We start from the raw sequence: 56980 nt of genomic DNA, 5'->3' as shown, positions 1-56980 counted from the left end.
ATTTGGTGTGTTTTGGGAACCAACTTGCCGGAATTATTCAATCCGTGCACGAGCTAATCCATCAGCTCGTGATCCGAATTTCTTCTAACACTCATATCAAAAAGGTATTTTTGAACCGAATCCCGCGTTGATACTGTTTTTACCAAATCTGGGATCTCTGATTGGATCCGTCGGTTCGAAAGTGGGGCACAAATGAACAATGACGCAATTGCGGCCGCCAAAGAGGTCATGCATCGCCATGTGCAGGCACTGAATGCGCGTGATGCCACGGGCATATCAACGACGCTCCACTTTCCACATTATCGATTGTCCGGCGAGGCGGTAAAGATCTGGGAAACCCCAGACAGCTATTTCAGCGATTTTAAGACGAGGGCTGGGGGCGATTGGGGCCATACCGAATGGGGGCATCTGAACGTGCTGCAATCCAGCGAAAGCAAAGTGCATTTGGACGTAATGGTGAACCGGTTCGACCACGACAGGCTGCCCTTGGTGTCTTTTCCTTCGCTGTGGGTGGTTACACGGATTGATGGTATTTGGGCGGCGCAGATGCGGTCATCGTTTGCGCAGGATCTGCGTTGAACTGATATCAGATTTTCTTCTTTCTCTGGCACGGCTATAGTGGTTTAGACTGCTTAAATTGCTAGAGTTTGATATGAACATCCGTCAGCTTCGCTATTTCATTTCAATCGTTGATCAGGGCAGTGTTTCCAGTGCCGCGAGGGTACTCCATATTGCCCAGCCCGCGTTGAGCCAGCATATCGCAAATCTGGAAGAAGAACTTACCACCGAATTGCTGATACGCTCATCACGGGGGGTCAAACCGACAAAGGCTGGCGAAGTTCTGTATCAACACGCCCGCAAGATAGTGGCGCAGATGAAGCAAGCCACCGATGACGTCCGGAAAGAGGCGGATACGCCCCGTGGTGAAGTTTCGATCGTCGTGCCGCCGATGTTGGGCGTTCATGTTGCGCCGTTGTTGTTGGAAAGGGTGGCCGAGAAGTATCCCGAGGTCGAGCTTCGAATTCTGGAGGAGCTGGCGTTGAACGTGAAAGAGATGATTGAAAACAGCCGCGTGGATCTGGGTATCCTGGCGACCCGCGAAAAAGCGTCCAAGGCTGAGTATCTGCATCTCTATACGGAACCTTTGTACTTGGTGACCCGACGCAAAGAGGGCGACAAACCCTGTTCCGGGGATGAAACCATCGATGTCAAAGCCTTGTTCTCTACGCCATTGGTCTTGAGCCAGCAGTCTCATGCTGTCCGCGAAATTGTCGAAGATGTGGCTGAAAAGATGGGTCGAGCGCTGAACTTGCGTGTCACAACAGAATCCGCCCGGCTGAGGCTTAGCTACATCCGCAGCGGTGTAACGTCGGGTGTGCTGCCGTGGCCGTCAATTGATGCACTTTGGCGCCGCGGGGAAATCTCTGCAAAACGTTTGGTCAAGCCAGATTTGATCCGCGAAGTTTACTTGACCTGGCCACGCAATCAGCCGCTGAACGCGGGATCGCGGGCCGTTCGGCAAGAGTTGCTGGATATCTGCCACGAACTGTTTGACAGCGGTATTATCCGAGGCACGTTTCGGCATGTGCAAACCGAAGGTCAGAAGCCGTAAAGGCGCGCCGGATTATCTGACAGGATTGCTTTCCGAGTTTCTGCGGATGGGGCCCAAGTCGCCAATTCATCCAACAAATCGCCGTCATTGGGCATAGCGACCGGAATATGTGGGTGCGGCCAGTCGGTCCCAAAGACAACCTGATCTGGGTTCGCCGCAACCAATGCCTGCGCGACGCGTGTGACATCTTCATAAGGCAGCGTAGCCCGACCAGTGATCCGATATGCGCCTGAAAGTTTGCTCCAGGCCTTGCCTGTGCCCATCAGGTTCAACAAAGCCTGAAACCCTTCTGAATCGATGCCCCCTGCCACTGGAAAGTGCCCCATATGGTCAAAAACGGTCTGCAGCGGCAGGGTCGAGAAAAAGGCGTAAAGATCGGGGAAAGCGCTGACGTCGAGCAACACCTGAAGATGCCAGCCCATCGGCGCGATCTTGTCGGCGATAGTGCGTACCTCGGTCATCGCCTTTTCACCGCTGAACAGCAGATTGGCCCGGACTCCGCGCACGCCCTGATCATGCATGTGCTGCAACTCATCCTCGGTGATCGAAGCGTCAACCACGACCACAGCACGGTAGCGTTCAGGGTCGGTAGCCGTGGCCTCAAGCGTCGCACGATTGTCGGTGCCGTAAATGCTGGGCTGTACGATAACAGCGCGCTGAAACCCCAATGTTTTAAGCAAATGTTCATATGATGCCAATGACGCTTCCGGAGGGGTATACAATCTGTCCGGCACCATCGGGTACCGTTCTGGCGGGCCGAACACGTGGGAATGGCAATCGCAGGCCAATGGTGGCATTGTAAATTGCGGCGCGCGCGGTGCCCCATCCGGGGCCGCGCAGCTCGGGATTTCTGCGTTGGCCCCAGTCATGTCGAGGTGCCGTTTGACGCGACAAAGTCAGCGTTAACGCCCGGGGCAGGGGTTGCGCCAAACCCGCCACGTTCCAGTACCGCCTCAACACCGCCATGTTTCGCGATGATCGCCGCCTGATCAGCTTTGGCCTGACGGTCAACCGCATCCGGGTCACAAACCTTGAGCAGTTCAGTATGCAGTTGGGCACGGGTCGCTTCGTACTCGGGCGCGGTCCCCAGATCGATGACTTCACCCGGGTCGGTGTCAAGATTGAAGAGCTGTGGCTCATAGCCGGTGTAATAAATGTATTTCCACGGGCCCTTGCGGATCATGAATGCCCCCGACATGGCGCCGGCAGCATGATACTCTGAGAATACAGCGCGGTCAGGGCAATCTTCCTCAGCCGCAATCCGGAACAACGAGCGGCCGGGCAACTCAGGGTCATTGGCCTTAAGACCAGCGCACTCCAGTACGGTGGGAAAGACATCTGCCAGCGACACCGGTGTCTTGCTGACCTTGCCGCCGGGCACGTCTGGTCCGGCCAAGATCAATGGAATGGCGGCGGCCTCTTCGTACATGTTGGATTTGCCCCACATGCCACGCTCGCCCATGTTGTCGCCGTGGTCGCTGACATAGATGACATTTGTGTTGTCGTTCAGCCCAGCAGCTTCGATCGCATCCAGAATTCGGCCAACATTGTAGTCCATGAAACTGACCAGCCCAAAATAACCGGTCAGCGCGGCCTGTGTGCGTTCCTCATTAAAATTGTCGTAGACAAAGCAATGGCGCAGTGCCTTGAGCCAGGGGTGGTCATCCTCGCGCGCAGGTTTCGAAGGTTTGAGATCCATGTCCTTGTACAGGTCATAAAACTCCTGTGGTGCGGTCAGCGGGAAATGGGGCGCAACCATCGAGATGAAAACTGTCCATGGCTTGTCGCCCGCCTGTTCATTGCCACGTTCGGCAATCCATTCGCATGCGGCATCGGTGATGTTGCGATCATAGGTGGTGTACGAAGTTTCACCTGCGCCTGCGCTGTCGGCCAGATCGCGGGCTTTCCAACGGCGCGGCAACGGCTCTCGTACACATCCCAGCACGTCGCCGACACCGTTGACCAGATGCATCGGGATCTGCTGGAAATCCAACCCGACTGGGTCAGATGCGTTGCGGTAGTGCAGTTTGCCGATCGAACCCACCGGGTTACCGTTTTGCTGCAGGTAATGGCCCCATGACTTCGGCTCGCCCGTGTAAGGTGTGGCATTGTCCCAATGGCCGGTCTGATGGCCATATTTACCAGTTGCAAAACTGGCGCGTGCAGGCACGCAGATGGGCGCGTTGGTATAGGCGTTTTCGAATAAGGTGCCCCGCGCGGCCAGCCGGTCAAGATTGGGTGTCTTGATAAATGGGTGTCCGGCGCATCCCATGATGTTGGATGCGTGTTCATCAGACATCAGGACAATCATGTTAGGGGTGGTCATTGCGGCCTCCATTTTGTGCGTGCGCTTCAATCCGCGCCAAAAGTGCGGAGCTGGGATGTGCGGGTTTGACGTTGCCATACCGCCCCGTCTGGGATCGGCAGGAAAACCCGGTCGCCAAAGCGCCAGTTCCGGCAGCGTTTAAGGGTTCGCGCCAAGACATTTCGAAAAGTTGGCTAGACATGTCGCGGTGTTCGGCTTCGTGGCCGAACAGCCCAGCCATGCCGCAACACCCGGTGCTGGCGATGTCGAGCGTCAGGCCGAAATGCCGAAACACTGCTTGCCAGCGCCGGGGGGTGGCGGGGTCGGCTGTTTTCTCGGTACAGTGTGAAAACAAGGTATAGCGCCCCGTGTCATCAACGGGCATTTGGGGAAGTGAGTGCAGAATGTCAGACAGGAATAGGTCCAATGACATGACTTTTCGCGCGCCCAGATCGTATTCCTTGTTCAGCAGGTCGGTCACGGCGGGTTCAAGGCTGATCAAGGGCAGATCGTCGGGCATGACCCGCAACAAAAAAGCGGTTGTCTGATCGCGCTGCGTTTCAAAGGCATCCATCATGCCACGCACCTGCCGTGCCTTGCCATTGGCCACAGGTGGAATGGCCCAGACAGTAAATCCCAGCTTCTTCAACAGGGCTGTTGATTGCGCAACCACGCCGGTGTCGAATGCGCCAGTGAAACTGTCGAGGATCAAAAGTGCCGGATTCTGACCCCATTTCGATGGTGTCGTGTCCGGATAAACAATGTGACCCCCGGCGTTTTGCACCGCCTGTTCTGCGGTCAGCGGCGCATAGCGCGGGATATCGACAAGGCCAAATCCCCGGTTCAACACAGCCCTGGTCAAGCTGTTCCCCAACACCAGATTTGCCAGACGCGGCAGCTTGCGGAAGGCAAGCGAAAGCCCCTCCATGTGGCGCAGCAGGTGATCGCGTGCAGGGCGCGCGCGGGTCTGGAAGTACTGATGCAAAAAGGCGGATTTCATCGCCGGGATATCTACGCGGACCGGACATTGACCGGTGCAGGATTTGCAGGACAGGCACGTGTCCAGACTGCGTTTCAGCGCCTCTTCAACAAGGGCGGCATCCTCGCCGGTTGAGCGCAGACGCGCCCATTCGCGGAATAGGCTGGCGCGACCCTTGGGGGCCTGAACCTTATCGTGCGTAGCCTTGTAGGACGGGCACATTGGATCGCTAGGTGCCCAGTTGTGGCACGCCCCGTTGCCATTGCAGGCAATCGCGCGTTCGAAGGCGCCAAAGTTTTCTTCGTTGATTTCCGCATCGCGAGGGCCGCGCATGGGTACGGCGTCGATCTTCATCACCGTCAGATCGCTTTCGGCGGCTGTCACCAACTTGCCGGGGTTCAGGCGATTGTCGGGATCAAACCAAGCCTTGATTTTGCGCATCACCGCATAAAGCTCGGGACCAACATAGCGTTCAACATATTCGCCGCGCACGCCCTTGCCATGCTCGCCCCAAATCAGGCCTCCGTGTTTCTGACACAGGTCCGATACCGCGTCCGAGACTTTGCGGATCATCGCCCGATCCTGCGGCTCTCGCATGTTCAGCATTGGGCGGACATGGACGCAGCCGACATCTGCATGCCCAAACATGCCATAAGATAACTCGAATTGATCCAGAAGCGCGCCGAATTCGGCGACAAAGGATGACAAGTTTTCGGGCGGTACAGCGGCATCTTCGACAAAAGGCAGCCCGATCCGCTTTGTCTCAACCGCGGCCAGCAGTCCTACAGAGCGTTTGCGCATTTCCCACAATGCTGACATTTCGTCGGGTTCTGCCGTGGTCACCTGTGCTGTGACATACACGTGGTTTTGGTTCAGAATTCGGGCCAGACGTTCTTGACCGGCTGTGACCTCTTCAACCGTTTCACCGATGAACTCGACAAACAGGAACCCGCCAGCATCGCCGATCTGGCCCAGCACGCCCTCAAGCTCGCTCCACATGGGCGAGGCGGCGGCAAGGGCAAGGATCTTGTCATCCAGAAACTCTATTGCGCTTGGATCTGCCTGCACCAGATGCGGAACATGTCTGAGCGCCAAAGTGCAGTCGTCATAAGCCAGAACTGTCAGCGCCCGTTGTTTTGGAATTGGTGTCAGTCGCAGGGTCAATTGCGTGGTCAGCGCCAATGTCCCCTCTGACCCGGCCAGAAGCTTGATAAAGTCGAATTCACCCGACGTGCCGCGCGCCTGATCAAGGTTATAGCCGGTCAGCCCCCGGTTCAGCTTTGGGAAACGTCGGGCGATCTCGGCGGCCTTGTCGTCCAAGTCCTGACGCAGAGCATGTCCCATTTGACCAAGCTCCGCATCAAGTGATCCGCGAGTGGTGACAGAGACAGGCCGTCCGTTGGCCAGAATTACATCCGCTGCGATGACATGATCAGACATGCGCCCATAGATCCGGCTGCCTTTGCCGCTGGCATCGGTGGCAAACATACCGCCGATTGTTGCCCGAGAAGATGTCGACACCGTGGGTGCAAAGAAAAATCCGTGGGGTTCGAGAAAAGTGTTGAGCTGGTCCAGCACGACACCGGGCTGAACCGTGACAGTTCCCGCCTGCAGATCCAGGGTCTCGATACCCCGCATGTGGCGCGACATGTCTACAATCACACCTGCGTTCAGCGATTGCCCGTTGGTTCCCGTTCCACCACCGCGTGCTGTCAGGGCAATGTCATGCTCTTGCGCCAATCGGGCCAGTATTGCGACGTCCTTGCCGGATTTGGGAAACAGAATCGCGTCGGGAGTAATGTGATAGATGCTGTTGTCCGTGGCGGCGACCAGACGAGCGCCTTCATCGTTTTCGACATCACCAGAAAATCCCTCTATGCGCAGCGCATCGAGATACCGAGACAAGGATTCGGAGGGGTGATCCAGCATGTTAGCGATCCTGCAGGGTTGGTCCGGGCGCAAATACGCCCGAACCCATGGTTTCAGGTTTGCGGCGTGGGCGCTTGGTTCGACGTCCGCATGCGGGCGATGATCCGAATACCAATGGCAACCAGCGGTATGGCAAAGAACACCAGCGCAACAGGACGGTGCAGGAAGATGCCAAAGCCGTCATCGGTCAGTAGCACCGATTGGCGCAGCGCTTGTTCGGCACCTGGTGCCAGAACAAAAGCAATGATCGTGGCAGCGGGGCTGAAGTTCAGAGTCCGCATGAAGTAGCCGATCAGACCAAAGAGGCAGGCAACGGTGACATCGAACATCGACGAGCGCGCCGTGTAGGCCGAGATCAGCGCCACCGCCAGGATCGTTGGATAGATCAGGCGCTGCGGCACCTTGTCGATCACACGACCGATCAGTGGACCACCGAACCAGCCAATGAGACCATATAGAGCGATCCCGATCAATCCGGCTGCGAACAAACCGTAAACGATGTCGCCCGAGGTCTCAAAGATCTTTGGCCCCACTTGGATGCCATGGATCAGAAACACGCCCATGAGCATCGCCGCAATGGTCGATCCGGGCACACCAAGCGCCAAAAGCGGGATCATCGACGGACCGGACACGGCGTTATTGGCCGCTTCAGGTGCCGCGACGCCTTCGATCGCCCCTTTGCCCCATTCATCTTTGTTTGCAGCTTTCGCCCTGGACGAACCATAAGCCACAAAACACGCCACGGCGGAGCCAACACCCGGAATCAGACCCACCATCGAACCGATCACCGAACCACGCCCGATGAAGGGCAGGCAGCGCTTGACCTCGGCCCAGCTTAGGCGGTCGTCATCGGGATTCTTGGCGCGGATTTCGTCATGATGTTCTTGACCTTTGCGCGCAGGGAAAACTTGAGCAAAAACTTCGGAGATCACGAACAGACCAATAAGAAGCGGTACCAGCGAGAAGCCGTTGTAGAGTTCGACCATACCGAAATCGAACCGCGGCTCGGATGTAATCGGATCCAGACCGATCATCGCCAGCGTTGCCCCAAACAGAGTCGATGCGATGCCTTTGAGTACCGAGTCTGAAATGACAGAACCGATGATCAGGAAGGCACAGACATAGATCGCGAAGTAATCGGGCGGACCCAATTCTCGGGTCAACTGCGCAATAGTCAGAGCGCCAAAAATCAGGATGAACTCACCGACAAAGTCGCCAATGACCGAGGCCACAGTCGCCGTTTTCAACGCCTTGCCCGCCTGTCCTTTCTTGGTCAGCGCGTGCCCGTCGATCACTGTGGCCGCAGCCGCCGTTGTCCCAGGCGTGTTGAACAGGATCGCGGAAATCGACCCCCCGAACCGTCCAGCCTTGCCGATGACGTAAAGAAACGCCAATGCCGACAGCGGGTCGATGTAGTACGTGATTGGCACCAGCATGGCGATCGCGGCCGAGGCCGTCAGCCCCGGCACAGCACCCACGATGACACCCAGGACCGCGCCAAGCACTACAAACATAAGCGTCTCGGGCGTGGTGAAGATGGTGTAGAAACCGTTCAGAAGTTCCATGTCATATCCCTCACTTCAGCCCGATCAGGGCCAGGGGGTTGAAAATGGTCGCCTCCGGTTCAAACACGGTCATCAGCTTGAAGAACAGCAGATAGAGCGCGACGGTCGCACAGACAGGCAACAGGATCAGGGCAGGGCCACGCACGGCGAAGATCAACGCGGCTACCAAAAGCAGCACGAAACAGGCTGTGACGTAACCAAAGGCGCCGAACATCCAGACGAAGGCGATTCCCAAAGCAAAGAGCGGCACTGCGTCGGAAAAGAAGCGTTTGATCTCAAAGCTTGACTTGTCAGCAGGGGCGACTTGCTTGCGCAGGCCAAAAACAGTCATGGTCACGCCGATCAAGCCCAGGGCGACACAGATGGCTTGTGGAAAGAACCTTGGTCCGATGCCTTCCTCATCAATGAAATCCAGCGAGATGTTGAAGGATTTCCAGAAAAAGAAAGCCGCGAGCACCACCAAGGCCAATCCGGCAAAAATGTTGTGGCGCGCAGTCTTGCGCGCCACTTCACTTTGAACACCCTCGGTCATTCCAGGGTTTCCAACAACTTGCCCCACTCGACCTTCGAGTTTTCGATAGCCGACGCGGTATCGGGGCCGCTCACGCTCGAAGTCGGCAGGCCGGCCTTGGAGAGGGTGTCGATATAGGCAGTTTCCTGAGTGATCGCGACCAAGGCATCGGACAGTTGCGCAACAACCTCGTCAGAGGTGCGAGCAGGAGCCATCACGATCATCGGGGTTGAAACTGGGATGAAGTCGACGCCCAGTTCCTTGGCCGAAGGGGCATCAGGCGCCGCCGGGTGACGGTCGTTTGACAACACGGCCAGCAGGCGCACGTCGTCCTCAAACCCACGGCCCAGGTGCGCGCCCATGACGCCAAAATCAACATCTGCGCTGGTCAGCGCAGCACGCACGCCTGAGCCACCTTTGAATGGAACGTCCTTGGCTTTGACGTCGTTGGGGTTCAGAACACCCAGACCCGCCATGTGCCAGACGTTGCCGCGACCAGTGTGACCCCAACGCAGTTTGGTGTCCGAAGTTTTGGCTGCTTCGATCAACTCGTCCAGCGATTGGATCGGCGAACCAGTGGGGACAAAGATGCCGGCGGTCAGCTCACCAATGGTGCCGACCATTTTGAAGTCTTTTTCCGAAACAACCTGTGGTTTGATCAGATTTTTCAGAACCATCGAACCCGCGGACGCCAGATAGAGGGTGTACCCGGTGGGCGGCTGGTCTGCAACAAAGCGACCACCAACAAGGCCGCCACCTCCGGGTTTATTGACGACAACAACGGGCTGCCCGTCCAGATGTGCGTCAGCCGCGCTGGCCAGCGCACGGGCGTAGGTGTCGGTGCCGCCGCCTGCCTTGAAGCCGACGATCAGGTCGATCGGGCGCTCGGGAAAATCCGCAGCCTGTGCCATGGAAGCGGCAACCGCTAGGACAGTGCCGGTTAAGGCTGTTTTGATCTTAGCAAGTGTGAACACGTTTGTTTCCTCCCAAACATGAGTTTCGACCGTATGAGGTCATTGGATTTTGAATTGCATCGAGATTAGCGAGGGCTTGCTGATCGCAGAAATATTATATGCGTATCCCGGCTATCATGTTTTCCGATGCCCAGTTAAACGCGCTCCAGTAGTACGGAAATACCTTGGCCGACACCGATGCACATTGTGCACAGTGCTAGCGCAGCTCCGCTCCGATTGAGCTGATTTGTGGCCGTTAGAGCCAAACGCGCACCTGACATGCCTAGGGGATGACCAAGGGCGATGGCGCCGCCATTTGGATTCACATGCGTCGCGTCATCGGGCAACCCAAGGGCGCGCGTGACCGCTAGGGCCTGTGCAGCAAAGGCCTCGTTCAACTCGATCACGTCGATCTGGTCGATGCTCATGCCAACTCGGCTCAGCAGTTTTTGTGTAGAAGGTGCAGGGCCATAGCCCATGATGCGCGGTGCAACACCTGCCGAAGCGCCTGCCACGATCCGTGCCCGTGGCGTCAGCCCGTGACGTTTGATGGCCTCTTCGCTGGCGATGATTAAAGCCGCCGCGCCATCATTGATCCCGGACGCGTTGCCCGCCGTCACCGACCCGCCCTCGCGGAACGGTGCGCGGAGTTTGGCCAGGCCCTCGGCGGTTGTTTCCGCGCGAGGGTGCTCATCAGTATCGATAACTTTGGGATCACTTTTGCGCTGAGGTATGATCACTGGTGTGATTTCTTCAGCGAAGACGCCAGCCGTCTGCGCCGCCGCCGTCCGCTGTTGCGAGCGCAAGGCGAATGCGTCCTGATCTGTGCGACTGATCCCGAAATCTTCGGCCACGTTTTCGGCCGTCTCAGGCATCGAATCGACGCCATACTGGGCCTTCATCAACTTGTTGACGAACCGCCAGCCGATGGTGGTGTCATGCACTTCATTGGCACGGCTAAAGGCGCTGGTGGCTTTGGGCATCACAAAAGGTGCCCGGCTCATGCTTTCGACACCGCCTGCGATGATCAGGTCTGCATCTCCCGATTTGATCGCGCGCGCGCCATAAGCAACCGCATCCAGGCCCGAGCCGCACAGCCGGTTCAATGTCGTGCCGGATACGTTTTCGGGCAATCCCGCCAGCAGCGACGACATACGCGCAACGTTGCGGTTATCTTCGCCCGCCTGGTTGGCGCAGCCATAGAGCACATCGTCCACAGCGGCCCAATCGACGTTCGGGTTCCGCTCCATCAGCGCCTTTAAAGGCACAGCGCCCAAATCGTCGGCCCGAACAGAAGACAACCCGCCACCATAGCGCCCGATTGGCGTGCGGATGGCATCGCAAATAAACGCATCTACCATCAGATCACCCCCGCGTCGCGCATTGCCTGAATGGCAGCCGCGTCATGGCCCAGATTGCGCAGGATCTCATCCGTGTCTTGTCCTTTCTTGGGTGGAGCAGATTGAAACTCGTTCAGACCGGCAGAGAATTTGGTGGGGTATCCGGCCTGAAACGTCTTGTCCTTGCCTTCGCCCAATTCACCAAACATACCGCGTTCGATCAAATGCGGGTCTTCGAACAGGCGCATGTCTTCATACACCACCGCCCAGGGCAGATCGGTCGGACCAAAAAGCTCTTCCCACTTGGTCAGGGTTTTCGACGCGAACATGTCCGACATCAACTCATGCACTGCCTGTTTCTGCTGGTTTCGCAGCTTATTGGTGCGGAAATCCTCGCGCCGCAGGTCGGGGAATTCGTCACCCATCATCTCGGCCAAGACCAACCAGAACTTGTTCTCGAATAGACCGATGGCGATGTGTTTACCGTCTTTGGTTTCAAAGATGTCATTGTCGGGCATCACAAAGGACATCCGATCCGGATCACCGTCGCACAGATCATGCGCAATCCGCACAAGCGGTGAGGACCAGTTGACCATCGCATCGGTGATGGACACGTCCAGATACTGCCCTTTGCCGCTCATCTTGGCAGATCCCATGGCAACCGCCAGCGACAGCGCGCCATACATCGCCCCGGCGTAGTCCGACAGTCTGACCTTGGGACGCGCGAGCTTGTCGTTGACCTGAGAGGGCACCGCAAAATAACCCGACAGTGCCAAAAAATCGATATCATGACCTGCGCGTTGACGATAGGGACCGGTTTGACCAAAGCCCGAGAGTGAACAATAGACGATGGCCGGGTTTTGCGCCTTTACCGCTTCGTATCCGAAGCCCAGTCGGTCCATTACGCCGGGACGAAAGCTTTCGATGACGGCATCTGCGCTTTCCAAAAGCTTGGTCAGTATCGCTTTGCCCTCGTCTGATTTCAGATCCAGCGTCAGCGACTTCTTGTTGCGGTTCAGGCGGGCGAACATGTCGTTGCCCAGAAAGCGCCCCGGGTCGCCGTGTTTGGGCTCCTCGATCTTGATGACCTCAGCCCCCAGATCGGCAAGCGTCTGGGTTGCAAAAGGCCCGGGCAGCAAGCGCGACAAGTCTATGATGCGCATACCGTTCAGAAACGACCACTCATTCGTCATTGTGCGGCCTCCGGGTTTGCGGTTTTCCATTCTTTCTGGATGCCTTTTCCGATCGTGTTGCGTTGAATCTCCGAACTACCGGTGAGCACGCGGAACATACGCAGGCGGCGGAACACCCATTCTACTGGATGGTTCTTTGTCATGCCGGTTGCCCCATGGATCTGGATCGCTTTGTCAGCAACCTGAAAGGCATTTTCTGCCACGAAAACTTTGCACATCGACGCCTCGGTCCGGATGTTTTCCCCCCGGTCGGCCTTGGCGGCGGCTGCGTGGACCATCGAATGAGCAGCAAAGTTGGCGGTCTTCATGTCGGCCATCATGTGCTGGATCGCCTGAAAATTGGCGATAGGCTGTTTGAACTGCACCCGGCGGTTGGCGTAGTCCACCGCCTGTTCTAGCGCGAACTGGGCGTGCCCTAGCATTGTCGGGCATTGCAGCAGACGATTAATGTTGATCCGCTCCATTCCCAATTTGAAACCACCACCCAGTTGCCCCAATATGTTGCGCGCAGGCACGCGAACGTTCTCCAAGATAATGTCGTTGTCGATGTGTTGACCCGACATGGGTAGGTAGTGTCCTTCGATCCGGTATCCGGGCGATTTTGCATCTACCAAGAATGCCGTCACGCCGTTGGTTCCGGCCTCTGGGTCAGTCACACACATGACGATGGCAAAATCCGCCGTGCGCGAGGCGGTGATGAACCGTTTGTGGCCGTTGATGATGTAATCATCTCCGTCCTTGACCGCGCTGGTCTGAATACGCGCAGCATCGGATCCGGCATTGGGTTCGCTCAACGCAAAACACCCTGCTCGTTCGCCGCGGGCTGCCGGGTAAAAGAACTCTTCGTTCTGCCCTTCTGTCGCTTGTGTGATGATATACCCGATCCTCATCGGGCCACCGTTTTCACCCAAAACGCAGCCATAAAGCGCCGCGTTCGACCGGGTGGCATCCTCTTTCAGAGTACACAGCTGATCGATGGACAGACCTAAGCCGCCGAACTCTTCGGGCAGGTTGCAACCATAGATGCCCAATTCGCGCGAGCGTTTCCACCATTCTTCGAGCTGAGCACGTTCGAACCGAGTTTCATGGGTCAGCCCGTTCTCTTTTTCGAACGGGAGCATTTCATTGTAGAGTAAGTCGTTGACCTTGGTGCGAAGCTCGGCAAATTTGCCCGCTTCCAGGCCAGCTGTTGCGCGGTTCAACCCCTGATTCATGATTACACCTTCCGATCCGAACCGGCCCAGTATCCATCACGCACGTGACGGCGCAGGATCTTGCCGGCGTCATTTTTAGGGAGCTCGACCACAACATCGACCGAATGCGGTTTCTTGAACTTGCCCAACTTGTCCACGCAATGCGTTATCAGGGCATCGGTATCAATCTCGGCGCCATCGCGTGCCACAACAACGGCCTTGACCGCCTCGCCGAGGTCAGCGTCAGGAACGCCGACAACGCAAACTTCGTAAACCTCAGGGCGTTCGAACAGGGCATTTTCAACTTCGTTGGGGTATACATTGAATCCGCCGGTGACGATCATGTCCTTCTTACGGTCGATGATAAAGATGTAGCCGGTGTCGTCGATATAGGCGATGTCGCCAGTGTGATAACGCCCGTCTTTCAGAACCGGAGCAGTCAGCTCGGGTGCGTTGTAGTAGCCCTGCATGACATCCTCGCCCTTAACCACCAGCTCACCAGCCTCGCCCACGGGCAATTCGTTGCCTTCGTCATCGATCACCGCGACTTCAGTCTCAAAGAGGGCACGACCGCAGGAGCTAAACAGTTCGGGCCGCCCGTTCAGGGCCAATTCATGGTCCGCTTCGGTCAGCAGCGTAACTGAAGAGCATACCTCACCCGCGCCGTAACCTTGGTTTAGGATCGGGCCAAAGAACTCGACCGCTTCTTGCAAACGCGCCGGGGAAATGGGGGCCGCACCGTACCGAAGCAACTTCAGTGAGGAGAGGTCGTAGTCGCCTCGGTTTGGTGCGGCCAGAATGCGGTTGATCATAGTCGGGACCAGATAGGTCTGCGTAACCTTTTCAGCCTGAAGCGTCGAAAGATACGTGTCTACGTCGAACCGCGACAGGATGACGTTGGTGTGGCCCTGTGATAGCAAGGGCATGATCGCCATTCCGGACACATGGGTAATGGGTCCCACGTGCAAATACGTTTCATGTTGATCAGGATACAGCCGAGAACGGAAAGTGATCTTACGCAGGATTGCTCGGCGATTGCGGAGGGAATGCATCGCAGCCTTTAGCACACCTGAAGATCCGGAGGTGTAATGGTGCACCATGATGTCATCTGGCGAGACATCCGCGCAAACGGTCTCGGTCTTAGCCTGAGCTAAAGCATCCTCATAACTACCACCGTCGCCCATCACCAACAGCTGCAAGTTTTCGTTTTCATTGAATGCCTGCTGCGCCGCTGCCAAATGCGCCTCGTCTGTCAGCAGAATTTTGACTTCACTGTCCTTGCAGACGTGAACAACTTCGTCTGCTGACAGGCGTGCATTGATCGGCACGCGGGTAAAGCCACCTTTGAGCAGAGCCACCTCGGCCTCGACGATTTCGGACCGGTTCCAAGCCAGAACCGCTACACGATCACCCTTGGTCAATCCTGCATCCGACAACGCGTTCGCAAGCCGGTTAGTACGCTCTTCCAGTGTCGCATAGGACAGTGATACGCGTTCGTCCTTTACGGCAATCCGGTCGGCCCAGAACAGGGCGGCGCGTGTTACAAGATTTCCCAGGTTCATGTTCAATTCCTCGCATTATCCGATCCAGGCCTCGAAATGCGGAGGCACAGCAAGATTGAAAGGAAGGGTAGAGAGCTAGCTGTAGACAAGAAAATACTATTTATAGCTGCCTAAGATAATAAAAACCTATTGCGGAATGATGCCATGACAATGCTTGTCGCTCTGCAATGTTATAGTAATTTATTATGGCGGTGATCACACCATAGTATTTTCCACGACTTTGGTGCTTCAGCTAAACATACAAGGCAAACCAAAGGCTGATCGAAGGGGAAAGTCATGAATGCGGTTACTTTGACGCGCAAAGATCAGGTTGGCATCGTCCGGGTCGACGCCCCCCCGGTGAACGCCATTTCCCAGACAGTGCGGCAGGGTTTGTTGGAAGCATTTGACGAGGTCACAAACGACCCGCAGATTGCTGTTGCGGTGCTAATATGTTCCGGCCGGACCTTCATGGCAGGGGCAGACGTAAGGGAGTTCGGCAAACCGCCGATGCCGCCCCATCTTAACGATCTGGTGTCCTTCATCGAAAGCTGCCCTAAGCCTGTTGTTGCGGCAATTCACGGTCAGGCACTTGGTGGTGGACTGGAACTTGCGTTGGCCTGTTCCCACCGGATCGCGACCGCGAATGCGCGCTTTGGGTTGCCCGAAGTAACGCTTGGAATCGTGCCCGGTGCGGGTGGCACGCAGCGGTTACCGCGATTGGTAGGCGTGGAACAAGCGCTTAATTTGGCGGTTGAAGGTAAGCCGGTCTCTGCCAAAGTAGCCGTTGAAATTGGCCTGATTGACAAGATAGCAGACGATCTTGAACCGGAAGCGATCACCTATGCAAATGCGCTGATCGGGGTCGATACTGCCCCTCTCAAGCTCAACCTGCCGATTTCGGCTAACAGCTTTGATCCTGCCCTGTTCGATCAATGGCGGGCCATGTGTGCCAAACGCAAGCGTGGCTTCGATGCGCCCTTGGCGGTTATCGACGCACTTGAGGCTGCCACCGGGCCGGATTTTCAGGCTGGTCTCGACAAAGAGCGCAACTTATTTCTAACCCTGCGCCAAAGCACGCAATCAGGTGCATTGCGACATATCTTTTTCGCCGAACGCGAAACCTACAAAGTAGAGGGGCTGGATCTGTCGCAAGCAGGCGAGATTGGCAGTGTTGCGGTAATCGGGGCGGGAACCATGGGAGCAGGGATTGCGCAGGTCTTTGCCACCCAAGGCATTGCCGTCACTCTGGTCGAAATCTCGGACGAGGCGGCACAGTCCGGAATCAACCGAATCCGGGGCAATTTGGAACAAGGGGTCAAGCGCGGCAAGATGAGCGCAGCCCGTGCCGAAACCATTTTGACGCTGATTTCACCCACGACCGACTATGATGATATGGCTTTGACCGATCTTGTGATCGAAGCAGCGGTCGAAGACATTGTCATAAAAAAGAAAATCTTCAAACAGCTGGATAAGATCTGTCACCCAGGTGCCATTTTGGCGACGAATACTTCGTACCTAGATATCGACGAGATCGCTCAAGCGACCGATCGCCCCGAGCGCGTTGCCGGCCTTCATTTCTTCAGTCCTGCCCATATCATGAAGCTGGTCGAGATCATTCGCACCGATCAGACGGACCCGGCGGTAACGGCGACTCTGGCGGCGACAATGAAAAAGCTGGGAAAAACGGGTGTGATTGCTGGGGTCTGCCACGGGTTCATTGGTAACCGGATGTACCAAGCCTATCAGCGCGAAGCTGGGTTGTTGATGCTGGAATGTGGATCACCTGAACCGGTTGACGCCGCGCTGCGCCAGTACGGAATGGCGATGGGGCCGTTTCAGGTGCTGGATTTGTCGGGCATCGATATTGGCTATCTGATGCGTAAATCTCTGCCTGTCGGCGCCGTGCATCCTTACGCATTTCAGGTCCATGACCGGCTTGTTGAAATGGGGCGTAAAGGCCGCAAAACTAAGGCTGGCTTTTATGGTTACAACGAGAAGGATCCTTCGATAGACGAGGTTGTTCTGGGACTAATCCGGGAGGTGGCCGAAGATGCAGGGATCAATTCGCGCGATCTGAGCGCGGAAGAAATCGCGCGACGTTGTATCGACGCGCTGCAGCAAGAGGGTGACGATATTTTGAAAGAAGGCATCGCGGCTAAGCCAGGTGACATCGACGTGGTGTTCGTCAACGGCTATGGGTTCCCTCGATACCAGGGTGGTCCGATGTATCACAAAAATTCAGTCACCGACCAAGTTCCGGTCTAAATTCGGCGGTTGTCGGGACGGGATGCGTCCCAAACGGGACTGTTATGTTAGATGGCGTGTTTCGAAATTGTGGGATGCGGCTTGAACCTTAGGTGGGCACTAGGAAGTGTTGGCGCACGAATTCGATTTCACCTCTGACGCCTCGTTGTTAGTAGTGAATGTGGCCGCGTTTGATGGTTCGGATGGTATCGATGCCACTCAAGGTCGCTTTTGCCTTTCGTAAGGATCGGAAACTTTGCCGATATCCGAGGATGCGCTTCATTGCGGCGTGGTTGCTTTTAACTAGGTTGTTACGCCACTTCTTGTCGATGTGCCTGTTGCTGTCAAAATGCAGATCATAGCACTGATAGATCATCACGGATGACGCACCGATATGTTGGTGCATTGTCTGTGCAGATCTAGACTGGACGATGTACCCGCACCCTCTCAATTGCCTTGCGAAGAAAAGCTCGTTCAGCTTTGGCATCCCGGCTTACGGTTAGTCGGAAGTCGACCATTTGAACGTTTGCATCCATGGCGCGCTACAAATAGCACCTTTTGCCACCGACCGGAATGTTGGTTTCATCGGCATGCCAATCGACACTCGCCCGACGCAGATACTTCTCGGTCCGCCTGGTCAGCTCAGGCCCGAATTTTTGAACCCACCGCTACACGTCGATCGATCTAGCGAGATGCGACGCTCTGACAGAAAATTAACCACATCTTGATAGGTAAGCGGGTAGCTCAAGTACCAACGCACGGCACAAAATATGATCTTACGCGGGAAGCGGTGTTTCTTGAAAGGGGAACTACGCGGCATGACCAACCTCAAACGCAAGAAACTGGCCAAATGAGCCGATTAACGCGATAGTCCCCAAGCGATGGGGTTATCGTCTGCCAGTTGACTTCATTGGCAAAGCGGTGCTGCAGGCCCACATAGATGCCGCAGACCCCCAACAAGATCATGATGATATTTTTGAACACCAGGCCGACATTTGGAATCCACTGCAGGTTCTCAATATCGCGCATGGTGATCAGAATTTTGATCCAGCGCATTATTATGACAATGATAGCGATACCCCACGGGCTGAGCTCGAAACCCAAAATCTGCGCCCTGACCAAAGCAAATAGGTAAAAGACCGCGGGAACCTTCGGGCAATGGTAGCAATAGGCCGAACTCGCAGTGCTAAGTGCAACTCAGGGTTGGGTGTTTGCTAAAGAGAAACAAAAGGTTGCTCCAATCGTATGTTTGCGTGCGCCGATTAGTATTTCAAATGGAAGTATTTCGACGAAACAGACCACATTGGAGACAGATCATGTCCAAGTCGTCGTCTTTGGCGGTGTTAATGTGGCGGGCAAGATTTTGGACCTAAATCTAAACCCCCGCAAGATTGGCGAACCTCTTTCGAAGAGCCCCTGGCCCGTGACCTTGAAGGGCCCACTACAAAAGCCGAAGATCAAGGTCAAAGACGGTCCGAAACGACTGAAACGATCGGATGGTGAGGACAAAATGCCAGCAAAAAGAAAACTTTGCGTTCCGGACATTTTACAACTGCAGTAGTGGCGGAGGCAGTCGATAAAAGAACACTTTTAACGTACAAAAAGAATGACATCGCTTTCTGGAAGCGATTTTTGCTTCGGGTTTTCTCTCGATATATTCCGCACTTTAAGCGAGCGCGTTGGGTTGAGTTTTGCCGTTCTCTACGGCGCGAGTGATTGACCGGTGGTTGGCATAACGGACAAATTCCGTTTCAATTCCATGCTTCATTATGAAGCTGAAACGGAGTTAAGGACCGCGAAAATAACTACGTCTGAAGGAGGAGTGACACGGCATTGATCGCAGAGAACGCTGCACCGTGTACTGTTGACTGAGCGTGACCGCCAAGTGCCTCACCAAGGAAAAAAGCTTGTTTGAGACAGGCCGGAGAATTTCTTCTATGTCCGAACTACCTTGATTGGACATTGAATAACTACCTTCAATAAACGGTTCCTTCGACCAGTTCTGAGCCCGTGCCGAAATGAAGCTGTCGTGCACAACATTGCCAAAGACCTCGGTCAATTCTCGCAACACGTCTTGAACCAACTCCGAGTGGTCCATTTCAGAACGCGGAATAGCTCTGTCCCGGGCCGTGAATAGCCCCAGCAGGTTCTCATTCGTCGGCTTTCCAAAAGCAGCGTCGTAGTATGTCTTTTCGGACCAATCATTGGAAAGAACGCTTGTTCGAGAACCCTCAAACAAAATGTCAGGGTAAAACCGCTCGTGGAACTTCATGAAGACTTTGAAGCCGACGCCGAATTGAGTATCAAGTAAGTCTTCAAACCTTGTATTGACGTCGGCTGAGGAGGTTACGATTTGCCCCTTTTGCGTCATGGAAATTGGCACTGTGATTAGCACTTTGCCTGCTTGGTAGGTCTTTCCGCGAAGTGTTCGAACTACAACGCCGTCTCCACTCAAATCGACATAGCTAACCGACGCGTTCAATCGAATGCTATTTTTGATACTCGCCAAGACGAAGCGTTCCAAGAAGCCGTACCAAGTCGTGTCATAAAATTTGAATTCGGCGTAGGCATGACGAAGCATATTAAAATCTCGTAACCGTTCATTGTGCCAGAATTGGTAGGTTTCAGGTCGGTACTCAAGTGTTCCAACACCAAGCGATTCTGACCCTTGGCCAATGATTTCGCCCAAGATCGTAGGCTCATCGTGGATCCATTCAGCGCCAAGATCCAACGGGACGTCAGCGAAATCCGAAAGACGTCGAACCCTTCCTCCCCATCGGTTCGACGCCTCAAGAACTTGCACACCGATGCCAGCGTTCACCAAATGATACGCTGCCGTCAACCCGGCTGCACCGGCGCCGACAACAATCACGCGTTTGGGTTGACGAGCCCGCAAGATACTTGGGGCTTGTTGCCACAAACGCCAGAGACGCTCGCGAATTTTCTTCGGTCAATCATTTTGGAAACATCACATCTCAGCAAAGCTTTGGTCAATCATCTCTGGGCTGCAGCTAAGTGACCCAAGATCTATTTTTTAAACCAAGCGCCCGGTGTCAGCCCGAAGCGGACCTTCAAAATCCGACTTTGCAATTCTCGTGTTACGGACGAAGCGGTCCTTCATAAGCGTTGCTTCAGTGTCAGCTTTGCCCCGCCGAGCTGCCGTTATCAAACTCTGGCGGATACCAATCCTTCAAGACGGAACTCCGGCACTTTGTAAGCTGTCGAGAACCAGTCGACGCGCCTCGATACTCCTGATTGGCAGTACTTGCTCGTATCGCGTCGTCGTCACATCTGGGTGCTTTCTTAGCAGTTCTTCAGCAGTATTTTTTGCATCATCTAGTCGTTCGAGCTTTGCGTAAATTGTTATGAGGACCCAATAGGTAGAATCCCATCCAGAGCTCATCGCCAGAGCACGCTGTGCGAGTTCTAGTGCTCGTTCTGGTGCACCCGCAACTAGGTGACCAAAGGCAGTGACAGTTAGGTAGCCAAAATAATTCGGATCTTTCGGGCAAAGATCAAGTGCACGGCCCAGTAGATCAAGGCCGTCGCTGAGTTCGTCGCCAAATACAAGAGCGCAGCCTGCCATCGCATTGACGAAACCGGAACCCGGATTGATATCCACGGCCCGCTTTACAGCGTCTAAACCTGACAAATAGTCCGTGCCAGTCATAGCAAGGACGAACCCACCAAGAACAATCGAATGCGCATCATCACTTTCGATGTTTAACACTTGGCGAGCCTTTGAAACCGCCAGGCCAACATCATCATCACCAAATGGCGCCCACAGTCGAGTCGCACGCTGCACTAAACACCAGCCAATATGTGCCAAGGCAGGCGAAAAATCTGGATCTATGTCTGTCGCTTTGGTCAACAACTCAAGCGCTTTCAGGTTGGCATCAGAATGAGATGCATAGACATGTGGCAGCGCCTGGAGATAAAGATCGTAAGCCGCCATGTGCTCCACCGGTTTTCGGCGTGCGCGTTCAATTTCAGCTTTACGTATGGTCGGTTCTAAGGCGCCTACGACCTTGGAGGTGATTTTGTCTTGAAGTGCAAAGACATCATTGAACTCTCCGTCAAACTTCTCGGCCCAAAGGTGATTTCCCGTCTTTGCGTCAATTAATTGACCTGTAATCCGAATTCGGTCACCCGATCTTCGGGCGCTGCCTTCCAGCACATATCTTACGCCGAGGTCGCGCCCGACCTGCGTTATGTCGACGGCGCTGCCTTTGTACACGAAACTGGAGTTCCTCGCGATTACAAACAGCTGCTCGAATCTGGACAACGCTGTAAGGATGTCTTCCGCCATTCCGTCCACGAAGTATTCTTGATCGGCGTCTCCGGACATATTCGTAAACGGAAGGACTGCGATAGACGGTTTGTCACGAGCATTCCGGACAGTATCGCCATATTCGCCAGTTGCAGGGGCAGCGGGAGTTCCAACTTCCAACGCGTAGACCTTCAACGGTTCGCTGATGTTCTTGAGTGACTTCCTCCCCAAGTCAGTAACCGACAGGTCGAGCCGGGCTCGAACCTGACGATACGCGTCTTCAGATATGCAGATGGCACCAGGATCAGAAATACCTTCCAGTCGCGCAGCGATGTTCACGCCGTCGCCCATGAGATCGCCGTCACCTTCCTCCACTACGTCTCCGAGATGAATCCCCATCCGGAAGTCTACGCGGCGCTCCTGAGGTACACCGGCATTTCTTTCGTTCATCGCGCGTTGGATTGCGATAGCGCATCTTACAGCCTCTACCACACTTCGGAATTCAATGAGCGATCCGTCTCCGGTTCGCTTCACCAGGCGACCTTTGTGTACATCGATTGCCGGCTCGACGACCTCGCTACGAAGGGTTCTTAGTCGGGCGAGAGTGCCTTCTTCGTCAGCACCCGTCAGACGACTGAAACCAACTATGTCAGTTACCAAGATCGCTGCAAGCTTGCGATTCTCCAGCATTGCTTCGCACCCCACCGGTTCGTTTGGAGTTCTGGATTAAACTCAATAAGAACAACGTCTAGCGCGCTGCTGTGCGCGACCTTTTCCGAGGCTTCGCAGTCACGGTTTGCGATCACTCGGTGATGCCTGATCAGCCCTGTTGGCTACCGGACATAATCCATCGGGCACATTCCACTCCAAGTTGAGTTTTTGCAGTCTCTTCATACTTATCTATGAGGGATTGCGGCAATGTATCCCGCCACCGGCCATTCATTCCTTTGTGAATAAATGTGCGGGCGCCTCCCTGCCAAAATGCACCTCCTAAAGGCGCCGATTGAGCTGCGTTTGTTTTCATATAGTCGAACGAGCAGTGTTCAAGAGCGCGTTCCATTGTCTCTTCGTCAACGGTCACATCGATGAAGTCGGCTATCCGAGACATTTGTCCTTCCAGATCAGCCTTCAAATCAGAAAAATGAACCAGCAACACGTTTGGCAGGTCCCTTATCTCCCACCACGAGCGGACGCTTTCCCAGAATGACCAAAACGGCGCGCCGTCGTTTTCCAACCAATGCTGGAAATACTCGATCTCTGAGCATGCAGGCGCGCCAATAGCCGGCCCTACGCGCCCCGGCGAATTGTTCAGCGCGTCGTACCAAGCTTCGTTTGCGTTTGCATGATGGTTATACAACGACCAGACAATATCGCGCCCGTCGCGCCCAACATAAATGTACTTGCATTTGTCATGGAACACGAGCGCATCGACGGGTAAATGCGTTTTCATAAAGCGGCGTTGGGTCTGCGCCTCGATCATTGCGAGTTTCACTTCTTTTGGCGGGACGCGCAGGTCGACCCAAGGGCTCATTTCTGAAACGGCAATTCCTTCTTGTGCATCAAACAAAAGCTGACCCACGATCTGTTGCATCCAAGTGGTTCCTGACTTTGCATAAGTCCCAATGATGATGTCGTCGTCGCGAAACCTTACGTCTTCCCACACTGTGCTATCGATGTGATGATTATGAATGTCTCGGGTTTTTTCCGGTAAGCCGCGCACTGCAGGATCCTCGCAAGTTCAACAGTTGGGTGCTAGGATACCTACAAGCCCCCTCTGCACAAATACAGAATAGTGATGTGCTATTCTGCATTCCTGCAGACTGACGTGTGAGAGACCGGCGATGTTCAATTGGAATGACATTAGAGTTTTTCTCGCGGTAGCTGAGGAAGGGTCGACACTCGCAGCAGCCAGTGTTGTTGGACTGAACCAAACAACAGTAGCTCGCCGTATTGATGCGCTTGAGCACTCTTTGAAGTTAAAGCTATTTGATCGTGACAATCGCGGATATGAAATAACAGCTCAGGGCATGGTGCTACTGGATGTAGCTAGAACCATGCGGAATTCAGCAACATCGGTAATTTCGACCGCCGAACAGCTGACGCGTGATGATCAAGGTGTGATCCGTTTTGCCGGTAACGCTGAGGCTATGCAGCGATTTGGCGTTGGTTTGGTATCAAGCTTTCGGGAAAAGAACGCGGACATTGCATTTGAGTTGATGATCGACGTCGCTTGGAACAAGGATCAGCCACCTCTCGAGACCGGAAAGGCCGATCTGGCACTTCGACCATTGGACGAGATTTCGGGTGATGCGCTCGTCGCCAAGAAACTTGCCAGGTTCCCCTTAGGCGTTTACTGCAGCCAGTCCTACGATCAAAAATACACGGCGCCAAAAACACTTAAAGAGAAAAAAACCATAAGTTCCTAGTTTATTCGAACGATGTCGCGAAAGTTATGAAAGCGGTCGATTGGTTAAACCTGCAACTCAAAGACAGTCAGGTTCTTTATCAGGTTAACGCCGTAGCCAGCATGGTTGCGGCTTTGCAAACAGGGGTCGGTCTAGGGTTGCTACCATGTGTGACAGGTGATGCGCATCCCGATCTCGTGCGGTGCTTCCAGCACGATGAGCTTCACCATACTCTTTGGTTGGTCGCTTCTCAGGAAAGTTACAGACGCCCGGCGGTTCGAAGCTTCATGGCTTTTGCCGGCCAACACTTTAAAAAGTTTGAGCGTGATTAATGTTCGGTTAGATCAATGTAGTAGGCAGCATCTTTTTGGATTTCATAAATTGGTCCAATACGTATTGAGCGGCAAGGCCTGCAGCTGAGCCTCGCATCCCGAAGACGCACCAGCCTATGAGGCGCCAAATACCAAACTGGACTCGCCAGATCAGGCTGCACGTAGCCGCTTCGATAATCAGCCTGCCGTTATGAGACTTGGTTAGACCAAGTCAAGGTCCGCATCTGCCTGGCCTGCGATCCTAATTCAGAGCGCAGATTTTCGCAGGACCCACACAAACCGACGCGGAATACCGGTCGCTTCAGGTAGGATTCTGCGAGCTAATCGACTATTTCGCATGCAATCTGCGGAATATGCGCTTGATTGCGGATATTCGATTGCTGAGCAGAAAATTGCAGAAAGGGCTCAGGTTGCCGTTCTCTGCGGCTTGCGTGATTGACTGGTCGCAGCCCAAACCGGACATTCAATCCAAGACTTCGCAGATTGAGTGACACGCAAAGAACTGACCGCACATCGGCAAAAGCCGCGTGTCAGATTGCCAGCAGCTGCGTGCTTCATGTCAACAACCCAAGTTTCAGAGAAAGAACTCTGCCCGTTCTACTACCCAAACCATTGCGACCAGACTTGCGCAAGCGGCAACGGCGGCGCGAGAGCCGACCCAGATACGACCTGGTTGTTTGCGCAACAACAACACCAACGGCCAGACCAATAGAACGATCATGACTTGTCCAGTCTCTACTCCAACGTTGAAGGCCAACAGGCTGTGCCAAACGTTTGGTGCATCCACACGTAGAATTTGGTGCAACATGAACGAGAACCCAAACCCGTGCAGTAACCCAATGCCAGACGTGATGGCAAAGGCCTTGAGGTCGCCATGTCCTTTCTCTGGCGGCCAAACCGCCATTGCAGCGGCGTAGATTATTGAAAGTGCTATTGCCAATTCGACAGTTGGGATAAACCACGCCCCGCTCGGCGCGAAGCCAAAGAAACCCAAAATCAGCGTTACCGTATGGCCTAGGGTGAAGCCTGTGACACGGGCGAGAAGGCTGTGTAAATTCAAAGCACCGATGATCATGCAAAGCACAAAGAGAACATGATCGGGGCCTTCCAAAATATGCCGAATACCTTCAACAAAGAAGGTCGAAGCGGCTGCGGTCGCAGATCCGGAAACATCAACCGGGGTATGCATCAGGCCCCGCGCACGAAATGTCCGAACATCCTGCTCGTTATAATCGAGGATCAGGTTCGCCGTTTCTTCTTGTCCAGGAAGCCCCGGATCAGAAGTGTAGGATAAACTGTATGCTCCAATTTCTCCCGTCACAAAGCGCAGATGAACGTCAACCATCACCTCGCCAACATAAATCTCCGTTGTTGGAAAATCATCTCTTTGAGCAAGTGCCGCGCGTGCCTCATTAAGCGTAGCAAATCCGGGCTCTTGCCCCAATGGATGCAGTCTTATCGAGACGATTACTGATGTTTGTCGGTGACCATCGATAGATAGCACAAAGCCGTTTACAGCAATACGAGCCAAGCCGGTTGGGTCTTTGTGAAATGCGGCCTTATCCAAGTAGTGCATGAGCACGCCATCTTCGATTTGATTGTATGTGTAAGGTGCTGGTTCGGGCAAACCGTCCGGGCCTTCGGGACCGACGAGCTCCGCAACCAAATACGGCATCGGAAGGCGCAAATAGACATCTAAGCCATCTTCCGAATGGGCCACATGATGAATGCGGACATTCTGGTTTAGATTGAAATGCGCCTCTGCTCTGCCTGCGCACAAAAAGATCATGGCAAACAGGAACGTGGCAAAAAACAACCTAACCACTACCACAGAATTACCCTCCTGTTTTGGCGCTTATAATCGTCAGGTCATCAAGCATCCATTGGTCGCCATGCCGCGAAACATCTAGCAAGCCACGATAAGAAACCGCTTGCCTATGTAGATGCCCCCAATGACCTCCGCTTACACGGGCAGTCCAACTGGCGAGGGCCTGATGCTGATTTCTTTCTTCGCCGGGCGTGAAGCTCTCGACATTCAGGTCTGAAATCGCTTCGACGCGAGCCATGGCGCCAGAGGGCAAAGTAACCGACAAGCCACGACGCATTTCTGCTTGAACCTTGTCGCGATTGATTGCTTCGACATATGGCTCCATCGTCGCCACGGCATTATCATCTCGCGTCTCAAGCATCGTGGTTCCGATGTTGGTCACCAGCCCTTCTAAGATTTGACGCGTTGCGATCTCATCCGGCTCGGGCGCTGTCGACAGGTTTTGCAACGAGTATGTGACAATCGCAGCGGCACCGAATGCCCCAGTCAGACCAAGCAAGATCAGGCGCTGACCGTTTGTACGCTGCAACGAAAAATAGGCGCATATTAAACACAAAACGCCTAAGCCTAACGCAATCGAAGGCACCTGAGTTTCACCTGCGACTTTGACAACGACCGGGCCCGTTCTTGGGTTTGTCCAAGTTTTTAGGTGATTGCTCCAATTTACTACGGGGTCAGTTGCATAAATCTGGGAAGGGACCGCCCCAGCCGGATCGGAGAGGGTGATCGGGATCACATCCAGACCATCCGGGAAAAGCTCCCATGCTAGATCAACTCGGTTCGGCAAGGTCGCAACCGGATAGGAAAGGACAACACCCAGCAGCATCGTCTTTCGGATTGCCTCCGCTTCATCCGGAAGAACACGCAAACCTTCGGCCCCAACTTTGATACGTGAGACCTGCACCGTTTCCGGTTTCATCGGCATGCCGTCGACGGCGAGCGGGTTTCTGGTCTCAAAAAAGTCCGAGACGCCAGACTTGATCCTGACGATATCATCTGTGGTCAGCCGGTCAGTATCCCCAAAATCCAAATCCGCCCAAGTCTCATAGTCTTTCAAACGCAAAATTATCTCGTGCCGGACGACGCGTGGTTCCACTGCCAGAAAAGACATCATCGGGGACTTGTGGTGTCGGGTGAGGTTTGGATTCTCAAATTTGCTGAACCAAGGATCGTCCCAGTCCGGCAGCATCGTCTCAGCCTGAGAAAGGTAACGATAGTCTGTCACCGGAACGCCCATATGCTCGGCCACAACCCCAAGTGAAGCCAAAGGAATCCCGTCTGGGCTTAGGGGGGGAATGAACGTGATCCGTTCGGGTTTACCAGCGAATGGAAACTCCATATCCACATAGACGACATTTTCGCTGCGGGGTCGCGGTCGATACTGTGCGCTCGCTGCTGTTTGCCGGGAAATTCTGGGGCGCACATCAATCGTATTCGTTGTGCTGGTCAGTTCCTCTTTATCTGCCCAGATTTGAAGGTTTTGACCCGTTCGCTCAGCCAGCGACGTACCTGAACCATCATCTGGAATGACGAATATGGGATAGTCGCTCAAATCGACCTCAAGGATAACGCGAACATGATCTGGCTGCACCGAAAGTTCGACAAAGTTCGGTGCGGTTTCTCCGCCGTAGGGGGACACAAGATCTGCAATCGATTGGCTTGCGCCAAACGCAAGACTCGCAAGCGCTGAGCCCACCCAAACCCATGTCTTGCTGTGTCCGCCAATCTTAGAAATGAAACGCGACGGCAGCATAGATACCATTCTGGTCCACATCATAGGCAAACTCCCCGCCCGAGCGGTCAGTGGAATAGTCAATTCCGTAGAACTGATAACCAAACCGTAGGGACGTGTTCTCCCAGCCTTTCCAGTCGAAACCGGCCAGAAGCAGGTATTGCAGGTCATCGCCATTCACGCCGAAGCCACTTAGTTCGGCGCGGCTGGCGAAACTCCATTTATCGTTGATTTCCATCGCATAGCGGAGCGCGATCATCGGCTCGAACCAATCCTCCGTTCCGCCCAGCGTTACACCGGGTCCAGGGCCGGCTATGTCGATTTCCTGTTTAAGCCGGTTCCACTGAACGCCAATTGCGGCGTCTGCTGCATAGCGTCGACCCGAAGCATTGACCCCGTTCGCAAATCGGTAAGCCCCCTGAATGTTTACAAAAGTCTGCCTGACATCAATATCAACGTCTGCTCTTCCGCCCGGTAAGGTTCCGTCTTCGCCAAGCCTTACGTAGTAGACCTCGGAGATGATACCGAAATCACCGTTCCAGCCTTCGTAGCGTACGGAGGCGGCGCCTTGCAGAACGTCCAGCACCTCGCTCAGGCTCAGGTCCAGATCGACGCTAGTACCATCAATGGTTGATGTGCCAGACGTGCTGAGCGGAAGGAATAGGTAGGGGGTGATCGAATGCCGCCAAACACCTTCATCATCTTCAGAACGTGCAAGAGACTGGGCGTTGGCCACATGAGAGATCGCGACGAGCAACCATCCAACACAGAGCAAATAGCGAGAAATTAATGAGGTAAGACGCATAGAGAATTCCGATCAGTATTGAAAGAACCGGCGCGTGTTGAAGTCGCGCCGGTCAAATTTGACTTTAGTCATCGTTCGGATATGGGAAGTCTTTGCCAAGCGCTTCTGAAGCTTCCTCATAGATTGGGCGCAGCACATCGTCCACGTCCCAGAAACCAGAGTTTGTGAAGTCGGAATATCTCATTGCCTCGATGGGCACTCCGGATTCTTCAGAATACGCGACGCGGTCCTCGTCGTTGGGGAGTTCTGCTGGAGCGGCCGAAGGGGGTGCCCAAGTGCGCTCCTCTGTCACCGCCATGCGCACCCTGATTTCATCCTTCGTGACGTTCCAAACCATGAAGTCGTCCGCAAGGCTCAGAGGTCCGTCATAGGTCTGCCTAATGCGCTCGTAGACGTTGGTGCTTGTGTCGAAGTCGTTGAAGAAGTGATAGGCAACAGCAATACGCGGTCTCACCTCGTTCATAATCTTCCCAAAAGCTTCAGGCGCAGTATGAACCTGAGTGCCGACAAGCAAGGCGGACTCGGGAGTGAAATTCATCTTTGCAACCAGATCAGGTACCGCCACAAAGCACTCGTGTATTGCGATGTCCGCGTCCTTCGCGTATTCGACGAACCACTTGTTGGGGTAAGAATCTGAACTGAAGACGAACTTCAGATTGTTCCACACCAATGAATAACTGACTGGGCCATCGAGTGAATGGATCGCAGGAAAAGAACGGATCACAACACCGTTTTCTTCGTACACGATTTCGTTCTCGCCCCTATAGTCGAACTCGTTCACCTCCATGGTGAATCCTCGAAAATCAATCAGTCCAGCACGGCCCGACAGATCCCAAGTCAGCATCTTTTGCATGTGCTCCATCGCATATGCCGTGCCCAGTTCTTCGACTGGCCCGCTTGGGCCCCATATACGCAGCGGAACGTTTCGCCCCATCAACGCGCCACCGATGAACAGGTCATGCAACGCGCCGAAATGGTCAGTATGAAGATGGCCGATAAAGACCTTGTCCAAATAATTGTACGGGATTTGCAGGGAAGAAATTCGCTCGGCCGATCCCGAACCAATGTCGAACAAGAACTTGTCTCCGTTGCCCAGTTCCACAAGGAAACACGCAGCAGCCTGAGCGGCCCGCGTTGTAGGCATTCCTGTTCCACACGCGATGACGCGCATCTCGTCTTCGGCGAGATCTTCAGTATTGGGGTAGTAAACATCGCGTGGACGATCACGCACCATGGTCGGTGAAACTTCTTCTGTTTCCTGCGCGTGTGCTGCCGAAGGGGCGACTAAATCGATGACCGATTCAGTGAGCGCTTCAGGAGAAACAGCCCAAGCACCAAATATCGCACCAATTACGAAGTGCTTGCTAAGGCTCCTGTAGTTCAAATGATGGGCCATGTGTCATCCTCCAGTCCCTTGGTGATTGGCGAGCGGGGAATGCGGGTTGTTGCGCTCCGGCTCGCTGTTTTGGTTACAAGTCTAAGGTTTAGGGACATTCACGTAAGTGACTCACGGTGAATAACGGGGTGACTCACGCGCCGATAATTGCAAAAATACGAATATGGTGAGGAGTTCTGAAAACATCTCAGGCGGTCAGAAGCGCGCTGCCCTCGGCAAATTGCTTGCGGATGCTCATCTAGATGGATCCGATAGGCTTCAGGCGTTCCTGACGTACATCGTCGAGGAAGAGCTCGCCGGTCGGGGAGATCAAATTCGCAGCAAGACTATCGCTCAAGATGTTTATGAACGCGATACCTCAGAGAGGACTGATCCGGAAAACATCGTTCGCGTCGATGCACGGCGGCTTCGTCAATTCTTGGAACTGCATTACGAGGGTATTGGAAAGGATGATCCGGTACGACTGTGTATCGATAGCGGTGGATATAGGCCGCGGTTCGAAACTGCCTTGGAAACCGGTGCGGTATCAATCTCAACAAAAGCCAAACGCTTTGGACTGCCCATAGGGGCGTTCACCATTGGGGCCGTCGTTGGTGCGTTGGTCGCAGTCGGTCTTGCCCAAGATGGACAGGAAACCGCCTTTGCCGAAGTGAGTGGCATAGCTGTAACTGACTCGAACGCGAACTTGCAGCGCATGGCAATTTACGAGAAATCCCCAGCAGCATTGCAAGCATTCAATTTGGCGCAACAAGCGCGGAAAATGATATTTCCGATCTTCGACCGACAGCGCCAGTTACTTGTTCTGTCTGTGTTCGAAGGTGTGATCGAGATCGATCCAGAATATTTCGGTGGATATGCCGGTGCAGCGCAGGCACTCGCGTCCCTTGCAGTGATAACCCCGCCATCCGATGCCAAGACCGAATATGTTGATGCCGCCATGAAGCTGGCGAACCAAGCGGTTAGCCTTGCCCCAGACCAAGCCTGGAGCCAGTCTGCTAAAAGCTGGGCAAATTTTGCCAATCGCGACTATGACGCCGCGCTGCAACTCAGTAGACGCGCATCAAAACTTGATCCAAATGATGGTGCTGTGCTCGACTTTCTTGGTGCTGTGGCGATGTTCTCGGGCGAATTCGAGGAAGCAATTGCAACGGCTGACAGGCTCTCTCTGCTAGGTCCCAGTAACCAACGATTTGCTAACAGAAATATCTCGGGCGCGACGTACTTTCATCTTGGTGAATATGAAAAGACTGTAGAGCGCTTTGAAGAGGCAAAGCAACTTGGCGATCCGCTCAGCGCTCCTTCACTTGCTTATGTAACGGCAGCGCTGTCAGCCATGGGGCAAGACCATGCGGCTAAAGCCAAACTGGCTGAACTTGAGCGCGCATGGCCGGAAGCGCCGATAGGTGCGATGCTTAAAAGTATCCACAAAGACGTCGAGAACGCAGAAGCGGTGCTACGCGAGTTACGAAAACAAGGCTGGGTAAGCCCAGTAAGATAGGGTGATGCATAACTGCGGGTAGCAGTGCCAAGATTAAAATAATCTCTACTGGCACGGGCAATCAGGTCGAAACGCACATCACTAGCGCGGAACCGAGATCGATAACGGAAGCCCAGATAAGGGACTTTCTGCGCGACTTTGCAAAATCTGCTTTCTGCGCGTAGCTGCCGCTAAAAACAACTAGCACTGCAACCGTAGCGAAGTTGTACGATGCGGCCCATACGAAACTTATCGGGCGAATTGCAGCAATTGGCCAGACCACATCGCTAGAGGAGCCATATTCACAACCTTCAGTAGCGAAGGCACGTTAAGCAAATCCTGTAAGGATGACTATTGTCAGTTGCCATTGGAGGCATTCGGCTTAAACGTCGACTGCTTATTTGGTCCCAAGCGTTCGGATTTAGCTTCCCAAATTATCCCGCATAGCTTCTTCGACCTCAAATGACTAAAGGCTTCTTAAATGATTGTTTTATAATAAATTTATTAGATCTCATTGTTTTAACTGGACTCTCTATGTCGAGTACATCTCCATTGCCATCGATCGCACGCCATAGCCAATGTTTCATGCCGTTAATAGGGACGACCATTTCGTCCATATTCCAATTGTCGTGCGGCCGGGGCCGGTCGCGTCGGATACACGTCGCGAACCGAGACCCGAAACGATTGACCCAGGGACAAACCGCTTCACGACTAACAATGACGCCACGCTCCGCCAGGAGGTCCTCGACATCCGCCGTGCTGAGAGCAAACCGGTGACATGCCCTCACCGTATAGGCGATGATTTCGCAAGGAAAACGGAAGCCCTTCAGCCGCGGCAATGAGGTTGGTAAGGTCATGGGACCGCGCGATCCGAGAAGGACAACGCGATCAACTTGGTGTTGCTTTTCAAAGAGATCATGCTGAAGCTTACCAAAAAACTATACGCTGAGAACAAACGTCGGACCCTGCGTACTTGTCAATCCAGACAAAAAGTTTGCGACACATCCTTTTTCACTCTGTGGCGGGTACCCACAATCCACCGATCTCTGTCTTCGCAATACGTATGGTCAACGCCATTGCGACAACCCAGCCGGTCATTACGGCCGCTGCTGTGCCGAACCACACTCCGGTTTCGTTGAATCCCAATATGCCAATAAACACCCAAACAAAGAACGCGACCCCAAAGGCCTGGCGATAAAGGCTAATCCAAACGGTCCAAATGGGTTTTTTGAAGGCCTGCAAAAGTGAGTTGATTGAAAATAGCATCATGTAAAAAGGCAGGATCAGACTGTCGACTCGTAGATATCCCACACCAACGCGTACAACCTCTGGGTCCGCTGTAAAAAGGCGCATCACTAAGGGACCACCAAGCCAAAGGATCGGGATCGCAACCAGCGACATATAAAACCCGACTCGCCAGCAATAAAACAACGCGGCGCGCACCCGCTGGCTGTCCCGAGCACCGAAATTCTGTGAGGCGATTGGAAGTAGGGCACCCGTGACACCCAGAATGGGCAGCAACAAAACCTGTTCAAGCCGTATAGCGATTGCATAACCAGCAATTGCATGTTCACCAAATAGCTTCAGCGCAAACTGCAGGACAAAGGCCGACAACAACATGATCGTAAACGAAAAGGCAGTGGGCAGAACCTGCAGCGAAATTTCTGCAAACCGTTTCAGGCGTGGTCTGAAATAAGCCGCGCGCATACGTTTCATTCGCCTTCGCCGAAGAACCTGCTGGATCAAAAAGATCATCACGCCTGTCTGGCTGATCACCGTAGATAAAGCCAAACCGTTGAAGCCGATGCCCGGGATTAGGCCCGGAATTCCGTATATCAGAAGGGGATTCAGGAAGATGTTCGCCAGAAACGCAACAATAAGTGCCCGTTGCATAGACACTGCGTCGCCATGGGCCTGCAAGATGCCATTACATCCATGAGCCAGAAGAAATCCAGGCATTGCCAAAAGCAACCAATAGAAATAACGAAGCCCGGCTTCACGATAAACGCCTGGTTCCGAGACAAGCTTGATTAACAATGGGCCGAACCAAAGCCCTGCCAGGGCAAGCAGGCAAGACGCAACGATTCCGTAAGTTATCCCTTGGGCCGCTAGGCGACGTGCCGCTCGGTTGTCGCCTGCACCCAGAGCGTTTCCAACCAGTGCACTCATAGCTGCACCGAGCCCGACGCCTACGGAAATGGAGATGAAAAAAGCTTGAAAACCTAGGGCCAACCCGGCTTGGGCGCTGGTCGACAACAGCCCGGCAAAAAAGATGTCGACGATGTTGTACAGTGTACTGAAAAGCATTCCGACTGCGCCGGGTATCGCCAATGTTCGGAAATGGCCTGCAATGGACCCTTGGGTCAGATTAAGGTCGATTGCCTGAGCCATGTTAACTGGGTGTCATGGGCGCTCGGCCTGAACTGTCAGAAAGACAAACTCAGGGGTCAGAACATCCTCGAACCCGTGGTTAAGTTCAGCGTCCACACTAATCGAGTCGCCGGCTGACAGCGTAAAGCGGGCCTCGCCATATCGGTAAACGGCTTGGCCTTCGAGTGCTTGTACAAACACTACGCCGTGGCCGACATAAGTGGGCGGCGGCCCGCCTTCGCGCAATAAAGTCACACGGCGCGCTTGAAATCGCAGGTCTTTACGAGAATGCAGTGAAAGATTGACATATTCGTGGCTGTGCCCCGCCGAGATTCGGTTTGATTTCAGTCCCTCACCATGGCGCACGAGAGTGTAGTCTGTGTGATCTGTACGCGCTTCGCGGAACAAAGAAACAATCGGAACTTCGAGCGCTTCGGCCAGTGCCGCCAGAGTGTCGATTGACGGAGAAACCAACCCATTTTCGATCCGGCTGATCATAGCGGCTGAGATACCGGACTGCTCTGCCAGCCTACGAGCGGATTGCTTCCGACTTTGGCGCAGTTCCTTCAGCGAGGCGCCGATGGCACGGTCGATCTGTCTGCCTGGAGTGTCTCCTTGCATGATCCGTCCTTTCAGTCGCTGCTATAATATCCCACCACATCGCCATCGGTGGTAACACCTAGGCCATTCAGCAATCGGTTGGCGTAGTTGAAATACCCTACGATCTGGTTGATTTCGAGAATCTCGCCATCCTCCCAACCGGTGTCTTTTAGGGCTGCCACATCAGAATCGACCATCGTACCCGGCGAAAGTGTAAGCTTTTCAGCATAGGTCAGGGCCGCCAAATGTGCGCCGTCGAACGCATCTTGAGGGCGATGTGCCTCGAGTGCGGCTTCGATCTTGTCGGCGCGTGCGGCGTCGTCGATCAAGTGCCGGGCGTTGGACCAGTGGTTGGCATAGGAATAGGGGCAGGTGTTGAGAGTTGATACGTATGAACTGATCACTTCCTGAAACCACATGGGAACTCTGTTGGCCTTATCGTGCAGACAGGCGCGATACAGAATCACATGCCCCTTCATGGTGTTAGGCCGCAGGGAATGCACACGCATGACATTGTCGACAGTACCGTGCGGTGTACGCGCCAGATCCAGAGTGGCCTTCAGATGCGTGTCAGCATCTTCGTCAGATATCATCCTGATCCAGGCAGACATTTGCGGTTCCTCCCTTGGTCGTCAGTATTATCTGAGGGCAGTTCAAAATTTGTCCTCTGAGTTTTTTATTGACGAGTATTGCATATTAAGCAACCATATTAATTAGTGTGCAACGTATTTGAGGAGGCTCAGGCCTTGCCCGACTGCCCCAAACAATCGCAGCGCCAGTCCGGCCTCGGCTGTTTCGTCAGGCCTGGCACCACGAGATGCCGGCCTGCCTTTGCAGGAATGGTGGAGGAAACTCCTTTGTGCGCCCGGTCCATCAAAAGACAAATTCGCATGGTGTCCCGAACCCAAGCAGGTACGACATGAACCAAGCCACTCCGATGATTGAAGTGACCAATCTGGATAAGTATTATGGCGCGTTTCACGCGTTGAAAAACATCGATCTGACGGTCCATCAGGGTGAAAAAGTCGTGATCTGCGGCCCTTCGGGATCGGGAAAATCGACGCTGATCCGGTGCTTTAACGGGCTGGAGTGGCACAACTCCGGCCGCCTCGTGATCGATGGAATCGAGGTTTATGACGGAGCCAAAGAAATTCGCGAACTGCGGCAGGAAGTCGGGATGGTCTTTCAGCAGTTCAACCTGTTTCCACACCTGACAGTGCTAGAGAATCTGACGATTGGTCCGATGAAAGTGCGCGGGATATCCAAAGCGCAGGCCGAAGAAACCGCACGCAATTATCTTGAACGTGTTCATATCCCGGAACAGGCCGACAAGTACCCGGCGCAGCTGTCGGGCGGGCAACAGCAGCGCGTAGCAATTGCGCGGTCTCTATGCATGGAAACTCGGATCATGCTGTTTGACGAACCGACATCCGCGCTGGACCCCGAGATGATCAATGAGGTGCTGGATGTGATGGTCGAGCTGGCCGACACCGGCATGACCATGGTTGTCGTCACTCACGAGATGGGTTTTGCCCGTAAGGTCGCTGATACGATGGTTTTTATGGAGGCGGGCCAGATCGTCGAAGTCTCACCACCCGAACAGTTTTTCACCAACCCCTCGAGCGAACGCTGCCGTTTGTTCCTAGATCAGATCTTGGCGCATTGACATGAGCGATCTGGGCATTTCCCGGCCAAAAGGCCAGCCGCTGCCTAAGCAGCCTTTTTTAAAGCGGTTTTTTGACTCGACCCTGATTTCGGTCGGGATCTATGCCATTATCGTCGGGCTGATCGCCTATGGTGCATATACAGGCGCGCAGGGCATGGGGTACAACTGGCAATGGTACCGGGTGCCGCAGTTTCTGTATCGCAATACCGAGGTCGGTTTCGAATGGGGTGAGATTCCCATCGGGCTGGTCGCGACCATCAAGTTGTCGGTCACGGCTTTCATTTTGGCTATGGTTATTGGACTGCTTGTGGCGTTGCTGCGCCTGTCGGACCTGGTCATCGGGTCTGCAATTGCGGTTGGATTTCTGGAGCTGATCCGAAATATCCCGCTGCTGGTCCTGCTCTACCTTTTCTATTATGTTCTGGGGCCGATCTTTGGATTTGACCGATACACGGCCAGTATCCTTACCCTGGCCGTGTTCCATTCTGCCTTGATTTCGGAAATCTTTCGGGCCGGGATCAACGCCGTCCCCACAGGTCAGTGGGAGGCCGCTAAATCCATCGGGATGAGCCCGTCCCAGACTTATCGCTATATCATCCTGCCACAATCCGTCCGCTTCATGCTGCCGCCGATGACCGGCGAGGTCGTTCATCTCATAAAATCCTCGGCCATTGTCAGCGTGATTGCGGTGGCCGAGCTGACGACCTTCGGACGCAACATCATTTCAGACACATACATGAGTTTCGAAATCTGGTTCACCATCGCACTGGTTTATCTGGTGGTGACCCTGATCCTGTCGATTGGCGTAAGCCATCTGGAGAAGAAATATGCCGTCGACCAATAACCCAGAAAATATGTCGGACAACAAGGAGAACCAAGATGAAGCTTTCTCGCAGAATGCTCGGGGCTGCCCTCGGCGCGGTCGTGGCTACCGGTGTGGCGACCTCAGGCTGGGCGCAGAGCGCTACGCAGGAACTATCCAGCGAAAGTGTGATTGAAACTATCAAGCAGGATGGCGTGATCCGGATCGGTCTGTCGCTGTTCGTGCCATGGTCGATGCGCGACAAGAATGGCGATCTGATCGGATTCGAGCTGGATGTTGGTCGTCAACTGGCCGAGGATATGGGGGTTGAGGTCGAATTCGTGCCCACCGCTTGGGACGGTATCATCCCGGCGCTGGTCTCAGGCAATTTCGACGTGATCATCTCGGGCATGTCGGTGACGGCTCAGCGGAACCTGACCATCAACTTTACCGATCCATACGCCTATTCGGGTCTGGCCATTCTGGCCAATAAGTCGATGACCGAAGGCATGACGCTTGAGGATTTCAACAATCCCGAAGTGACCTTTGCCGCCCGGCGTGGTGCAACACCTGCGGCGGTGATTGCACAGAACTTCCCAGACGCGACCTTGCTGTTGTTCGATGAAGACGGTGCCTCGACTCAGGAGGTTCTGAATGGGAACGCTCATGCTTCCATGGCAGCGCAGCCAACTCCAAACCGCGAGGCTGGGTTGCACCCTGAAACGCTGAGTGTGCCGTTCGAAAATCTCTATGATCCGCGCGGTGAAGCCTTTGGTGTGCGAAAGGGCGACCCGGACGCCATGAACTATTTCAACAACTGGATCGCGCAGCAGTGGCGTTCCGGTTGGCTGAAAGAACGTCATGACTATTGGTTTGCTGGAAACGAATGGGCTGACCAGGTCGCCCAGTAACCCTGACCCACCCGGGGGGCAGCGATGCAGCCCCCCGGATCTGATACGGAGCGTCTCGCGTGCAGGATTTCCTCAAAAAACTCAGATGGCCGGACTACCTGATCGCCGCGGTTCTGTTCGTGTTTTTCGGGTATATCTGGCTGTCGATCGAAGGCACGCTCAATTATAGGTGGCGCTGGGACGTCATCCCCAGTTACATTGTCGGCTGGCATTCAGGTCGTGAGGAATACTTTGCCAATTTGTTGCTGCAAGGGTTGGCCGCAACGGTTCGCATCAGCCTCTATGCCGGAATCCTGGCGTTGATCCTGGGCACCATTCTGGGTGTAGCCCGCTGTTCATCAAATCTGACCATCCGCATGCTGGCGCGCACCTACTTGGAATTCTTGCGCAATGTGCCGCCGGTTGTTGTCGTTTTCATTTTCTTCTTCTTCCTGTCCCAACAACTGATTGATGCGTTGAATCTGGAACGATGGGCGCGCGGTATCGCGCGGCAGGAAAACAATCAGATATGGGAGTTCTTTTTCGGTGAAATGCGCCGCTTCCCATCGCTTGTTTCGGGCGTCATTGTACTGGCCCTTTTTGAGAGCGCATTCGTTGGTGAAATTGTGCGTGCCGGCATTCAGTCGATCCCAAAAGGTCAGCGGGAAGCGGCACGCTCTATCGGTATGAGCCGCCTTCAGGAACTGCGCTATGTGGTACTGCCGCAAGCGATGAAGAAAGTGGTGCCACCGCTCGCCAATCAGTTCATATCGCTGATCAAGGACAGTTCAATCCTGTCGCTGATTTCTGTACAGGAACTGACTTACAAAACAGTTGAGCTTGTGGCCTCATCCCGCATGATTTTTGAGGCGTGGATCACCACGGCCGCTTTTTACTTTGTGGTTTGCTTCGGCCTTAGCCGATTGTTTGCGCGGCTTGAAAAACGGTCGGACAAGCGCTGACGTAAAGGCCAGTATGATCTGCCTCTATGATTTCCGGCTTTCGGGCAGCTGTCACAAAGTACGACTGTTGCTGTCCATGTTGCAGCGGGATCATCAGATCGTCGACGTAGACCTGCTGAACGGTGACCAAAACCAGAGCGCGCTTTTACAGATCAATCCGCTGAACAAGGTACCGGTTCTGGACGATGATGGGTTCGTCCTGCGCGGCAGTACTGCCATCATGGTCTATCTGGCGCAGAAATACGGCGCAGGCGAATGGCCCCCGACCACACCGAGAGAACACGGCGACATACAGCAATGGTTGTCGTTTTCTGTGAATGAAATCTTTCACGGCGTTGCAATGGCCCGGGCGATTGTTCTGTTTGAACGCGACATCGATCTGGCCGAGCCGCAGGCGCTTGGGCAGAAATCCCTGAAGATTATGGAGGAACACTTGTCAGACCACCGCTGGCTGGCCTGCGACCGTCCCACCCTCGCAGATCTGGCCTGCTATCCTTACATAGCTCTGGCTTATCAGGGTGGAATATCGATGTCTCCATACCCGGCGGTGCGCGCTTGGATCGCGCGTGTTGAGGCTTTGCCGGGATATGTCCCGATGCCGGGGTTGCCGGCACCGGGTTAGGGGCAATCGGGGCTATGCTCTGATCTGCACCATGCCGTTTTCGATCCGGGACTCAAACACTTTCATCGGCCGCGTCGCAGGCGCTGAAACCGGGCGCCCGTCTCGCACATCAAATGCGCCCTGATGCAGGGGGCACTCGATGACATAGCCATCGAAATACCCGTCACACAGATCCGCGCCGCCATGATTACAAAGCGCCAGTGAGGCATAGATACCACCGGGCGTGTCGTAGATTGCGATGATACGTGAGCCGAGTTCTACCCGTGTGACCCAATTTTTTTCCAACCGAGCAGCTTCGATCACGTCTTTCCACGGTTTTACATCTGTCATGGATCACGCCTCTTCCTTGTGCCGGATCTGACGCAGGATTTCGCGGTGGGCAGCCAGATAGCCGCCGGGCTCGATATGGATGTGGTCTTTTAGCTTCTCATGCAGACGCGGGAGCGCGTGAAACGGGACCGAAGCGACATAGTGATGTTCCGCGTGGTAATTCATGTTCCAGCACAGAAAGGACCACGGTGCCGAAACCAGATTGGTGCGCGTATTTTCTGACATCTGCGCGACGGTCGGGCGTCCGACATGTTCGGTCATCCGGATGAACCGCATCACCGGCTCGCCCAGAAACAGGGGGATGAACCAGTACCAGATCAGCCCCCACCAGCCCGTGATGGCCATTCCCAGAAAGATCGCCGCATAAATAGCCAGCATTCTGCGGGCATCGCGATATACGGCCTGATGTTCGACTTTCGGAATGAACCGCAACTCGGTCTCGCTGAGATTGCCGCTGGCGTGGCGAAACAGTTCCGTGAATTTGCCGCGCCAATAGGGCAGGGCGGACAGATAAAGCAGATATTCTCCCATTGTTTCGGGCAAAGGGATCAGTTCGGGGTCTTCCCCGGTCAGTTGCGTATAGGTGTGATGATCGCAATGTTCGTAGCGAAAGAACCGATGTGGTAGAATGATGATCAGGCCGCAGATCTGACCTACCAAATCATTCAGCCACCGGGTTCGGAACACTGTATAGTGCACGCATTCATGCTGTAGTGAGAAATGGTGCACCAGAACGATGCCTTGCAGGAACATTGCGGGCCAGATTAGCCAGCTGTTCCAGGCTAGGGTGACAAGGGTAGTTGTGCCAGCCAGCACCAGTACCCAAAGCGCCAGATGGCGCAAGCCGGGGCCGTCGGACCGTTGCATGAATCCTTTCAGTTCTTCACGCGTGAGCTTGCCTTCGGCCAGTGCCTGAGACAGGGGCGTAACGATTGCTTGTGACATGTGAGTTCCACATTTTTGCCGGTGCGGGGGCTGCGCCCTCATCGCATGTACCGGCACCGGAGACGGGAGTGCTCCGCACCATAGGACCTTGTCAGGTGGACCTATTGCAATCAGTTTAGCGCGATGGCACGTGTTCGATCAAGCGGGAAGGCTCAGCCAGTGCGGCGTAGACCGATATCCAGATCGGGGTCGGCGAACAGGGCAGCCGCGCAGGGGTGCTTGTCCAGAATGGTGGCTCCGCCGGGCAGCCGGTCGGCGTGGAAAGCCCCGTTTTCCCAGTAGTTCACACCGTCGATTACGATCGTCGGATCAAACACGTTCCAGCTTATTTCGCCTGGGGCATAAGCACCGCAGGTGTGGAAGTGCAGAATACGCGGATTGCCGAAAGCGGACCCGCCCCAACGTTCGAAATTCTCGCGCATGTCCCATGGGTAGCCGCAGCCCGGGTGGATGCCCGCATGCCAGGAATGCACGAAGTTGCGGTCGATGCCGAACTGACCCGCGACCCGGTCATAATGAGCTTCGGCCCGTGCGGCGTCGGCAGGATCGCCGTCAAACCCTGTCAGGCGCCCGCTTTCCAGCATCGCAAAAACCGGTCTTTCGAACTCCACCGTATAATCATCATAGTATTTTGATCCGGTGCCCGTCAGAAATTTCAACGCCACCCTGCCCGAAAAGCTGTGTGCCGGGACTGGCGTGAAGACCGACATGGGGAAGCGCAGGATCGACGTATCGCCTGTCGTATCCAGGTTCATCTCAGGTCGTCCCTGAAAGTCCGTACCCAGAGGGCAGGTGACCCGTACGTCGGCGGCCCTATTCAGAACGCCGTTGATCCCAGCCTTGATGTCGAGGAAGGCATCGTGATGCCCGTTGGAAAAACCAGAGCCAAAAAGCTCGCGGCTTAGGGCGAAGCTGACGATGATCTTCTTGCCCTGCGGCATTTCCGAGAACCGGAGTTGATCCCCGAGACGGGCCAGAAACAGGATAATATCGGCGGTTTCGAACCGCGCCAGGAGATCAGCGGACAGGTGTGGATTGTCCGGATTAAAACCCACATCCACTGCATCAACCGACAGCCCCATGGATCGCGCGGCATGCGTGACGATTTGGACACTATCCGCATCGAAATAGCCGTGTTCGGGAGGTTCATAAGCGATCAACAACCGGTCGCCTGCCGTTGCGTGGGCGCAGTTAGTCAATAGATTTCGCGCGCCGCGCTCGGGTGTGATGTCCGACATTCGCGTCTCCTACGGGTTCCGGTCAGCATAGATTAGGCTCGGGTTGAGCGCCTAATCTATTTGAAAGTGATTATGCCTGACATTAGGGTGACTAATATGATCGTAAACCTGCCCTATTCCGCCCTGCGCGCCTTCGAGGCAGTTGTCCGGCATTCCGGCTTTTCTCCTGCTGCAGCTGAGCTGGGCGTCAGCCAGAGCGCGGTCAGTCAGCATGTGCGGGCGCTTGAGGAATGGCTTGGTCTCGAACTGCTGGTGCGTGGTGCGCGGTCATCGCGTCCGACCCGCGAAGGGGAACTGCTGGCGCTGGCCATTTCTGAAGGTTTGGGGCGTATTTCGGACGTTTGTACCCAGCTGAGGGACAAGACCCGCACCGACAGGACCATCGTGATTTCATGTCTGCCGGGTTTTGCGTTCAACTGGTTGTTTCCGCGCCTTTTAAACTTTGACCTCGCTCATCCGGACCTGTCGATTTCCATTGCCACAGATACCGGGCAATATCCGTTTTCAGGGGCGGACGCGGATATCGGTATTCGCTATGGTCTGGGTGATTATCCTGGCTATCAGGTCGATTTGCTGATGACCGAGCAGCTGTTTCCGGTCTGCGCTCCCTCTTTGATACCAAGCTTGCGTGGGGTCGAAGATCTGGCGCAACACACGATGCTGGTGGATGAGAACCTGCATCATGGGCCCGCAAGTCCAACGTGGGATTTCTGGGCGCGGCAATGCGGACTGACGCTACCGTGGCCCTTGCGAACACGGAGGTTTGGGCAATCCAATTTGGTTGTTCAGGCGGCCATCGAGGGGCTTGGTGTCGCTTTAGGGCGGGAACCTCTGGTCATCGACACGCTGTGCGATGGACGTTTGGTGCGACCAGTTCCGGAGCTGACGCAATCTCCGTTGTCTTATTGGCTGGTTCGACCCCATGAAACTAAGGACAGCCCGAAAGTCGGTGAGTTTCTGAACTGGATCCGTGCCGAGGTTGAGGCGCAGCCAGACATTCCGCCAGCCGCGGGCGCCGGGAATTAGCCTGACTTATACGAGTCATTACCATTCCAGCATGGTGCAAGATCGGCTTGCCGCCCATACTTGCACAAGCCATCTGACAATCTGGAGAGCATTCCAATGTATCTGAGAAACTGCTGGTATGTCGCCGCCTGGAGCAAAGATATCGGTCGCGAGCTGAAGGCCGAGACGTTTCTGGGCGAGAATATCGTGCTTTACCGGCAGGAGGATGGCAGGCCAGTCGCGTTGGAGGATGCTTGCCCGCACCGCAAGCTGCCTTTGTCCAAGGGCAACCTTATCGGGGATGTAGTGGAATGCGGCTATCACGGGCTTAAATTTGACTGCACGGGCAAGTGCACCGACAGTCCGACGCAGCGTGGCATGACCCCGCGGCGGGCGGTGGTTAGATCATATCCGGTTGTGGATCGGTATCGGTTCCTTTGGATATGGATGGGCGATCCGGAACTGGCAGATCCCGACAAGATTTTCCCGATCGAGAATTTTGACGATGACAGCTGGGGCAAGACTGACGGTGGGGTAATGGATATCGACTGTCATTACCTGTGGGTCTGCGACAACCTGCTTGATCCCAGCCATGTCGCCTGGGTGCATGTATCTTCTTTTGCAGGCGCTGGAACGGATGAAGAGCCGCTGAACGTCGAGCGGACCGACCGTGGCGTCGTCGTCTCGCGCTGGATCGCGAACAAACCGCCATCGCCCTATTACGCCAAACTGGTGGCATTTGACGGCGATTGCGACCGGCTGCAGCATTATGAGATGTGCATGCCCGCGATCGGGTTGAACAAATCCATCTATACGCCGGTCGGAACCGGCGGGTATGACAAGCAACCCATTGCTGAAACGTTCATCAATATCTCCTATAATTTCATGACCCCAATCGATGAAGACCGCACCAGATACTTCTGGTTTCAGCACCGAAATTCCGATCCCGAAAACGCGGAAGTGTCCAAATTCATGAATGACGGTGCGCGCATGGCGTTTCTTGAGGACAAGGACGTTCTGGAAGAAGTCCACAAGGGTATGAAGTACGCCAAGACGCCCAATATCGATCTCGGGTTGGATGCGGGCGCCAAACTGTTTCGCAAAACGCTTGATCGCGCGATCGAAGCCGAAACCACCCCTGTGAGTACAACAGTTCCGGCTTGAGGCGCCTTCTGGGAAGGTTACACACGTAGTGTCAATAGATCGGGTTATTTGAAGTTGACCCCGCCCTGCCGACCTAATTTTTGGCAAGAAGGGCGGAGTTTGCCACTTGCTTGTTACGACGCTCTGTAGATCACTGGAAACCGGCCCCCGGCGAAGGGCGCACCGGGGCGCAAGCTGTCGTCGTGAAGCCATTCGGTGACAGTATCGCGGGGCTCATAGCTTGCGCCGTCCACAGCGAACCGGATCGCATAGCCGCGTCTGCGCCGGGTTGAGGTGCGGTTGCCCATCGCTGAATGTACAATCATACCGTCAAATGCCAGCGCATCACCGGGTTTCATTTTCGGGTAATGAAAGATGTCGTAGTCGGCGCGGTTCATCTCGAAATCGGGCATGTCGATATAGTCTGGGTTGTCCACTTCCAGATAATGCAAAAAGCCCCCAAGTTGGTCTGTTTTGAAGGGCCGGTATTTGGCGCCCCAAGCATGCGAGCCTCTTACGAACTCCAACGCGCCGTTGTCGGGGTCCACGGGGTCCAGCGCAATCCACATGGTCATGATCGGGCCTGAGACCGGCCAATAGGGTTGGTCCGTATGCCAGCCCGTTTGTGTCTTTGTGCCCGGTTCTTTGGCAAATATCTGGTCGTAGATCAGCGAGGTCCAGGGGCTGTTTGCTACCTCTGCCACACGCTGCCCAATATCAGAATTCAGGCAATAGTCTTGAAACACGCCAGGATTTTCACGCATGTTTTTGTAAGCAAAGTAACGGTCGCCTTTGGCAACTTCGTCATCGACAGCCTGGCGCAGCTTACTCAGCCAATCCTGTGACAGCACTTGTTTCAGCAGCACGACTCCGTCGCGCGCATAGGTATTCTGAACGGTTTTCAGGTCAGGTGTTTGTGTCATGTAACGTCCATTTCTGTCACCTCATTCACAGAGGCGGTTGCAGAGGGTAGGCGCGTTGCGCCCGGTTTTTCTGGCGTTACGAGGCGGGTGAACTGCGGCAGTTTATGATGAAGCAGGGCCAAAGCGACCGGGCCGACCATTTGCCGGCGAGACGTCGATGGAACTGTTCCACGCGAAAGCTCATTGCGTCACCTTTCTCCGATACCTTAGCCGCAATTTCCGCATTGGAATAGAACCCGTGGCGAGTTGTTTTGGATGTCGATAAATTTATTGACTAAATGTGCACAGTGATAAATATTATTACCATCATGCAAAATTATTCTGTTTTCTCGCTCGCCCGTAATGCGCTAACCGGGCACCGGAACTGGCCGCAGGTCTGGCGCAGCCCGCCGTTGAAAGACCGCTATGATGTCGTGGTGATCGGGGCAGGGGGTCACGGGCTGGCAACTGCCTATTATCTGGCCAAGGAATTTGGCATCACCAATGTCGCCGTGTTGGAACGCGGCTGGCTGGGCGGCGGCAACATCGCGCGAAATACGGTGACCATTCGGTCGAATTACATGAGGGATGAGTCAATCCCGTTCTATGTCAAATCCGTCGCCATGTACGAAGGGCTCACGGACGAGTTGAATTTCAACATGATGCATTCCAAACGAACCATGGTCGATGTGGTTCAGACCTGGCCCAAGCTACGCGAGCTTCGGCGGCGGCAGTTGGTGATGGACATCTACGGCTCGACCTACGAACAGATCACAACCGAGGAATTGCGCCGCCGCATTCCTGCGTTGACTGGCGGCGGCCCAGATGCACGGCTGCCTGTGATCTGCGGCATGGTTCATACGGATGCGGGCGTGAACCGGCATGATGCGGTGGCCTGGGGCTATGCCCGCGCGGCTGATGCGCGCGGGATTGAGATTCATCAGCAAACAGCGGTGCAATCCCTGCTACGCGGGGCGGATGGGTCCATCGAAGGGGTCGAGACCAACCGGGGCACAGTTCGCGCAAAGAAAGTGGTCGTGGCAGTCTCAGGCCATACAACGACGCTGACCGAAACTGCAGGCCTCAAACTGCCGCTGCGGACGATGAACCTGACGGCCTTTGTGTCTGAGCCGGTCAAGCCGCTGGTTGATGTGATCGTGAATTGCCCGGACAGCGGGTTCTATTTCAGCCAGTCCGACAAAGGTGAGATGGTCATCGGCGGCGCGCCCGATATGGGGCAGAGCTTCCGTCGAGACATAAAGCAACATGTATTCGAGGATACCGTGACTGCGATGCTGTCGCTTTTCCCCAGTTTCAAGAAGCTCAAACTGATGCGGCAATGGGGCGGGCATCTGGATATAGCCCATGATGCATCACCCATCATGGATCAGACAGATGTGCCGGGCCTGTTTGTCACCGCCGGATGGTGGGGAGGGTACAAAGCAATCCCTGCGGGCGGGCTGACGCTGGCGCATCTGGTGGCCAAAGGTGAACCGCACCCATTGATGGCACCCTTCACACTGGGCAGGTTCCGGCATCTGGATTTCGTAATGGAAGCCGGAACCACCACTGCGCGATAGGAAAGGACAGGATCATGATGCTCATAACCTGCCCGTTCTGTGGCAAGCGCAATGAAAGCGAATTTATCCATGGTGGCCCGGTAGGGGCGGTCCGCCCAGATCCCAATGCCGTCAGCGATGAGGAATGGGTCGAGTATCTGACAGTGACGCCGAATCCATTGGGTCCGGTTCAGGAGAAATGGTGGCACGCACGGGGATGCGGTGAATGGTTCACCATCTGGCGTGATACACGGACCCATGACATTGTGGAGGCACCCGATGGCACAACGTAACCGCCGCGCCTCGGCCGGGCGCATCGACCGAAACCGCCCTTTGCATTTCACCTTCAATGGCAAACCATATGAAGGGTTTGAGGGCGATACGTTGGCCTCGGCCCTGTTGGCCAACGGAATTCGTGTCACCGCCCGCAGTTTTAAGTATCACCGCCCGCGCGGTATTATGGGGCACGGGGTCGAAGAACCTGCGACTCTGGTGGAACTGGACGGCGAGGATGCCTCGGGCAACCGTCCCGCGACCACCGTACCACTTCGGGACGGGCTCAGCGCACGCTCGGTCAATTGCTGGCCGTCGCCCGAGTTCGATCTGGGCGGGATCAATCAGTTGCTCTCGCGGTTTATCCCCGCAGGGTTTTACTACAAGACGTTCAAATGGCCGAACTGGCATCTGTTCGAACCTTCGATCCGCCGGGCTGCTGGGTTGGCGGCAGCACCCAAAAGCCCCCCGGCTTCGGACCATTTTGAAGCCCGAAACGCCCATGCCGATGTGCTGATCGTGGGGGCGGGCCCAGCCGGGCTGCAAGCGGCGCTTGAGGCTGGTCGCGCAGGAAAACGCGTGTTTTTGGCCGATGAGGGCGCCGAGGCGGGCGGTAGTTTATTGAACCGCAGCCTGTATATCGGTGGGCAGTCAGCCGTGGACTGGGTCGCGGATGCGGTGGCTGAGCTGCGTGGGATGGAGAATGTCACCCATCTGCAGAATGCAACCGTCTGGGCCTATCGCGAGCACAATCTGATGATCGTGAACGAACGCGAACCCGAATTGGACGGAGTTCTGGAACGCAGCTGGCGCGTGCGGGCGGGGGAAGTTGTGATTGCAACCGGAGCCACCGAACGAGCCATGGTCTTTGGTGACAATGATCGACCCGGTGTCATGCTGGCCTCGTCGGTGCAGGCCTATGTCAATCGCTGGGGCGTTACACCCGGGCAGCGTGTGGTGCTGTTTACCAACAACAACAGTGTTTACGCCGTGGCGGCCGATCTGGCAGCAGCCGGCATGCAGGTTGAGGCCATCCTCGATTGTCGCAAAACCGTTCCACCTGAAGCTATGAAGCTGGTGCCGGATATTCCGGTTCATGCCGCAACCGTTGCTGGTGACGTACGCGGGCGCAAAGGCGTGCGCGCAGTCAAAGCCGTCCCCGTGACCGGAGGAGCGGGTCGCTGGATCGACTGTGATGTGCTGGGTTGTTCCGGCGGTTGGAACCCGACCGTTCATCTTTGGTCGCAATCCCGCAGCACGTTGCGATTTGATGAGGATCTGGCAGCCTTTGTTCCTGACCAGGCGGTTCAGAATTGTCGCGCAGTGGGTGCAGCGGCTGGTGATCTGACGCTGGATAGGATTGTTGGTGGCGGCGAAGACCTGGTCTACGCGATCGAACCTCTCTGGCGGGTCAACGTGCCGGGACAGCGCGGGAAGGCTTTTCTGGATGTGCAGAACGATGTCTCGGTCAGCGATGTGCATCTGGCCCTGCGCGAAGGCTATGACAATGTGGAACATGTCAAGCGCTACACGACCGGCGGCATGGGGATCGATCAGGGCAAAACCGGCAATATTAACATCATCGGCACTGTTGCGATGCAAAAGGGTGTGCCGCTGCAAGAGGTTGGAACAACCACCTTTCGATCCCCCTACACGCCTGTTTCGTTTGGTGCGATTGGCGGATTACGGGAAGGCTGGCGGCTATTCCCCTATCGCCATACCCCTGTAACCCAATGGAATAAGGACAACGGCGCTGTGATGTATGAAGCCGGCGCGCGCTGGCGGCGTCCGGGCTATTTCCCAAAACCGGGTGAAGGCCTGCAAGAGGCGGTAAACCGCGAATGCCGCGCTGTCCGTGAAGGCGTCGGCGTCTATGACGGCTCGCCTCTTGGCACGTTTGAACTGAAGGGGCGGGACGTTCCGAAATTCCTAGATTTCATCTACTCCAACATTATGTCCACGCTGAAACCGGGTGACGGGCGCTATGGATTGATGTTGTCTGAAGATGGCTTGATCCTGGACGATGGCGTGGCCTTCCGGCTCGATGAGCACCGCTGGATGATTTCAACCTCGACCGGTCACGCGGATGCGGTGAACCAGCATATGGAAAAGCTGTTGCAAACCGAATTCCCCGACTGGCAGGTGCTGATTACCACTGTCACCAGCCAGTGGAATAATGCCACTATCTGTGGTCCCAAGGCGCGTGAAGTTTTGCAGGCGGTAGGCTCGGATATCGACCTCGCGCCCGAGGCGTTCCCTTTCATGTCTTTCCGCGAAGGCACCGTCGCTGGTTTCCCGGCGCGGGTGGTGCGGGTGAGTTTCACCGGTGAACTGTCCTATGAGGTCAACGTCGCCCCGCGCCACATGGCGGCCCTGTGGGATAAGGTGATGGAGGTTGGTGCGCCCTTTGGCATCCTGCCTGTGGGTTCGGAATCCAGCCATGTGCTGCGGGTCGAAAAAGGGTTCCTGTCGTTGGGGCATGAAGTCGACGGCACGGTGGATGCCTATGATCTGGGAATGGGATGGGCGATGTCCAAGAAGAAGCCTGACTATCTGGGTAAACGCTCGGTCCAGCTGCGCAGGTCAGGCGGCGGTACCCGGCGCGAACTGGTCGGAATTCTGGCGGATGATCCCAACCAGCAAATCCCCGAAGGTGCACCACTGACGCCCGGAGGTCGGAAAGAAGCCACCGACGGGTTGGTCACTGCCTGTGTATGGAGCGTGGTAAACAAACGCTGGGTTGGGCTGGCGTTGCTGGAAGATGGCCACGCGCGGCAGGGTGAAACCGCCCATGTCCGGCTGAAGGATGACGTGATCCCGGTCACAGTCACGAAACCGGTCTTTCACGACCCCGAAGGTAAATTGCTGAGGTCCTGAGATGAGTTATGACGTCACAATTGAACGGTGCGGCCTGAAGGCTCTGTTCGACCTCAAAGGCGCGCCAGACGCAGTATCGAAATGGGCTGGGGACGCTTTACCTAGTTTGCCGTACAGCCCTAACAGCCGAGCAGAAAAGGACGGTGTCGAACTGTTTCACATCGGTCGTGACCACTGGATCACCCGCGCCCCTCTGGCGCAGGAAGACGCGATGGAAGCCCGGCTGAAGCCCACGGACAGCCCGGCAGATATCAGTATTGTTCGGGTCTCGGACACGATGACCTTCTTTCGCATAGTCGGCCAAGATGCAGGTCAGGTGATGTCAATTGCTTGCCCGATGGATCTGCATGACAGCGTGTTCGGGACGGACGCGGTTTCCTATACCGAAGTATTTGGCCTCAAGGCTTTGGTGATGCGGTGCCAGGATGGTATTGAGTTCGCGGTCGAACAAAGCTTTGCGGATATGGTCGAAGACTATCTGATCCGCGCAACGACTTGAGGGGAAGATCGGCATGGCGCGAACGCACATCCACAAGTACCAGACGCGCTATCACGCGAAAGCAACCTATTCCAAGGCGATCCGCGCCCGGGGTGACTTTGTCTTCATGCAGGGTCAGGTCGGCACGCTGATGGATGGCACACTGGTTGGCTTAGGCGACCCGGGCGCGCAGGCAGATCAGGCCTGCCGCAACATCCAGCGCTGGATGGAAGAGGCCGGGGGAAGCTTGACTGATGTTTGCAAGTTGACAGTCTACGTGACCGATATTTCGTACCGTCCAGCCGTTTACGAGGCGATCAATCGCTGGTTCGAAGGTGTTCATCACTGTTCGACAGGCGTAGTTGTGCAGGGGCTTGCCGATCCGTCGCTTTTGGTCGAGATCGACGCGATGGCTGTCATCGATGATGATGCTGATACCCCCGGCTGAAGGAGTCGGGTCTATCCGGCATCGCATTGCGTAGAAACGCCAGTCATGACAGTGTCCGGTCGAGCCGGTCCGGTTTTGTCTGCGAATTGTAATGCTTTCGACACTCACCTCGATACTGCCGATCTTTTTGATCATTGCGCTGGGCTTGGCCCTGCGCAAAGGCGGCATTCCCAGTACGGATTTCTGGAACCTGAATGACAAACTTGTCTATTGGGTTCTGATGCCATGCCTTCTGTTCAGCAAAATTTCCCTGTCGCCGTTGGACAAGTCAGCGCTGGGCCTTTACTCGGTTGCCATTCTGGGCGGGTTTGTTGTGGCGCTTCTGTTTGCGCTTCTTAGTGCTCGTTTGATGGGTTTTGCGCCTCCGCAGGCCACCTCGATCCTGCAAGGCAGCGCGCGACATAACTCATTCATCGGGCTTGCGCTGGCTGCCAACTTGTATGGGCCAGCAGGGCTGGATATCGCGATTCTGGCGACCGCAATTCTCGTGCCCACCACCAATATTGTTATGGTGGTTCTGATGGTTGGTGCGCTCAAAGGCGATCGGACCAACAGCCTGGCCGTTGCAATTCTGCGGGAACTCGCGCGCAATCCCTACGTGATTTCGATCTTTCTGGCGGTTTGTGCCAACCAGTTGGTCGGTGACAGGATAGCGGTCGTGCATGATGTGACGGATGTTCTGGGTGCAGGCGCTTTGCCGATCACATTGCTGGCTGTCGGTGCAAATCTGAGAGTCCGGGCAATGGCCGCAAGTGCGCTGCCCTTAATTCTGGCCTTCACGGGCAAGATGATTGTCTTCCCTCTGGCAGTTCTGGTGATCGGACTGCTGGTGGGGTTGCCACGGGAGGTTCTGCAGATCGCCGTCGTCTATTCGGTAGTTCCCACCGGCGCGTCTTCTTACACGTTGGCCAAGCACCTGGGTGGAGACGCGCCGCTGATGGCGGCCATTGTCACGTTGCAGACGTTGATAGCAGCCGTTAGCATTCCCGTATCACTTGCTTTGCTGCTGCCCCTAATTCCTTAAGCGGTCATTTCGACAAGTGTTCATGGGCCCAGACCGCGATGTCCAGCAGGCGGGCGTCATCACCCTTTCGTCCGATCAATTGAATACCCAGCGGCAGGCCATTCTGGTCGGTCCCGAATGGCAAAGCGACCGAAGGCACCTGCAACAGGTTCCACATCCGGGAAAAGAGAGGATCTCCAGTGGCATCCAAACCGGCGGGGGCTGGTCCGGGGGCCGACGGGACCAACAGAGCGTCCACATCGCGGAACATCTGATCCAGCATCGCGCCCGCCCGGTCGCGCAGGTCCAGCGCAGCTTGGTATTCTGCGTCGGTGACCGCCAGTCCCGCTGTGACAAGGTCATGAAATTGCGGGCTGATGGTGGGCATGCCGATAGCGTATTCCGCAGCGCGCTGCCGCGCGACCTCATAGTCCATGACGGTGATCTGAGCCTGTGTGAGTTCGGCAAAAACGGGTGGAAAGGCAATTTCTCCGGTCTCTGTCCCCGTTGCGGCAAGGGCAGCCAACGCGCGCGTGCATGTGTCCCGCATCTCGACCGAACCGTCCCGCCAGTGCGGGCCGCGTATTAGGCTGATCCGAGGCAAAGCTTCGTCGAACTTAGCTGGCGGTGCGGGGTCAGTTTGACACATTACGGCATCGGTCAGCACAAAATCGCGGGGATCACGAGCCAGAAGGCCGAGTGTATCCAGGCTTTGGGACAAGCCCATGACACCCGTCAGATCGTATCGCCCGGTGGTTGGCTTGAACCCGCAGACTCCGCAATACGCTGCTGGTCGGATCAGCGAGGCTGCGGTTTGCGAACCAAATGCGAGCGGAGCCATGAAATCGGCCACAGCTGCGGCAGAGCCGGATGACGAGCCACCCGGCGTATGCACGGGATTCGCCGGATTGGCAGTTTTACCGGGCTTGAAGTAGGCGAATTCGGTGGAGATGGTTTTTCCGATTGGGATCGCGCCCGCGTCCAAAAAAGCCTGAACGCATGCTGCATTGCGGTCGGGGCGGCACCCGGCATACAGGTCGCTACCCCATCCTGTCGGCATGTCTTCGGTGTCGATGATATCCTTGATCACAAACGGCACGCCATGGAGCGGCCTACCAACGGGGAGAGTATCGGCGGCCTTTGCACGCTCCATGGCGCGGTCCGCATCGAGGGTTTGAAAAGCCCCGATGACGGGTTCACGGTTTGTGATCCGGTCCAAATGGGCCGCCATCACCTCGGAAGGCTTCACCTCACCTGCCCGGATCAATGTGGCAAGTTCATGGGCAGAATTATGGTTCAGCCCGGTCATGCCTCCAGCGCTTTCAACGCGTCGGCAAAGGGGGCGACTGGCATGTCGTAGATGCCACCGCCCAAGCGACCGGCCTCGCCCAATCGGTCAAGAATGCCCAGCCCGATCACAGGCCCCGAACCCTGTTCCACGGCACCCCGCGCCGTGCTGCCCAGCCGAACATCCAAGGCCCGGAAATACGGATGCGTTCCGGCTGACAGACCTGACATTCGCGCTTGAGCGTCGTCGGGCAGATAGGCACCCAGACCCTTCTTTTGTTCAGGGCTCAGATCTATGGCCATTGCCCCCAGCCCGAATGCCTCGACCACGGCACTGTCGCCGATCGCGCCAAGGGCGCGGTCCTGCGGCAAATCCACGTCAAACGCCCCCTTGGGAGGGCTGGCCGGATTTGTGAACCAACGGCCCGGTAGGCCCGAGATCTGGATGCCAACTTCGCGCCCATTGCCTCCTGCAGCGGTGACGAAGCTTGATCCTTCAATGCCCTCCGCCAGTTTCATCATGCATTTGGTCGCCGCCATCCAGAGGTTGAGAAATAGTGAGGGTGAGCTGTCCATAAAGGCCAACACGTCGTCATCCGTGATCCCGCTGGTGGTGCGATCCTTGAGTTCAGCAATCAACGCCTGTGCGGCCACGGGTGTCCGGCCATGGCAATCATCCCCGCCCATCAGGCCGATCACGGCCAGCGGGACCAGCGCGATCCCTTCGGCAATCCCTTTCTCCAGAACATCAAGAAACCGGGTGTTGAGCCAGCGAATGTGGTTGAGCACCGCCTCGGACCTCAGCCCTAAACGCATGGCCGGGCGGCTGCCTGCATTGATCGGCGCATAAACACGTTGTTGGCCGCGCCACGCGTCATAGACTGTGTGCAGCGGCATATCCGCCGAGACCACAGCCGCCAGAGGTGTCACGACATCGTGGTCTTGTGCGGGTTTCAGCACGATCTCGCCTGCGTTAATCATCGCCTCGGCCTGATCGAAATTCTGCGCCAGCCCTTGCCAGACTGCAGCGACACAGGCCGAGTTCAGGATCGGCGCGGTGATCTGATCCGGGCTGGCGAAGGCGGGACCGGCATGTAGCAGGACATTTTCGTCCAACCTCAGCGCCTCGGACGCAGTATTGAACCGGTTCCAGACCGGTTGTGTCACCATGGCCTTGTCGAACGCCAGCTGATCAGCCGGATGCAGCATCAAGTTTCCTCCGGCGGGATGATCCATGTTTCCGAGAAGTAGAGGAAGGCAGTCGTTGTTTCATACCCAGCCTGCACCCGTGTGCCCAACTTGCCCGGTAATGCGTGACCATTAACGATGATCTGAGCCGAATGTGCTGGCACCAGTAGCGAGAACATGTTCTGCTCGCCCGAAGCGACCTCATGCGGAGACAGCTCCAGCGCGCGGGGCGGCTCGAGCCCTTCCCAGACCAGTTCAACTGTCAGGTTTTCTCCGGCGATGGTTTCGGTATAGCGGTGGCTCATCGGATCGCCCGAGGATCGGACGACCTGCGCGCCTATCTCGGGCAGGGAGGCAAAAGCGGGAGCATTTGCGAAAGCGGCCAGTTTGCTGATGAAGTTGGCCTTCAGAAAGGCGGTCAGATCGGGATTATCGCTCAGGATCACGTTCGGTGCCTCGGGCGGTCCGTCCATCTGATCTGGCGTTCCGTACAGCAGCAGCACCTGACCTTGCCCAACCGGAGACCATGCCACGCGAAAGAACAGCGCCATAGCGGTGAAATTGTTGTTGTCGTCTTTCAGCAGGATGCCGGGGTTCTCGCCTGTCCAGTCGACGGTTCCGGGGGTGATCGGTTCGTTCAACGGCATTACAGATCCTCCTGCGGGGTCACCCAGGTTTCGGAAAAGGCCAGAAAGGCGGTCGACATGGTGCGGCCAAAGAACTGGCGGCTTGCAACCTGACCGGGGAGCAGGGTGCCGTTGATGACGACCTGCGCCGCCTTGGCCTCAAGGAACACTGAATACATCTCATGCTCTTTGGTTGCCGAGTTTTCCTTAGTGACCTCAACCGGCAAGGGTGGACCCATTTCCTGCCAGATCATCTCGACTGTAACGCCCGAGCCGCGCAGGGTCTCGGAATAGCGCGACCTCAAATCGCCGGGGCGTTTTTCGACGCTGTCACAGTCCAGCCAGCTCATCGCGTCGAGGCCTGCCTTTCCGATGAAGGTGGGCATCTTGGTGACCCAACCATCCACGATCCAGCGCATCATGCGTTGGTTGTCCGTCATGATCAGATTGGGTGCTTGCGGCCAACCCTGAGCTTGATCCGGCGCGCCCAGGATCAATGCAGCATGGCCCCGACCATAGGGCGACAGTACCACCCGAAAGAATAGCGCCAGCGTGTCATAGTGGCCCTGCGTTGAGTTCTGTTTCAGATAGATCCCGGGGTTTTCGCCGGACCAGTCGACCCGGCCCGGATTATGTGGAACACGATTGGTCATGACCAGCTTGCCTCATACTTTTTCAGCGCATCGACGATGAACGTCTTGCGCGCCTCGCCCTGCAAATGGTCGCCAGATTTGTAGATCTCAGCCACCTGATGCGAGATTTCCTTGAGCACCGCACCATCGTCGCGACCGTCCTGAAGCGGAATGCGCAGCATTGTGTCCCCGGCATATGTCGGTATCACCTGACCGGCAAAGCTATCGGTCGGTTGCGGGGGGGACTGACCGTCTTTCAACGCACGAATGGCGTTGCGCAGCAGGCGGCGTGCCTTGGCCACGCCCCGATCCGTAAAGCTGAGGTTTTCGCGGGCATGGACGTTCCGCGGCCCCTGACTGACCCAGGCGTCATAGTCGCCGGGGTCCCGCTGGCGCATCTCATAGGGTCGATCGGGATCCTGGCCATAGAAATCGGTCATCCCAAAGCCCACTTTGCTTTTGTCCGTTAGGCCCTTTGGATCGTCATTCGCCGCCGCATCCCGGAAGTGGCGCCATGCGATGACCATCGTGTTGGTGTCGTCAATCGGGGTTATCCAACGCGACAGCCCGCAGCGCCCAAAATAGCGTGACCCGTCTGGCACCGGGAAGTGGCCGCCATTTTGCGTGAACGACGGCAGCATATGGTCATGTATGCGCACCCAGACGATATCTTCGACACGTCGGACATTGGTGTAAAAATCGCCCGTTTGACTATCGTGAAACTCGATCATCGGCATCTCGGCAAAAGCGTCGATGAACTGGCTGCGTACGGCCAGTGTATGCAGGTAGACAACATGGAACGGGTCCCATGCGTTTTCCATCACCTGAAGCCAGTTGCACGGGGATTTGATGAGGTAAGGCACCAACTCGTCGCCATCTTCGTCAAATGTGTCCATTACTGGGAATGGGGGTTGCTCCTCGGGGGGACCCATAAATGCAAAGGCCAAACCCTTGTATTCGATCACCGGATAGGCCCCCAGACAGGCTTTTTTCTTGACTTGTGAGGCGGGCGGCTCACACGGGGTTTCCAGAATGGTGCCGTCCAAACCGTACTTCCAACCGTGGTATGAGCATCTAATTCCACCTTCCTCAACGATGCCAAACTCCAGGCTCATGTTGCGGTGGCAGCAATGCAGATGGGTCAGGCCCAGCTTGCCCTCTTTCTTTTCGCGGAACAGAACCAGATCTTCGCCCAGAATACGCAGGCGATAGGGCAGGTCGCCAATCTGATCGGTCATTGCAACCGGCATCCAGAACCGGCGCAGGTATTCGCCGCACGGAGTGCCGGGGCCAACCTCGGTCAGTTCCGGGTCAGGTTGCTGTTGCCAGACTTTTTGTTGGTCGTGACCGCGGAAATTGCCCTTGGGGGCTGAGAAATGATCGTTCATGCCGTCCTCCGTGCGTATCGGTGGTCAGGGAAACGGATCGGGCACCGGCGTGGTGCCGGTCCAGATCGATTTGACCTGACAGAAATCCCTTATGGCGTCCGGGCCCAATTCACGCCCGTAGCCTGACAGTTTG

At 55.4% G+C, this 56980-nt stretch carries 50 protein-coding genes and 3 pseudogenes (1 of these 53 running past the window's edge); 20 read left to right on the top strand and 33 right to left on the bottom strand.

Annotated features, from left to right (window positions below; all coding sequences use genetic code 11):
* Positions 1–192 precede the first annotated feature (192 nt).
* Both AC2FJF_RS12850 and AC2FJF_RS12845 read left to right on the top strand, forming a co-directional pair.
* Positions 193–579 carry a hypothetical protein gene (locus AC2FJF_RS12850; protein ID WP_496725754.1) on the top strand — a complete coding sequence of 129 codons (387 nt, stop codon included), beginning with the start codon at positions 193–195 and terminating at the stop codon, positions 577–579.
* 73 nt (positions 580–652) lie between these two features.
* Positions 653–1612 carry a LysR family transcriptional regulator gene (locus tag AC2FJF_RS12845; RefSeq protein ID WP_496725753.1) on the top strand — a complete coding sequence of 320 codons (960 nt, stop codon included), beginning with the start codon at positions 653–655 and terminating at the stop codon, positions 1610–1612.
* Here the strand turns inward: AC2FJF_RS12845 and AC2FJF_RS12840 are convergent.
* From AC2FJF_RS12840 to AC2FJF_RS12795, 10 genes are all read right to left on the bottom strand, one after another.
* The gene (locus tag AC2FJF_RS12840; protein ID WP_496725752.1) at positions 1600–2481 is read right to left on the bottom strand and encodes an amidohydrolase family protein; all 882 of its coding nucleotides are present in this window, start codon (positions 2479–2481) and stop codon (positions 1600–1602) included. The two genes, AC2FJF_RS12845 and AC2FJF_RS12840, sit on opposite strands and share 13 nt — an antisense overlap.
* Positions 2478–3938, bottom strand: a complete 1461-nt coding sequence (locus tag AC2FJF_RS12835) for a sulfatase family protein (RefSeq protein ID WP_496725751.1) — start codon at positions 3936–3938, stop codon at positions 2478–2480. Before AC2FJF_RS12835 ends, AC2FJF_RS12840 begins: the two co-directional genes overlap by 4 nt.
* Positions 3925–6825: an FAD-binding and (Fe-S)-binding domain-containing protein gene (locus AC2FJF_RS12830; RefSeq protein ID WP_496725750.1), complete on the bottom strand. Its 2901-nt coding sequence runs from the start codon at positions 6823–6825 to the stop codon at positions 3925–3927. The genes AC2FJF_RS12835 and AC2FJF_RS12830 overlap by 14 nt, the downstream gene beginning before the upstream one ends.
* Positions 6826–6878: 53 nt before the next feature.
* Positions 6879–8390 carry a tripartite tricarboxylate transporter permease gene (locus tag AC2FJF_RS12825; protein WP_496725749.1) on the bottom strand — a complete coding sequence of 504 codons (1512 nt, stop codon included), beginning with the start codon at positions 8388–8390 and terminating at the stop codon, positions 6879–6881.
* A 10-nt stretch (positions 8391–8400) separates the two neighbouring features.
* Entirely contained in the window at positions 8401–8922 is a 522-nt protein-coding gene (locus AC2FJF_RS12820) for a tripartite tricarboxylate transporter TctB family protein (protein WP_496725748.1), read from the bottom strand.
* On the bottom strand, positions 8919–9875 hold the full coding sequence (locus tag AC2FJF_RS12815; protein ID WP_496725747.1) for a tripartite tricarboxylate transporter substrate binding protein: 957 nt from the start codon (positions 9873–9875) through the stop codon (positions 8919–8921). The genes AC2FJF_RS12820 and AC2FJF_RS12815 overlap by 4 nt, the downstream gene beginning before the upstream one ends.
* 134 nt (positions 9876–10009) lie before the next feature.
* The gene (pcaF, locus tag AC2FJF_RS12810; RefSeq protein WP_496725746.1) at positions 10010–11215 is read right to left on the bottom strand and encodes a 3-oxoadipyl-CoA thiolase; all 1206 of its coding nucleotides are present in this window, start codon (positions 11213–11215) and stop codon (positions 10010–10012) included.
* On the bottom strand, positions 11215–12387 hold the full coding sequence (locus AC2FJF_RS12805; RefSeq protein WP_496725745.1) for a CaiB/BaiF CoA transferase family protein: 1173 nt from the start codon (positions 12385–12387) through the stop codon (positions 11215–11217). The genes pcaF and AC2FJF_RS12805 overlap by 1 nt, the downstream gene beginning before the upstream one ends.
* Positions 12384–13601, bottom strand: coding sequence for an acyl-CoA dehydrogenase family protein (locus tag AC2FJF_RS12800; protein WP_496725744.1), 1218 nt, complete (start codon positions 13599–13601; stop codon positions 12384–12386). The genes AC2FJF_RS12805 and AC2FJF_RS12800 overlap by 4 nt, the downstream gene beginning before the upstream one ends.
* 2 nt (positions 13602–13603) lie before the next feature.
* Positions 13604–15142 (bottom strand): class I adenylate-forming enzyme family protein, encoded by a 1539-nt coding sequence (locus AC2FJF_RS12795; protein ID WP_496725743.1) that lies wholly within the window; start codon positions 15140–15142, stop codon positions 13604–13606.
* A gap of 276 nt (positions 15143–15418) precedes the next feature.
* Here AC2FJF_RS12795 and AC2FJF_RS12790 point away from each other — a divergent pair, with 276 nt between their 5' ends.
* Complete coding sequence (locus AC2FJF_RS12790; protein WP_496725742.1) at positions 15419–17389, top strand: 3-hydroxyacyl-CoA dehydrogenase NAD-binding domain-containing protein; 1971 nt, start codon at positions 15419–15421, stop codon at positions 17387–17389.
* A gap of 148 nt (positions 17390–17537) precedes the next feature.
* Here the strand turns inward: AC2FJF_RS12790 and AC2FJF_RS12785 are convergent.
* Both AC2FJF_RS12785 and AC2FJF_RS12780 read right to left on the bottom strand, forming a co-directional pair.
* Positions 17538–18188: pseudogene (locus AC2FJF_RS12785) on the bottom strand (IS6 family transposase).
* An 8-nt stretch (positions 18189–18196) separates the two neighbouring features.
* Positions 18197–18514, bottom strand: a pseudogene (locus AC2FJF_RS12780) (hypothetical protein); the annotation flags it as partial.
* A 61-nt stretch (positions 18515–18575) separates the two neighbouring features.
* Here AC2FJF_RS12780 and AC2FJF_RS12775 point away from each other — a divergent pair.
* Positions 18576–18929 carry a hypothetical protein gene (locus tag AC2FJF_RS12775; RefSeq protein ID WP_496725741.1) on the top strand — a complete coding sequence of 118 codons (354 nt, stop codon included), beginning with the start codon at positions 18576–18578 and terminating at the stop codon, positions 18927–18929.
* A 225-nt stretch (positions 18930–19154) separates the two neighbouring features.
* On the opposite strand, the gene AC2FJF_RS12770 is transcribed toward AC2FJF_RS12775, so the two are convergent.
* The 3 genes from AC2FJF_RS12770 to AC2FJF_RS12760 form a co-directional block, all read right to left on the bottom strand.
* Positions 19155–20264 (bottom strand): flavin monoamine oxidase family protein, encoded by a 1110-nt coding sequence (locus AC2FJF_RS12770; protein WP_496725740.1) that lies wholly within the window; start codon positions 20262–20264, stop codon positions 19155–19157.
* Between the two features lie 294 nt (positions 20265–20558).
* On the bottom strand, positions 20559–22328 hold the full coding sequence (locus AC2FJF_RS12765) for an adenylate/guanylate cyclase domain-containing protein (RefSeq protein ID WP_496725739.1): 1770 nt from the start codon (positions 22326–22328) through the stop codon (positions 20559–20561).
* A gap of 130 nt (positions 22329–22458) precedes the next feature.
* Complete coding sequence (locus AC2FJF_RS12760; RefSeq protein WP_496725768.1) at positions 22459–23301, bottom strand: sulfotransferase domain-containing protein; 843 nt, start codon at positions 23299–23301, stop codon at positions 22459–22461.
* Positions 23302–23479: 178 nt separating this feature from the next.
* On the opposite strand from AC2FJF_RS12760, the gene AC2FJF_RS12755 reads away from it, so the two are divergent.
* Both AC2FJF_RS12755 and AC2FJF_RS12750 read left to right on the top strand, forming a co-directional pair.
* Entirely contained in the window at positions 23480–24064 is a 585-nt protein-coding gene (locus AC2FJF_RS12755; RefSeq protein WP_496725738.1) for a LysR family transcriptional regulator, read from the top strand.
* A gap of 26 nt (positions 24065–24090) precedes the next feature.
* Positions 24091–24375 (top strand): LysR substrate-binding domain-containing protein, encoded by a 285-nt coding sequence (locus tag AC2FJF_RS12750; RefSeq protein ID WP_496725737.1) that lies wholly within the window; start codon positions 24091–24093, stop codon positions 24373–24375.
* A gap of 574 nt (positions 24376–24949) precedes the next feature.
* Here the strand turns inward: AC2FJF_RS12750 and AC2FJF_RS12745 are convergent.
* The 4 genes from AC2FJF_RS12745 to gntH all read right to left on the bottom strand — a co-directional run bounded on the left by AC2FJF_RS12745 (position 24950) and on the right by gntH (position 30136).
* The gene (locus AC2FJF_RS12745) at positions 24950–26191 is read right to left on the bottom strand and encodes a HupE/UreJ family protein (protein ID WP_496725736.1); all 1242 of its coding nucleotides are present in this window, start codon (positions 26189–26191) and stop codon (positions 24950–24952) included.
* A 19-nt stretch (positions 26192–26210) separates the two neighbouring features.
* On the bottom strand, positions 26211–27980 hold the full coding sequence (locus AC2FJF_RS12740) for a hypothetical protein (RefSeq protein WP_496725735.1): 1770 nt from the start codon (positions 27978–27980) through the stop codon (positions 26211–26213).
* Positions 27931–28740, bottom strand: a complete 810-nt coding sequence (locus AC2FJF_RS12735) for a hypothetical protein (protein ID WP_496725734.1) — start codon at positions 28738–28740, stop codon at positions 27931–27933. Before AC2FJF_RS12735 ends, AC2FJF_RS12740 begins: the two co-directional genes overlap by 50 nt.
* A 64-nt stretch (positions 28741–28804) precedes the next feature.
* A complete protein-coding gene (gene gntH, locus AC2FJF_RS12730; RefSeq protein ID WP_496725733.1) occupies positions 28805–30136 on the bottom strand; it encodes a guanitoxin biosynthesis MBL fold metallo-hydrolase GntH in 1332 nt (443 codons plus the stop codon).
* 163 nt (positions 30137–30299) lie between these two features.
* On the opposite strand from gntH, the gene AC2FJF_RS12725 reads away from it, so the two are divergent.
* A complete protein-coding gene (locus AC2FJF_RS12725) occupies positions 30300–31634 on the top strand; it encodes a tetratricopeptide repeat protein (protein WP_496725732.1) in 1335 nt (444 codons plus the stop codon).
* A gap of 512 nt (positions 31635–32146) precedes the next feature.
* Here AC2FJF_RS12725 and AC2FJF_RS12720 read toward each other — a convergent pair.
* The 4 genes and pseudogenes from AC2FJF_RS12720 to AC2FJF_RS12705 form a co-directional block, all read right to left on the bottom strand.
* Positions 32147–32470 (bottom strand): annotated as a pseudogene (locus AC2FJF_RS12720) (IS6 family transposase); the annotation flags it as partial.
* Between the two features lie 154 nt (positions 32471–32624).
* A complete protein-coding gene (locus AC2FJF_RS12715) occupies positions 32625–34004 on the bottom strand; it encodes an MATE family efflux transporter (RefSeq protein WP_496725731.1) in 1380 nt (459 codons plus the stop codon).
* A 12-nt stretch (positions 34005–34016) separates the two neighbouring features.
* Positions 34017–34604, bottom strand: a complete 588-nt coding sequence (locus AC2FJF_RS12710) for a helix-turn-helix domain-containing protein (protein ID WP_282154157.1) — start codon at positions 34602–34604, stop codon at positions 34017–34019.
* Positions 34605–34615: 11 nt separating this feature from the next.
* A complete protein-coding gene (locus tag AC2FJF_RS12705) occupies positions 34616–35194 on the bottom strand; it encodes a carboxymuconolactone decarboxylase family protein (RefSeq protein ID WP_496725730.1) in 579 nt (192 codons plus the stop codon).
* Positions 35195–35502: 308 nt separating this feature from the next.
* On the opposite strand from AC2FJF_RS12705, the gene AC2FJF_RS12700 reads away from it, so the two are divergent.
* The 5 genes from AC2FJF_RS12700 to AC2FJF_RS12680 are packed head-to-tail and all read left to right on the top strand — an operon-like array spanning position 35503 to position 39525.
* On the top strand, positions 35503–36249 hold the full coding sequence (locus AC2FJF_RS12700) for an amino acid ABC transporter ATP-binding protein (RefSeq protein WP_282121048.1): 747 nt from the start codon (positions 35503–35505) through the stop codon (positions 36247–36249).
* Position 36250: 1 nt separating this feature from the next.
* Entirely contained in the window at positions 36251–37093 is an 843-nt protein-coding gene (locus AC2FJF_RS12695; protein WP_496725729.1) for an amino acid ABC transporter permease, read from the top strand.
* Positions 37094–37128: 35 nt separating this feature from the next.
* The gene (locus AC2FJF_RS12690; RefSeq protein ID WP_282121046.1) at positions 37129–37962 is read left to right on the top strand and encodes a transporter substrate-binding domain-containing protein; all 834 of its coding nucleotides are present in this window, start codon (positions 37129–37131) and stop codon (positions 37960–37962) included.
* A gap of 59 nt (positions 37963–38021) precedes the next feature.
* Positions 38022–38903 carry an amino acid ABC transporter permease gene (locus AC2FJF_RS12685; protein ID WP_496699166.1) on the top strand — a complete coding sequence of 294 codons (882 nt, stop codon included), beginning with the start codon at positions 38022–38024 and terminating at the stop codon, positions 38901–38903.
* A 13-nt stretch (positions 38904–38916) separates the two neighbouring features.
* Entirely contained in the window at positions 38917–39525 is a 609-nt protein-coding gene (locus tag AC2FJF_RS12680) for a glutathione S-transferase family protein (protein ID WP_496725728.1), read from the top strand.
* Positions 39526–39537: 12 nt separating this feature from the next.
* On the opposite strand, the gene AC2FJF_RS12675 is transcribed toward AC2FJF_RS12680, so the two are convergent.
* The 3 genes from AC2FJF_RS12675 to AC2FJF_RS12665 all read right to left on the bottom strand — a co-directional run bounded on the left by AC2FJF_RS12675 (position 39538) and on the right by AC2FJF_RS12665 (position 42038).
* Positions 39538–39855 (bottom strand): non-heme iron oxygenase ferredoxin subunit, encoded by a 318-nt coding sequence (locus AC2FJF_RS12675; protein ID WP_496725727.1) that lies wholly within the window; start codon positions 39853–39855, stop codon positions 39538–39540.
* Between the two features lie 3 nt (positions 39856–39858).
* Positions 39859–40800, bottom strand: coding sequence for a fatty acid desaturase family protein (locus AC2FJF_RS12670; RefSeq protein ID WP_496725726.1), 942 nt, complete (start codon positions 40798–40800; stop codon positions 39859–39861).
* A 152-nt stretch (positions 40801–40952) separates the two neighbouring features.
* Complete coding sequence (locus tag AC2FJF_RS12665; RefSeq protein WP_496725725.1) at positions 40953–42038, bottom strand: hypothetical protein; 1086 nt, start codon at positions 42036–42038, stop codon at positions 40953–40955.
* A gap of 96 nt (positions 42039–42134) precedes the next feature.
* On the opposite strand from AC2FJF_RS12665, the gene AC2FJF_RS12660 reads away from it, so the two are divergent.
* Positions 42135–43064 carry a LysR substrate-binding domain-containing protein gene (locus AC2FJF_RS12660; RefSeq protein WP_496725724.1) on the top strand — a complete coding sequence of 310 codons (930 nt, stop codon included), beginning with the start codon at positions 42135–42137 and terminating at the stop codon, positions 43062–43064.
* A gap of 96 nt (positions 43065–43160) precedes the next feature.
* Entirely contained in the window at positions 43161–44207 is a 1047-nt protein-coding gene (locus AC2FJF_RS12655; protein WP_282154148.1) for an aromatic ring-hydroxylating dioxygenase subunit alpha, read from the top strand.
* Between the two features lie 113 nt (positions 44208–44320).
* Here AC2FJF_RS12655 and AC2FJF_RS12650 read toward each other — a convergent pair whose 3' ends face one another.
* Positions 44321–45109, bottom strand: a complete 789-nt coding sequence (locus AC2FJF_RS12650; protein WP_496725723.1) for a phytanoyl-CoA dioxygenase family protein — start codon at positions 45107–45109, stop codon at positions 44321–44323.
* A 308-nt stretch (positions 45110–45417) separates the two neighbouring features.
* On the opposite strand from AC2FJF_RS12650, the gene AC2FJF_RS12645 reads away from it, so the two are divergent.
* The 6 genes from AC2FJF_RS12645 to AC2FJF_RS12620 all read left to right on the top strand — a co-directional run bounded on the left by AC2FJF_RS12645 (position 45418) and on the right by AC2FJF_RS12620 (position 51747).
* Positions 45418–46668: an FAD-dependent oxidoreductase gene (locus AC2FJF_RS12645; protein WP_496725722.1), complete on the top strand. Its 1251-nt coding sequence runs from the start codon at positions 45418–45420 to the stop codon at positions 46666–46668.
* 14 nt (positions 46669–46682) lie between these two features.
* Entirely contained in the window at positions 46683–46940 is a 258-nt protein-coding gene (locus tag AC2FJF_RS12640; RefSeq protein ID WP_282121036.1) for a sarcosine oxidase subunit delta, read from the top strand.
* Positions 46927–49797: a 2Fe-2S iron-sulfur cluster-binding protein gene (locus AC2FJF_RS12635; RefSeq protein ID WP_496725721.1), complete on the top strand. Its 2871-nt coding sequence runs from the start codon at positions 46927–46929 to the stop codon at positions 49795–49797. Before AC2FJF_RS12640 ends, AC2FJF_RS12635 begins: the two co-directional genes overlap by 14 nt.
* Position 49798: 1 nt before the next feature.
* Positions 49799–50296 carry a sarcosine oxidase subunit gamma family protein gene (locus AC2FJF_RS12630; RefSeq protein WP_496725720.1) on the top strand — a complete coding sequence of 166 codons (498 nt, stop codon included), beginning with the start codon at positions 49799–49801 and terminating at the stop codon, positions 50294–50296.
* 13 nt (positions 50297–50309) lie between these two features.
* The gene (locus tag AC2FJF_RS12625) at positions 50310–50723 is read left to right on the top strand and encodes a RidA family protein (RefSeq protein WP_496725719.1); all 414 of its coding nucleotides are present in this window, start codon (positions 50310–50312) and stop codon (positions 50721–50723) included.
* Positions 50724–50814: 91 nt separating this feature from the next.
* Positions 50815–51747: an AEC family transporter gene (locus tag AC2FJF_RS12620; protein ID WP_496725718.1), complete on the top strand. Its 933-nt coding sequence runs from the start codon at positions 50815–50817 to the stop codon at positions 51745–51747.
* Between the two features lie 4 nt (positions 51748–51751).
* Here the strand turns inward: AC2FJF_RS12620 and AC2FJF_RS12615 are convergent, their stop codons facing one another.
* The 6 genes in view from AC2FJF_RS12615 to AC2FJF_RS12590 are tightly spaced (at most 24 nt apart) and all read right to left on the bottom strand, a layout consistent with a single transcriptional unit that may run on beyond the window.
* Entirely contained in the window at positions 51752–53035 is a 1284-nt protein-coding gene (locus tag AC2FJF_RS12615) for an amidase (protein ID WP_496725717.1), read from the bottom strand.
* Positions 53032–54222: a YlbE family protein gene (locus AC2FJF_RS12610; RefSeq protein WP_496725716.1), complete on the bottom strand. Its 1191-nt coding sequence runs from the start codon at positions 54220–54222 to the stop codon at positions 53032–53034. The genes AC2FJF_RS12615 and AC2FJF_RS12610 overlap by 4 nt, the downstream gene beginning before the upstream one ends.
* Positions 54222–54848 (bottom strand): hypothetical protein, encoded by a 627-nt coding sequence (locus tag AC2FJF_RS12605; protein ID WP_496725715.1) that lies wholly within the window; start codon positions 54846–54848, stop codon positions 54222–54224. Before AC2FJF_RS12605 ends, AC2FJF_RS12610 begins: the two co-directional genes overlap by 1 nt.
* Positions 54848–55480: a hypothetical protein gene (locus AC2FJF_RS12600; RefSeq protein ID WP_496725714.1), complete on the bottom strand. Its 633-nt coding sequence runs from the start codon at positions 55478–55480 to the stop codon at positions 54848–54850. The genes AC2FJF_RS12605 and AC2FJF_RS12600 overlap by 1 nt, the downstream gene beginning before the upstream one ends.
* Positions 55477–56847 carry a Rieske 2Fe-2S domain-containing protein gene (locus AC2FJF_RS12595; protein WP_496725713.1) on the bottom strand — a complete coding sequence of 457 codons (1371 nt, stop codon included), beginning with the start codon at positions 56845–56847 and terminating at the stop codon, positions 55477–55479. The genes AC2FJF_RS12600 and AC2FJF_RS12595 overlap by 4 nt, the downstream gene beginning before the upstream one ends.
* A gap of 24 nt (positions 56848–56871) precedes the next feature.
* Positions 56872–56980, bottom strand: partial view of an aldehyde dehydrogenase gene (locus AC2FJF_RS12590; RefSeq protein WP_496725712.1) — the 3' end only. It continues 1352 nt past the right edge of the window; 109 of the gene's 1461 nt are visible here — the last part of the coding sequence; the start codon falls outside the window, past its right edge — the gene reads right to left on this strand; it ends in the stop codon at positions 56872–56874.

This window comes from Ruegeria sp. CDSB013 (genome assembly GCF_059611165.1).
The sequence above is the reverse complement of the archived record's forward strand: the minus strand, read 5'-3'. Positions and strand labels throughout refer to the sequence as shown.

Excerpts from the sequence above, each read along its gene's own strand:
- AC2FJF_RS12850 (WP_496725754.1), top strand. The coding sequence starts at position 193 with ATGAACAATGACGCAATTGCGGCCGCCAAAGAGGTCATGCATCGCCAT.
- AC2FJF_RS12845 (WP_496725753.1), top strand. The coding sequence starts at position 653 with ATGAACATCCGTCAGCTTCGCTATTTCATTTCAATCGTTGATCAGGGC.
- AC2FJF_RS12840 (WP_496725752.1), bottom strand. The coding sequence starts at position 2,481 with ATGACTGGGGCCAACGCAGAAATCCCGAGCTGCGCGGCCCCGGATGGG.
- AC2FJF_RS12835 (WP_496725751.1), bottom strand. The coding sequence starts at position 3,938 with ATGACCACCCCTAACATGATTGTCCTGATGTCTGATGAACACGCATCC.
- AC2FJF_RS12830 (WP_496725750.1), bottom strand. The coding sequence starts at position 6,825 with ATGCTGGATCACCCCTCCGAATCCTTGTCTCGGTATCTCGATGCGCTG.
- AC2FJF_RS12825 (WP_496725749.1), bottom strand. The coding sequence starts at position 8,390 with ATGGAACTTCTGAACGGTTTCTACACCATCTTCACCACGCCCGAGACG.
- AC2FJF_RS12820 (WP_496725748.1), bottom strand. The coding sequence starts at position 8,922 with ATGACCGAGGGTGTTCAAAGTGAAGTGGCGCGCAAGACTGCGCGCCAC.
- pcaF (WP_496725746.1), bottom strand. The coding sequence starts at position 11,215 with ATGGTAGATGCGTTTATTTGCGATGCCATCCGCACGCCAATCGGGCGC.
- AC2FJF_RS12805 (WP_496725745.1), bottom strand. The coding sequence starts at position 12,387 with ATGACGAATGAGTGGTCGTTTCTGAACGGTATGCGCATCATAGACTTG.
- AC2FJF_RS12800 (WP_496725744.1), bottom strand. The coding sequence starts at position 13,601 with ATGAATCAGGGGTTGAACCGCGCAACAGCTGGCCTGGAAGCGGGCAAA.
- AC2FJF_RS12795 (WP_496725743.1), bottom strand. The coding sequence starts at position 15,142 with ATGAACCTGGGAAATCTTGTAACACGCGCCGCCCTGTTCTGGGCCGAC.
- AC2FJF_RS12790 (WP_496725742.1), top strand. The coding sequence starts at position 15,419 with ATGAATGCGGTTACTTTGACGCGCAAAGATCAGGTTGGCATCGTCCGG.
- AC2FJF_RS12765 (WP_496725739.1), bottom strand. The coding sequence starts at position 22,328 with ATGCTGGAGAATCGCAAGCTTGCAGCGATCTTGGTAACTGACATAGTT.
- AC2FJF_RS12755 (WP_496725738.1), top strand. The coding sequence starts at position 23,480 with ATGTTCAATTGGAATGACATTAGAGTTTTTCTCGCGGTAGCTGAGGAA.
- AC2FJF_RS12750 (WP_496725737.1), top strand. The coding sequence starts at position 24,091 with ATGAAAGCGGTCGATTGGTTAAACCTGCAACTCAAAGACAGTCAGGTT.
- AC2FJF_RS12740 (WP_496725735.1), bottom strand. The coding sequence starts at position 27,980 with ATGATGTGGACCAGAATGGTATCTATGCTGCCGTCGCGTTTCATTTCT.
- AC2FJF_RS12735 (WP_496725734.1), bottom strand. The coding sequence starts at position 28,740 with ATGCGTCTTACCTCATTAATTTCTCGCTATTTGCTCTGTGTTGGATGG.
- gntH (WP_496725733.1), bottom strand. The coding sequence starts at position 30,136 with ATGGCCCATCATTTGAACTACAGGAGCCTTAGCAAGCACTTCGTAATT.
- AC2FJF_RS12725 (WP_496725732.1), top strand. The coding sequence starts at position 30,300 with ATGGTGAGGAGTTCTGAAAACATCTCAGGCGGTCAGAAGCGCGCTGCC.
- AC2FJF_RS12715 (WP_496725731.1), bottom strand. The coding sequence starts at position 34,004 with ATGGCTCAGGCAATCGACCTTAATCTGACCCAAGGGTCCATTGCAGGC.
- AC2FJF_RS12710 (WP_282154157.1), bottom strand. The coding sequence starts at position 34,604 with ATGCAAGGAGACACTCCAGGCAGACAGATCGACCGTGCCATCGGCGCC.
- AC2FJF_RS12705 (WP_496725730.1), bottom strand. The coding sequence starts at position 35,194 with ATGTCTGCCTGGATCAGGATGATATCTGACGAAGATGCTGACACGCAT.
- AC2FJF_RS12700 (WP_282121048.1), top strand. The coding sequence starts at position 35,503 with ATGAACCAAGCCACTCCGATGATTGAAGTGACCAATCTGGATAAGTAT.
- AC2FJF_RS12695 (WP_496725729.1), top strand. The coding sequence starts at position 36,251 with ATGAGCGATCTGGGCATTTCCCGGCCAAAAGGCCAGCCGCTGCCTAAG.
- AC2FJF_RS12690 (WP_282121046.1), top strand. The coding sequence starts at position 37,129 with ATGAAGCTTTCTCGCAGAATGCTCGGGGCTGCCCTCGGCGCGGTCGTG.
- AC2FJF_RS12680 (WP_496725728.1), top strand. The coding sequence starts at position 38,917 with ATGATCTGCCTCTATGATTTCCGGCTTTCGGGCAGCTGTCACAAAGTA.
- AC2FJF_RS12675 (WP_496725727.1), bottom strand. The coding sequence starts at position 39,855 with ATGACAGATGTAAAACCGTGGAAAGACGTGATCGAAGCTGCTCGGTTG.
- AC2FJF_RS12670 (WP_496725726.1), bottom strand. The coding sequence starts at position 40,800 with ATGTCACAAGCAATCGTTACGCCCCTGTCTCAGGCACTGGCCGAAGGC.
- AC2FJF_RS12665 (WP_496725725.1), bottom strand. The coding sequence starts at position 42,038 with ATGTCGGACATCACACCCGAGCGCGGCGCGCGAAATCTATTGACTAAC.
- AC2FJF_RS12660 (WP_496725724.1), top strand. The coding sequence starts at position 42,135 with ATGATCGTAAACCTGCCCTATTCCGCCCTGCGCGCCTTCGAGGCAGTT.
- AC2FJF_RS12655 (WP_282154148.1), top strand. The coding sequence starts at position 43,161 with ATGTATCTGAGAAACTGCTGGTATGTCGCCGCCTGGAGCAAAGATATC.
- AC2FJF_RS12650 (WP_496725723.1), bottom strand. The coding sequence starts at position 45,109 with ATGACACAAACACCTGACCTGAAAACCGTTCAGAATACCTATGCGCGC.
- AC2FJF_RS12645 (WP_496725722.1), top strand. The coding sequence starts at position 45,418 with ATGCAAAATTATTCTGTTTTCTCGCTCGCCCGTAATGCGCTAACCGGG.
- AC2FJF_RS12640 (WP_282121036.1), top strand. The coding sequence starts at position 46,683 with ATGATGCTCATAACCTGCCCGTTCTGTGGCAAGCGCAATGAAAGCGAA.
- AC2FJF_RS12635 (WP_496725721.1), top strand. The coding sequence starts at position 46,927 with ATGGCACAACGTAACCGCCGCGCCTCGGCCGGGCGCATCGACCGAAAC.
- AC2FJF_RS12630 (WP_496725720.1), top strand. The coding sequence starts at position 49,799 with ATGAGTTATGACGTCACAATTGAACGGTGCGGCCTGAAGGCTCTGTTC.
- AC2FJF_RS12625 (WP_496725719.1), top strand. The coding sequence starts at position 50,310 with ATGGCGCGAACGCACATCCACAAGTACCAGACGCGCTATCACGCGAAA.
- AC2FJF_RS12620 (WP_496725718.1), top strand. The coding sequence starts at position 50,815 with ATGCTTTCGACACTCACCTCGATACTGCCGATCTTTTTGATCATTGCG.
- AC2FJF_RS12615 (WP_496725717.1), bottom strand. The coding sequence starts at position 53,035 with ATGACCGGGCTGAACCATAATTCTGCCCATGAACTTGCCACATTGATC.
- AC2FJF_RS12610 (WP_496725716.1), bottom strand. The coding sequence starts at position 54,222 with ATGCTGCATCCGGCTGATCAGCTGGCGTTCGACAAGGCCATGGTGACA.
- AC2FJF_RS12605 (WP_496725715.1), bottom strand. The coding sequence starts at position 54,848 with ATGCCGTTGAACGAACCGATCACCCCCGGAACCGTCGACTGGACAGGC.
- AC2FJF_RS12600 (WP_496725714.1), bottom strand. The coding sequence starts at position 55,480 with ATGACCAATCGTGTTCCACATAATCCGGGCCGGGTCGACTGGTCCGGC.
- AC2FJF_RS12595 (WP_496725713.1), bottom strand. The coding sequence starts at position 56,847 with ATGAACGATCATTTCTCAGCCCCCAAGGGCAATTTCCGCGGTCACGAC.